Genomic DNA, 56843 nt, shown 5'->3' on the forward strand with positions numbered 1-56843 from the left:
GTTCCGATGTCGGAGCCATCCGCGCACTCATCGGGCCGCAGGTGCAACCCTGGAGTGCCGCGATTCACTTGCACCAGCACAGGCCCTTGTGCGCCTGCCGCGAGCACCAGCCAAGCGTCGGCGGCGGCCAGTGGAGAGACGGCGATCTTGCAGCCTGACAGGCGGCCGTAGCCGCCGGGCTCCTCGCTCCAGCGCAATTGCGGCGCCTCTTCGTCCAGCGCCCCAAGCCGCTCCTGCCACGCCAGGCCGGCCAGGAGCTCTCCTTCCAGGAAGCGGCGCCGCATGCGAGCACCAGCCTCGCTGTCACAGGCGTCGAGGCAGCTCGACACCTGAGCAGCGGCCACGATCAACGCGGGCTGCCGTGGATGGCGGCCCGCTTCCTGTGCAACGGTGAGCAAATCACGCTCCGCCAGGCCCAATCCGCCGCGCTGCTCCGCCACCAGTATGCCGAGCCAGCCCGCAGCCGCGATGGCCTGCCACAAAGCACGTGTATCCGCCAACGGCGCCAGCTTGCCGAAATGCACGCGGCCGGTTCTGGCTGCGCCGTCCGGAACGGCGGCAGCGCCTGGGATACGCGCCTCAAGGTGCCGGTAGAGGTCGCGCGCGCTATCGGCAATCGCGTCGTCTGAAATATTCATGGCTGTCTCCTCCGCTTTGGCTTCATCGGACCCGGTCACTTGGAAAGCATGGTCCCGGCATACCGTTGCAAGTGAAAGGCCGCATCGCCCCAGGTCAGATCAATGGCATGCAAACGCTTGAAATGATGGCCCACCGCCAGCTCGTCCGTCATGCCCATGCCGCCGTGCAATTGCACGGCCCGTTCAGCCACACGCCGGCCCGCTTCGCCGACAAAGACCTTCGCCGCCCCAACGTCCCGCTGAGCCCCGGGTATCCGGCCGGTGGCCGTGGCAAGCGCTTGCTGCGCCATGCGCGCCGCCGCGCGCGCGGCAGTGATGTCCAGCGCCATGTCGGCCACTTGATGCCTCAGTGCCTGAAAACTGGCGAGCGATTGGCCAAACTGCTGGCGCTGCTGTAGATAAGCGATCGTCTGCATCAGCAACGCCTGCATGGCCCCCACGGCCTCCCAGCACAAGGCCACAAGACCACGGTCCCGCGCGGCATCCAGCCATGAAGCCGATGCGCCGGGCTCGCCCAGCAATCCATCCGCTTGCAAGGCGACAGACTCGAATTCGAGCATGGCGACCGCTGCGCCATCCAACGTGGGCAGGGCAGTTTGCCGCAGGCCTGCTGCACCAGCTTCCACACAGAAAAGACTCAGCCCCTCGGTAGCGCCCTCCAATCGCGCGCTCACCAGGAACAGCTCGGCCACATCGCCATCGACCACATGCCGCTTTCTGCCATTGAGCCGGAAGCCTCCGGGCACATGTTGAGCGCGCAATGCCACGGCCTCTGGATCGCAGCCTGCGCCGGATTCGAGTTCTGCGAGCGCCACACGGCACTTGCCGCTGGCCACCGCGGGCAGCCAGCGCTGCCGCTGCGACGGCGTGCCGAGCTGCGCCAGCAGCCACGCCCCCACCACCGCGGTGGATACCAGTGGAAGCCGCACCAGACCGTGCCCCCAGGCTTCCTGCACCACGGCCAATTCGTCCAGGCCACCGCCACTTCCGCCAAAAGACTCAGGGATGAGCATGCCGGGAAGCCCCAACTCGCATATGGCCGGCCAATGACGATCAGCCCTTTGCGCCCACAGGTTTGCGGGCAGTCTCGGCGTATCGCCCAGGTACCGCCGGACGCTATCCCGAAGCAGTTCGAGCGCGCCCGAGTCCGCGGTCTGCCCATCGGCATGAATCTGGCTTGTCATATCCATTCAGCCCAGGAGTGCACGCGCGATAAGGTTCTTCTGCACTTCTGTGGTCCCTCCGTAGATGGTCGTCTTCCGCCAATCGAGATAGTTGGCCCCCAGAGCCCGCAGCTCCGGCGACTCGAGTTCAAGGCCAGCTTCTCCAGCGCCAGGTTCGCCCGCGTCAGGCAGGCACAGCATGCCCGCCGGCCCGGCGCAGTGCATGAGTAGCGTGGAAAGTTCCTGCACCAGTTCGGAGCCGTGCAACTTCAGGGCCGAGATCTCGATGCCGCGCAACTCCGGCGCGACGTCACCAGCCAACACACAAGCCAATGCCTGCTCCTGTACCCGGAGCCGCACAGCAGCCCTTACGATGCGTGCGCGCAGTACGTCGTTCTCCATGAGCCGCGTTCCCCCCAACCGCCCAGAAGCGGCGATGCTCAGCAACCGTTCGAGCAGCAGGCGGCAGGTGGCGATCGAGGAACCGCCTGTCCGCTCGAATCCCAACAGATACTTCGCCACCGTCCAACCCTCGTTCTCCTTGTGCACCAGACCGTCGAACGGAACGCGCACCTCATCGAGGAACACTTCGTTGAGGTCACTCGCGCCGTTGATCGTCGGAATGCGGCGCACGCGCACCCCCGGAGAACGCATGTCGATCAGCAGAAAGGAAATACCTTCCTGCGGCTTTCCTCCAGCGCGCGTACGCACGAGGCAGAACATCCAGTCGGCCCAATGGGCGTAGGAGGTCCAGATCTTTTGACCGGTCACGACATAGTGCTCATCCCGGCGCTCGCAGCGTGTGGACAGCGAGGCAAGATCCGAGCCGGCGCCGGGCTCGGAATACCCCTGGCACCATATTTCGTCCAGGCGCGGCATCGGCGGCAGGAAACGCGCTTTCTGGTCTGGCGTACCGAACTTCTGCAGCACGGGCCCGATCATGTTGACGTGGGGGTAGAGCCGAGGCGCACCAGCCGCGCCCAACTCCTCCTCGAACACCAACCGCTGCTCCGCACTCCAGCCTGGACCACCGTATTCCCGAGGCCATCCGGGCGCGGCCCAACCCCGTGTATCGAGAAGGCGATGCAGGCTGACATAGTCCTGCCGCTCGAGCGGCAGGAACTGGCGGGTTTTCTCACGCAACCGAGCGGGCAACTCGGCAGCCAGAAATGCACGGATCTCCTCGCGAAAGACCTCCAGCGATGCGGTGGTGTGACTCATATCCGGAGCGCGGCCTGCCCATTGGTCAATACCACCGTGCCCCGCTGCAACGCGGTGGCACGCACACTCACGCGCTCCTCACCCTCGCGCCACAACTCCACCCGCAGGGTTTCACCCGGAAACACTGGCGCAGAAAAGCGGCCCGTCAAACTCCGCAACCGATCTCCATCATGGCCAAGCACGCCCGCGACAAGGGCCCGCGCTACCACCCCGTACGTGGCCAGTCCATGCAGGATCGGCCGCTCGAAACCCGCCTTGCGCGCCACCTCGGGATCAGCGTGCAAGGGATTCAAATCCCCGGAAAGCCGGTAGATCAGGGCTTGCTGGGGCAAGGTCGTGACATCCACGCTGAGATCAGCCAGACGTTCGGGTGTCGAGTGCGGCTTGGGCCCTTCGGAAACAGGGCCGCCGAAGCCCCCGTCAGCCCGGCAGAATGCCGACATGCCAGCGGTGGCCAGCAAAGTCCCGCTGGCCTTCTCGCGCATCTCCCGCTCAAGATAGATCAGCGCGCCCTTGCCGGGGCCGCGGTCAACGATTTCAGTGACACGTGTCTTGCCGACAATGGTGCCGGCCACCGGCCATGGCGCATGGAGCGTCAGGCTCTGCTCGCCATGGACCATTTTCGTGTAATCGATGCCCAGCGGAATCGCGCGCAGGGAGACGAAGGCAAGGGCCACCGGCATGGTGGGAAAAGCCTTCAGCTCTTTTTCATAGACGTAACGCAATGCACCCGTATCCAGAGGATCGTCGCCAAGGCCAAGGCCCAAGGCATAGAGCATGGTGTCGCGCTCTGTGTAATGGTGCTCGACGGAGGGGATATCCAGCGCCAGCGCCCGGTAATAGTCGATAGCCATGCAACTCTCTCTCGCTATTCAAAGGGTTTCAGCCGAACCCAGGATCAATGTGGCCTGGCTGCTCAGCACGCCGCCATTGCCATGGGCCAGCGCCAATTGCGCGCCGGAAATCTGGCGTTCACCGCATTGGCCGCCGATCTGGCGTGCGGCCTCGACCATCGTGAAAAGGCCGTACATGCCCGGATGAACACAGGAAAGACCGCCGCCGTTGGTGTTCACCGGCAGAGTTCCCCCGGGGGCAATGCGCCCGCCTTCGACGAATGCACCGCCTTCGCCCTTTGGGCAGAAACCCAAGTCTTCAAGAAACAGGATGGTGTTGATGGTGAAAGCATCGTAGAGCTGCAGCACATCGATGTCAGCGGGCTTCACACCCGCATGCGCAAAGGCGCGCGGCCCCGATTCAGCGGCCGCGGTCACCGTCAGGTCAGCCATCTGGGCGATGTATCGATGGGTAGTGGCCTCCGCGCCGCCGAGCAGGTAGGCAGGTCTGGGCACGAGGTCTTTGGCGCGCGCGGCGCTGACCATCACCACGGCGGCGCCCCCGTCGCAAACCAGGCAGCAATCGCGCACAGTGAACGGCGTGGCAACAGGACGCGCAGCCAGGCATTCTTCGATGCTCAGCGGTTCGCGCATCCAGGCTTCAGGGTTCTTCATGGCCCACTGGCGGGCGGCCACCGCAACCTCCGCGAGTTGGCGGCGTGTAGTCCCGTACTGGTACATGTGGCGCTGCGCCGCTAGGCCGTACGATGCGGCCAGGGTCACGCCGTAAGGCGTCTCGTAGATGGAAGAACCAGGTGGTGCGACAAAGCTCCCGCTTGTCCGTGGATTGGCGCCATAGGTAATCAGCGCGGTCTCGCACAGGCCGGCCTCGATGGCCAGCGCCGCGTGCATGGCATGCGTCAGAAACGACGATCCACCGGTACGGTTGTTGTTGGTAAACCTCGGGTGAATACCCAGATACTCCGCCAGCGAAAGCCCTGACAGCATGTCGTCGGGCAGGCATACGGACAGGTAGTCCACCTCGGACAACCGCAATCCCGCATCGCCCAGCGCCTTCAGGCCAGCACGTGCGGCGAGGTCCATTGAACTGAAGCCCTTGGCTTCGCCTATGCCATCAGTGGCCGTGCCCACGATCGCGGACTTCCCGCGCGGAAAACGCTCTTGATGGCTCATTGGATTCCTTCGTTTGGAACCTTGGCATGCGCCTCGGTCTCGGCAAGCTCGAACACCAGCAGAGGTCGATCGTTCTCACGCACGATGCGGGCACGCACCGCTGTTCCGATAGGCACTTCGCGGGGAGGAACATCTTGCAGGCGCGCCAGCACGCGCGGCCCTTCCTCGAGATCCACCAGACAGACGCTATACCCCAATGCAGGGGCTTCCGCGCCACGATAGTCAGGGAGTACAGCGTGCCAGCGCCGCTGGCCTCCACCCATTCGAGGTCGGCCACGCCGGTGCCTGGCTCAGCCACGCGTGGCGGGAAATGACAACGCCCGCTCGAACGCGAACGTTGCAGCATGAACCGTCCTTCGGCCAGGAACCTCATGAAGTCCTGGTCGGGGTGCAGTGTGTCATCCATAAGCATGCTCAGCTCGCCAGGTGGTAGCCACCATTGACGCCAATGTGTTGGCCGATGATGTAGGAGGATGCATCGGACAACAGGAAGCAGATGGTCTTCACCACTTCCTCAGGCTGCGCCCAGCGGCCCATGGGAATCTGGGCCAACGCGCCGGCACGGAATTTCTCACCGCGCACCACCTCCGTCATGGGCGTCTCCACCACTCCGAAACACACCGTGTTGGTACGGATGCCATATTTGGCCCATTCACGCGCGGCGCTCATCGTCATGCCCAGCAGGCCGGCCTTGGCGCTGGCGTAGTTGATCTGTCCGATCGATCCCTTCCGGCCCGCATCAGAAGACACGTTGACGATCGCGCCCGGCGCGTCCTCACCGGCCTTTGCACGCTCCAGCAGATGACGCCCCACGGCTTGAAGCCACAGGAAAGAACCTGTGAGGTGTGTATCGATCACCTGCCTCCACTGCTCCAGCGTCATCTTCTCGATCATGGCCGGCCGCACGATGCCGGCATTGTTGACCAGTCCATCCACCTTGCCGAAACGCTCAATCGCCGCCTGTACCGATTGGGTAGCGAACTCGGGATCACTCACGCTGCCGGCAAAGGCCATGACACGGTTGCCATGCTCTGCCGCGAAGCTCTGAATGGCATCGCGATTGAGATCGACGACACCCACATTCGCGCCCAGCTCGAGCGCGAGCTCAGCCACCGCACGGCCGATCCCCTGGGCAGCGCCAGTGACGAGAATGGTCTTGTCTTGCAAGGAGACGATGTTTTTCATGAGGACATCCATGGTTTTGATGGGAAACGAAAACAGGAATCAGCGGCCGATGAATGCTGGCCTGCGCTTTTCAATGAACGCGCGCCGCGCTTCTTCGTGATCACGGCTCAAGGCCAAGGGCAGCTGTACATCCGCCTCGACAAGCAGCAGATCCTCAAGCGAGGACGGCCGGCGCATGAGCGTGGCCTTGGTGGCCGCCAAGGCTCGTGGCGCCACGCTCCGGTAGCTCCCTGCCTTGCGCACCGCGGCAGCCACGGCTTGCCCTGCAGGCACCACGGCATCCACCAGGCCCATGGCCAGCGCTTCCGGCGCTTCCACGGTACGCGCCGTCAGCAGCAGATCACGTGTCCGCGGCAAGCCCACGCGCTGAGGCAGCCCCCAGAGAAGGCCGCTGTCAGCGATGAGACCGATCTTGCCGAAAGCCGCCGCGAAACGCGCCTCTTCCGAAGCAATCACCCAATCGCAAGCCAGGGCGAAGGACATCCCCGCGCCAAACGCCGATCCCTCCACAGCGGCCACTACCGGCTTGGGGCCGCCAATCAGCAGGCGGACCACGTCATGGATGATCTCAAGCCTGCGCCGCCCGACCACCGGATCGGTGGGCTCTCCGGGGGCGCCATCTCGCTGATGTCTCCGCCGGAGCAAAAATGGCCGCCAGCGCCGGTAAGTACAATCCCGCGAACCGTATCGTCCTCGGCAAGCTGACGCAGCTTCTCACGCAACGCCACACGCATGGCAGTGGAGATGGCGTTGCGGCGCTCCGGTGCGCAAAGCGTCAGCACCGCGATGTCTTCTTGTTGCTGCAGCAGTACGGGTGAATTCTCCAAGAGCTCTCCTTCCGGCCAGGCGCCTTTTCAGCGATGTTGTCTTATTAATAGGATAATACACTTACTCAATCATCGTCAATGAAAAACACGCCGATATCAAGGACGTGCCAAGGCCATTGACTGCGCATTCGCATCAGCCGCCAGACTGCCCGACGCGGGCGCAGCCGGCAGCTCACATGCTCAATAGGACTTGGGCAATCCGAGCGCGTGCTCAGCGAGATACGAGAGGATCATGTTTTCGGAGATCGGAGTGATGCGCAACAACCGCGCCTCGCGGAAATAGCGCTCGACCTGCATTTCAGCCGCATACCCGAAACCTCCATGGGTCTGCAAGGCGCGGTCGGCAGCGAGATAGGCTGCCTCGCCCGCGAGGTACTTGGCCATGCTCGCTTCCTGCCCGCACGGCAGGCCTTGATCGTAGAGCCATGCCGCACGCAAGGTCACGAGTTCAGCCGCCTCCAACCGGCACAGCGCATCGGCGAGCGGAAACTGAACACCTTGGTTCTTGCCTATGGGCCGCTCGTAGACGATACGGTCTTGCGCGTACTGCACGGCTCTTCGCAAGGCCGCGCGGCCCACGCCCACCGCCTCCATGGCCACGAGAATGCGCTCAGGATTGATGCCGTCGAGCAAATAATGAAACCCCCGGCCCTCTTCTCCCAACCGGTCCTCCAGCGGAACTTCCATGTCGTCGATCGCGACTTCGTTGGACTGCACCGCGTGCCGCCCCATCTTGAGAATGGGCTTGATCGTGACCCGGTCCCTCTGTAAAGCCGTGAAGAAGAGGCTCAGCCCGTCGATGGGCCTTCTGCATTGCTCAATGGGCGTCGTGCGCGCGAGCAGCAGCACCTTTTCGGATTCGGCGGCTTTCGTGAGCCAGGTCTTGCGTCCGTTGACCACATAGCGGTCACCCCGGCGCTCGGCCCGTGTACGCACCCTCGCAATGTCAGTGCCAAGGTCTGGTTCCGTGACGCCAAAGCATACGTGGAGCTCCCCGGATACCACACGAGGCACGTCATCGCGGCGCATGGCCTCATTGCCGTGCTTGATCACCGGATTGATGCCGAACATGCTGATGTGGATGGCGCTGGCGCCATTCATGGCAGCGCCGCTGGCCGCCACCTCGCCCAGCACGATGCCGGCTTCGGTAACCCCCAGCCCTGCGCCGCCATACTCCTGCGGGATCGCCGTGCCAAGCCATCCGCTGCGCGCCATGGTTTGGTAGAACTCCCAGGGAAATTCATGCGCTTGATCTTTCCGCGACCAATAGTCGTCGGGAAAATCCCGCATGACCGCACGCACGGCTTCGCGGATGGCTTCGTGATCAGCGGAGGGTTTGAAATCCATCTTCGCCCCCTCTCAAACGATCTTGCGTTCGCGCAACGCCGCGATTTCCTCGGGAGAATGCTTCAGCATCTCTGCCAGCACCTCATCGGTATGCTGCCCCAGTGTGGGAGCCGCACGCTCGTAGGTAATGGGTGTGTCTGAAAAGCGCATCGGGTTTGCCAGCCCCGGAGCCAGCACACCGGCGGCATGCGGCACATCCACTCTCATTTCACGATGCCGGATCTGCGGATCCTCGAACACCTGATCCATCGTATAGATCGGCCCGCATGGCACATTGAATTTCTCAAGCCGTTCCACCCATTCCATCATGGTGCGCGTGAGCATGATCGCACTGATCTGCGGGATGAGCTGCTCGCGGTTGAGGATGCGCTGCTCGCCCAGCTCGAAGCGCGGATCCACGGCCAGATCCGGACGCTCCAAGGCCTCGCAGAAGCTTCGGTATTGCGAGTTGTTTCCCACCGCCACGATGACATCGCCTTCCTTGCAGCGGAAGACCTGATAGGGAACGATGTTCGGATGGGAGTTCCCCAACCGCCGGGGCATCTTGCCCGCGATCAGGTAGTTCAGCGCCTGGTAGGAGTTCAGCGCCACCACGCTGTCGAGCAACGAGATGTCGATGTACTGGCCTTTGCCGCTGGTGTGCCGATGTTCCAACGCGGCAAGAATCGCACTCGTGGCGTACATGCCCGCAAGAATGTCCCCAATGGCGATGCCGACCTTCAATGGGCCGGCACCGGGCTCGTCGTCAGCCCGCCCTGTCAGGCTCATGAGCCCGCCCATTCCCTGGAAAACGAAGTCATACCCCGGCAGCGGCGCGTAGGGACCCGTCTGGCCGAACCCCGTGATGGAACAATAGACAAGACGCGGGTTGATCTTCGCGATGTCTTCGTAAGCGAGGCCATAGCGGGCCAGATTGCCCACCTTGTAGTTCTCGACCAGAACATCACAGTGCCGGGCGAGCTCGCGCACGATCTGCTGGCCCTCGGACGTGCTGATATCCAGCGTGATCGACTTCTTGCCGCGATTGGCGCTCAGGAAATAGGACGAATCGAAAGTTTCCCGGCCTTCGGCGTCGCGCAAGAAGGGAGGGCCCCATGCACGCGTGTCGTCACCCAGCCCCGGGCGTTCGATCTTGATCACCTCGGCCCCCATATCAGCCAGATTCTGGGTCGACCAAGGTCCTGCCAGCACGCGCGTGAGATCAAGGATTCGGAGATGAGATAAGGCTTTCTGCATGGGCTTTCAGTAAGTTCAAATAGCGCCGGACCGCGCAAGGGCTTCAATCTGCGAAGCCGTGATTCCCAGCCGCTCGCGCAGCACCTCTTGCGTGTGTTGTCCCAGCAAGGGCGGTGCGTTCAGCGGCAGCTCCTCCAGGCCGGACAGACGGATGGGGTTGCGCACCAGCGGAATCTCGGCGCCCGCCGCGTGCGGACGCATCTTCACCAGGCCACGCGCCTGGACCTGCGCATCCTGCGCAATGTCGGCAAAATCATGGATGGGAGCGGCGATAAGACCGGCGGCATGGAAATCCCGCACCCACCGCTCCACCGAGCCGCCAGCCAGCGACTGCTCGGTCAAGCCGCGCAGCATTTCCACCTCGGCGTTGCGGGCGGCGCGTTGCGCATACCGGGCGTCCTTCGCCAGTGCCGGAAGCCCGATCACCGAGCAGAAAGACGCAAAATCCTTGTCCGACCCTATCGCCAGATAGATCAACCCGTCGGCGCAGGCAAACACCCCGCTGGGCACCCAGTCGAAATTGCTGGAGCCTAAGCGCGGCAGTTGCCGGCCTGACGCCAGGGAAGCCAGCATGGTGTAGGACATCATCGAGACACCGCAATCCAGCATGGACAAGTCTATGTAGCGGCCTCTACCGGTTTCCCGGCGTTCGTAGAGCGCCAGCAAGACGGCAAAGGCGCCAAACATGCCGGTGGTGAAATCCATGATATTGACGTTGCTCTTGAGTGGTGGCCCGCCTTCTTCGCCATTCACGCTCATGAATCCGCTGAAAGCCTGGATCATCGGATCGATCGCCCCGACGCCACGCGCAGGACCTGTCTGACCGAAGCCGGTGATGGAAAGATAGACCACGCCGGCGTTCTGGAGCCGCACGCGCTCGTAGTCAAGGCCGCGGCGCGCCAGATCGTCCACCTTGAAGTTCTCTATGACCACGTCAGCCTGTGACAGCAGGCTGTACACGATGTCCCGGCCCTGCGGATCGGCGATGTTCGCGGTGATCGAACGCTTGTTGCGGTTGAGCGCCGAGAATTTGCCACCGTCCTGCGTCGGCTGTCCGGCGCCATCGCGCAGGAAACCTGGCCCGGTGTTTCGCATCGGATCGCCACCGCGCGGATCTTCCACCTTGATGACCTCGGCGCCAAAATCGGCCAGCATCTGGGCGGCCCAGGGGGCCGCGATGAGACGCCCGAGTTCCACGACACGCAGACCTTCCAGGGGCAGCCGAGTAGCGGCATTCATGTGCACGGCCCGCTCCCCACCCTATTCCGCGCTTTTGAGGCCGAGCTGTTTGATGATGGCACCCCACTTGCCCGTCTCGCTCTTCACGAACGCGTCCATCTCGACCGGCGTGCTGTTGGCCAGATTGCTGCCGATACTCGCGTACCGGGCTTTCACCTCGGGATCGTTCATCGTGGCGTGCAACGCGGTGCTGAGACGCTGGACCACTTCCGGCGGCAGGCCTGCCGGGCCGGCGATGCCGCCCCAGGTCATGGCGACGAAGCCGGGGTAGCCCATTTCAGCCACGGTGGGTACGTCAGGCGAAAGCGGAATGCGCTTGGGGCTCATGACGGCAATGGGCCGGACCTGACCGCTCTTGATGTAGTTGGAGATGGACCCATAGGCCGCCACCATCATCGGTATCTGGCCCGACATCACATCCACGACGGCCAGCGCGTCGCCCTTGTAAGGAACATGCACCATGTCCAGACCGGCTTCCTTCTTGAGCAGTTCACCGCCCAGGTGCGTGGGCAAGCCAATGCCCGCCGAAGCGAAGGAGTACTTGCCTGGCGCTTTCTTGACCACTTCCACGAATTCCTTGAAGTTCGCGGCAGGGAAGCCGGGAGACACCACGAGCACGGAATCATTGGTCGTCACAAGACCTATGGAGGTGAAGTCCTTGAGCGGGTTGAAGCGCGGTTTCTCCACCATCTGGATGTTGATCGTCATCGCGCCACCCGTGGCAAGGACCAGGGTGTAGCCATCAGGCGCCGACCTCGCGACCATCTCATGCCCGATCATCCCGGAAGCACCAGGCTTGTTGTCGACCACCACAGGTTGACCAAGCTGTTTGGACAACCCTTGCGCCACCACACGGCCAATGATGTCGGTAATTCCCCCTGGGGCATAAGACACCACCAGCCGAATCGGCTTGTTTGGATAAGCCTGCGCATGAGCCCATGAGAAGGGCAGCAGCCCCGCACACACCAAGACCATCCATTTCAACCATCCGCGCATGAAGCATCTCCTGATTGCTGTTTTCACCCAGTAGCGGGGTACTGAACGGTACTTGATATCCTCTTATCCTGTCAATAGGCTTTTATAGACAAACAGGCGCCGACTCGCCCGTTATCCAACGTGATCACATACCTTCGAGGTACTCGTCGAGCTTGCGCTCCATGCTGTAGAGATCGCCCAGATAGGTCGAGTTGCCCAGATAGACCACACGGCCATCCTCATCGCAGAACACACGCTCCACACGCGCCACCGGTGAAGCCATATTGCAGCCCAAGGCCTCCGCCTCGGCGAAGTCCGCGGCCGCCACGCGCACACGCTCGCGCGCCAGCGTCACTTTGCTGGCGGAGTACTTCACGACCAGCCTGACGAGCTTGAAGAGACTCTCGGCCTCTTTCGGAAAGCGTTTGTAGATATCGGCAGGGATGTAGACGCCCGAGCACGCATAGGGCTTCTCGCCCGTGCAATCCACCTTGCGCAGGTACATATACGGCCCCACCGACTGACCCACATCCCAACGAGTGGACGGCAGCTCCGCCACACGCTGGCGGGAAATCACGCGGATGGTGTAGTCCGGCGCCTGCGCATCCACTGCCGCCAGCGAAGCGAAGAGCGGTGACTCTTCGATCTGCTGAGGCACGTACGTCACAAAGGTACGGCGGCCTCGCTGGCTGGAAACCATGCCCTCTGCCGCCAGGATCTGCAATGCCTGGCGCACGGTGATGCGCCCCAAGCCGTACTGCGCGCAGAGCTCCTCGATGCTGGGAATATCGGAGTCTGGCGCCCACTCCCCGTCAATGATCCGGCTGCGCAGCACGCTGGCCAGTTGGGCGTAGAGCGTAGTGGCTCCGACGACGAACTTCGGCGTGGAACGCGAGCGCGCCGGCGCGGCGGCGGTAGAAGCAGTAGCAGCTGTTCGGGGCATGCGGCGAAGTCCTTGCGAAGAATGATCCTGATGGTTGCGATTGTCCACGGCCTTTATCTTTATTCTTCGCCGCGGCCTCTAGTCTTTAGAACCTGTCACAACTTCACCAACGTTTTGCCGAGGTGGCCTCCTTGCAGCATGGCCACGAAGCCCGCTACCGCGCTGCCGATCCCGTCATAGACATGCTCCCGTCCAGGATGGATCCGGCCTTCGCGGATCCACTGCCCCATCTCCCGCAGGAACTCCGGACGGCGGTCCAAGTGGTCGGAAAGAATGAATCCATGCAGATGCAAGCGTTTCGCGAGGATCGGGAACCAGCCGGGACCGGCCTCGGGCGCATCGTTGTACTCAGAGATGAGTCCGCACAATACGACGCGCCCATCCCGCAGCATGAGGGGCCATACGGCGTCGCGCACCTTGCCTCCCACGTTTTCGAAATACACATTGACGCCCTGCGGACAGGCTTGGCGCAACAGCGCCTCGAACTCTGGGGCGCGATAGTCCACGCAGGCATCAAATCCCAGCTCCTGAACCACGTAGGCGCATTTTTCGGCGCCCCCCGCGACCCCCACCACCCTGCAGCCCAGCAGCTTGGCCATTTGCCCCGCCACGGAGCCCACCGCGCCGCTGGCCGCGCTGACTACCACCGTTTCACCTGGCCGAGGCAGGCCAAACTCGCGCAAACCTACGTAAGCGGTCATGCCGGAAGTGCCTAAAGCACCAAGCCACACCGTGGAATGCGCCAGATCCGCATCTGCCCGCACGAGCGAATCGCCGGGGTGTGCCGAGTACTCTTGCCACCCGCCCGCCATGGCCACGGCCTGATCACCTACGCGCCACTTCGGATCGTTGCTGCGAACCACGTACCCCACCGCCTGGCATGGCATGACGTCCCCGATCGGCAGCGGGGGCGCGTATGAAGCCACCTCTGACATGCGCAAGCGCGCGGCTGGCGCAAGGCCCAGGAATACATGGCGCAAGAGCACCTCTCCCGGGGCTAAAGAAGGCAGCGCCGCCTGCTCAAGGCGGAAATTCTCGGCCCGGGGCAATCCGTGCGGACGTGAGGTAAGCACCCATCTTTGCTGGAAATCAGGCAACGCAGGTGATGCGAGTGACCCGGAGAGTTCCGAAGAGATCGTATATATCATATAAAGCCTATTGACCCACCTATAGGATTAGTTGTCAAGCCATTCTATCCCGGGTAGAGCAACGGCCGTCACATTCCAACCGTATCGTGGCGTCAAGCTGTCTTGAAATCATCAAAAATACCCTTATGATTAGCACTCGTTGGAGATGAGTGCCAACAACACACTCTCCTTCGCCTTTCAGGCCAACGTTCGGCGAGTTTTAGCCGGGTGAATGGCTTTTTCAGCTTCGTTTCAGACCAACCTATCAGGAGAACCCATGAAACTGCGCCCTCTCGCCGATCGCGTGATCGTCAAGCGCCTCGAGAACGAAACCAAGACTGCCTCCGGCATCGTGATTCCCGACAACGCGGCCGAGAAGCCTGATCAAGGCGAAGTGCTGGCCGTGGGCCCGGGCAAGAAGAACGACAAGGGTGACCTGTCGGCCATGAACGTGAAAGTGGGCGACCGCGTTCTGTTCGGCAAATACAGCGGCCAGACCGTCAAGGTCGATGGCGACGAACTGCTGGTGATGAAAGAAGACGACCTCTTCGCCGTCGTCGAGAAGTAATTCTTTTGGGTTGACCGCTCGGCATTTGAGGCTGACCGCGGCACCTATCCCCTCTTTTTCAGTTGAGCTGGTGCGCTGAACGCCCAGGGCTCAACACCAACGGAGAATTTTGAAATGGCAGCAAAAGACGTAGTTTTCGGCTCTGACGCCCGCGCCCGCATGGTTGAAGGCGTGAACATCCTGGCCAACGCGGTCAAGACCACCCTGGGCCCCAAAGGCCGCAACGTGGTGCTGGAGCGCTCGTTCGGCGCCCCCACCGTGACCAAGGACGGCGTGTCCGTGGCCAAGGAAATCGAACTGAAGGACAAGCTTCAGAACATGGGCGCGCAAATGGTCAAGGAAGTGGCTTCCAAGACCAGCGACAACGCTGGTGACGGCACCACCACCGCGACCGTGCTGGCCCAGGCCATCGTGCGCGAAGGCATGAAGTACGTGGCCGCCGGCATGAACCCGATGGACCTCAAGCGCGGCATCGACAAGGCCGTCGCCGGCCTGGTCGAGCAGCTCAAGAAAGCCAGCAAGGCCACCACCACCAGCAAGGAAATCGCTCAGGTGGGCTCCATCTCCGCCAACTCCGACGAATCCATCGGCAAGATCATCGCCGACGCGATGGACAAAGTGGGCAAGGAAGGCGTGATCACCGTTGAAGACGGCAAGAGCCTGGACAACGAGCTGGACGTCGTGGAAGGCATGCAGTTCGACCGCGGCTACCTGTCCCCCTACTTCATCAACAACCCTGAGAAGCAGGCCGCGATCCTGGACAACCCCTATGTGCTGCTGTTCGACAAGAAGATCAGCAACATCCGCGAACTGCTGCCCACGCTGGAAGCCGTTGCCAAGGCTGGCCGTCCGCTGCTGATCATCGCTGAAGAAGTCGAAGGCGAAGCCCTGGCGACCCTGGTGGTGAACACCATCCGCGGTATCCTGAAAGTGGTGGCTGTGAAGGCACCTGGCTTCGGCGACCGCCGCAAAGCCATGCTGGAAGACATCGCCATCCTGACCGGCGGCAAAGTGATCGCCGAGGAAGTGGGCCTGTCGCTCGAGAAAGTCACGCTGGCCGACCTGGGCCAAGCCAAGACGATCGAAGTGGGCAAGGAAAACACCACCATCATCGACGGCGCTGGCAAGGCTGCCGACATCGAAGCGCGCGTCAAGCAGATCCGCGTTCAGATCGAGGAAGCCACTTCTGACTACGACCGCGAGAAGCTGCAAGAGCGCGTGGCCAAGCTGGCTGGCGGCGTGGCCGTCATCAAGGTCGGTGCAGCCACCGAAGTCGAGATGAAAGAGAAGAAAGCCCGCGTGGAAGACGCCCTGCACGCTACCCGCGCTGCTGTGGAAGAAGGCATCGTGGCTGGTGGTGGCGTGGCCCTGCTGCGCGCCAAGCAATCTGCTGGCGAAATCAAAGGCATCAATGCCGACCAAGACGCCGGCATCAAGCTGGTGCTGAAGGCCATCGAAGCTCCCCTGCGCGAAATCGTCTACAACGCCGGCGAAGAGTCCAGCGTGGTGGTGAACAAAGTGCTGGAAGGCAAAGGCAACTTCGGCTACAACGCCGCCAACGGCGAGTACGGCGACATGATCGAAATGGGTATCCTGGATCCCACGAAGGTCACCCGCACCGCTCTGCAGAACGCTGCCTCCGTGGCTGGCCTGATGCTGACGACCGAAGCCATGGTGGCTGAAGCTCCGAAGGACGATGCGCCTGCCGGCGGCGGCATGCCTGGCGGCATGGGTGGCATGGGCGGCATGGACGGGATGATGTAAGCCCACGTCCCTGCAAATACCTAGGGAGCCGCTCCATGCGGCTCCCGGATTGCTAAAAAACCCTCCCTTGAACCGGAGGGTTTTTTATTTTTAAACTATATTAATTATATTCAAATTAAATTTAATTAATAAATTCAAATAGGCGCCATAAAATTCCATGACATAAAAATTTCACCTGAACCAACGCAAAGGAGGCGCATTTGATTATCAATAGCCGAGGGATTTCAAGGAATACAAGCCATGAGGGCGGTAGCCAAGAACTAAAGAGCGGTGCGAATCGCCGGCCATACTTCAGTAAACCTCTCCTGAGCGCACTGGCCGCCATCGGTTTGGCAGGGTTTTCAATGTCGGCACATGCTCAAAGCTGCGGTATCTCTGTCGGCTATCAAGCAGCCGTAAGCAACAATATCTCGTCAGTTCCCAGTTTGGGGACATTAGGTTTGGCTGCACTTGCCGCAGCATTGGGTATATTGGCTTGGCGGAAACGACACACGCTGGACCGGGAGGGAGGTATCCGGAAATGGATGCCGGCAGTTTTGCTGACCTTGGCGGGCATATTGGGTATGCAAGGAGGAAACGGATTTATTCAATCAGTCCGTGCCGCAGGCCCTTATGAGTTTTCAAGCGCGACTGGAGGTACGGTAGAAGACCTCAATATGGCGTACGAAGAGCCGTCTCCATTCATCACGATTACGAATTCCAGCGGCAAGCGCATCAGGATCAGCAGCAATGCAAATCCCGATGAAACTGGTACTTGCGTCGTTGGAGCCGAGATTGCTCCGGGATCATCCTGCACGACGCAGGCCGTCTGCGGCGGTGGTAGCAGCGGCGGCGGTGGTGGAAGTGCCGGCGGCGGAGGCGGTGGAAGCGGCGGGCTATAAAGTTCACAGACACGCTCTGCTCAGAGCGTGCACACCTCGCCTTGCAGCGCCAGGGTGCCGCTGCGCCCAGGTATTTCCCCCATCATCACCCGATGACGGGGAAGCGTTGCCGCATTGAGCGAGGTAAACAGCTCCCTGGTGGAAATCAGCCGATAGCCCTGCTTGCGCCATCCGGCCAGCAGGCGCTCGAAAGTGGGCCGTAGCTTCATACCCTCCAGTTCGGCGTGCAACGTGTACACGTGGCCGTGCGCACACGGTTCAGCAGCCGTCAGCGCCAGCAGATGTTCGTGTACGTTCTCAGGTGTCAGGCCGTCAGCCCCGATCAGTTCATCGAGCGTGGGCAGGGTAGTAGGCAATTGCGGCACACCCAGCGGCGTGCCATGGGCATCCACAGGTTGAAAGGGGTGGGTGCCGCGGCCATCACTGGCGTAGTCGAAGCCGAGCTCCTTTTCCAACGCGTAGGCGGCAGTGTTCATCTGCCATCCCGCAGCACCATGTGTACGCGGCGGAGTGGCAAAAATTTCGATGAAACGCTCTGTGGCCAACCGCATCTCGCGCGCCGTCCATGCCGGATCCTTCTCTGCGACATGATCCTGCCAGCGGATATGGTCCCAGGTGTGGATACCGACCTCGAAGCCGACATCCCGCACCTGGCGCATCAAGGCGGCCTCGCGCCGGCCGATATCCGGGCCAGGCAGCAGCGTGCCATAGAGCAAGGTGCGGATGCCATAGTGCTCCACCACCGAAGTACGCGAGACCTTGCTCAAAAAGCCGGGCCGGAACACACGGCGGATGGCGCGACCCGTGTGATCAGGCCCCAGGCTGAACAGAAAGGTGGCACCGGCTTGATGCCGCTGCAGCGCCTCGACCAAGGCAGGCACCCCCTCGCGCGTACCGCGCCAAGTATCGACATCGATCTTTAGGGCTAGGAACATGGGGCTTTGTGCGGGGTCAATTGGTGGAGAAAGGCGCCACGGAATTAGGCTCTGCTTGTGGATGCGCGGTGAAAGCCCCCACCCCCGCCCTCCCCCAGTGGGGGAGGGAGCAAGCCATTCTCGACCCGCCGCGGAGCAGGCGATTCGGGGGCCGCCGCGGAGCGGGCTTGGCCCGGCCGCTAGCGGCGTCCCCCCGGGGGGAAGGCGCGCAGCGCCTCAGGGGGGATCACAAGTCACGCGAAGCGACTACCTGGTCGCGGTAATAGTCAAAGATGCCGCGCAAGGCCTCGGGCATGGCCACCTGCGGCGCCCAGCCGAGATCGCCGCGTGTGTTCTCGATCTTGGGCACGCGGTTCTGCACGTCCTGGTAGCCCTTGCCGTAGTAGCTCGAGGACGTGGTGTCCAGCAACTGCACACGGCTGGCATTGTCGCGGTACTCAGGATACTGGGCTGCAAGCTCCAGCATCATGGTGGCAAGCTCGCGGATCGAATAATTGTTGGCCGGGTTGCCGATGTTGTAGATCTGGCCACTGGCCTTGCCACCCGAATTCTCGATGATTTTCATCAGCGCGGAGATGCCGTCGTCGACATAGGTGAAGGCTCGCTTCTGCGCCCCGCCATCGACCAACCGGATCGGCTCGCCGCGCACGATGTGTCCCAGGAACTGGGTAATCACACGGCTGGAGCCCTCCTTGGGCGTGTCGATGCTGTCGAGGCCGCCGCCGATCCAGTTGAAGGGGCGGAAGAGCGTGTAATCAAGCCCTTCCTGCTGGCCATAGCCGTGGATCACACGGTCCATCAGTTGCTTGGCGCAGGCATAGATCCAGCGCGGCTTGTTGATGGGGCCATAGACCAGCTCGGATTGCTCGGGATCGAACTCGCTGTCATGGCACATGCCATAGACCTCTGAGGTCGAAGGGAACACCAGCCGTTTGCCATAGCGCACGCATTGGCGGACGATGGGCAAGTTGGCTTCGAAATCGAGCTCGAACACGCGCAGCGGGTGACTCACATAGGTGGCGGGCGTAGCAATGGCAACCAGCGGCAGCACCACGTCGCACTTCTTGACGTGGTATTCGATCCACTCCTTGTTGATGGTGATGTCACCCTCGAAGAAGTGAAAGCGCGGGTGATGTTCCCATTCCTTCACGCGGTCGGTGTTCATGTCCATGCCGAACACCTCCCAGTCGGTGGTGTCGATGATGCGGCGCGTGAGGTGATGGCCAATGAAGCCATTGACACCGAGAATGAGAACTTTTTTCATAAAAATTAGCTTTGAATAGGACAGATCAAGCACCCAGCGTGACGGCGCTGGCCCCTAATCGAACCCTGAAATTATCGGCGGTGAGCGGCTCGTCGGCCAATGTGGCGGCCAATACCTGCAAGTGGGCCCCGTCGGGACAAGCCAAAAGCATGCGCCCTTCTTCGAGACGCAGCTCGGTGCGAGAGGGTGCCGGTGAGCTGCCGCCGTGGCTTTCGCGCCGTGTTTGCCACAGGCGCAACCGGCCTCGCGGGAGATCGGCAAAGGCACCGGGATAGGGATGCGTCAGGGCGCGTACGAAATCATGCACACGCTGCGCCGGCCATTGGGAGTCGATGCGCCCGTCTTCGGGTTTGCGGCCACCGAAGTAGCTGCCCTTGGCCAGATCCTGCGGTTGAGGCACCGCGCTGCCATCCAGCAAGCCAGGCAAGCTGCGCCACAATACGGTTTCCGCGGCCACAGTGACCTTGTCGAAGACCTGCTGAGCCGTGTCGTCAGGCAAGATGGGAACGGCCATTTGATCCACGATGGCGCCGGCATCGGGCTTGATTTCCATCGTGTGCAAGGTGGCGCCGGTTTCTGTTTCGCCATGAATGATGGCCCAGTTCACCGGCACGCGGCCTCGGTAGCGGGGCAGCAGCGAGCCATGCATGTTGAAGGCGCCGCGCGGTGCAGCTTGCAGCAGCGGCGCGCCCAGCATCTGGCGGTAGTAGAACGAGAAGAGAAAATCGGGCTCCGCCGCCTGCACCTGTGCCAGCACTTCGGCGGCATTGGCCTCATCGGGCGTGATGACCTTGAGGCCGTGCGCGGCCGCAGTAGCAGCCACGCTGCCAAACCAGATATCCTCGTTCGGGCTGTCCTGGTGGGTGACCACCAAAGGCACGTCCACCCCTCTCGCCAACAGCGCCAAAAGGCAACGCACGCCCACGTTGTGATAGGCAAACACCACGGCACGGCTCATCAGACACCGCCTTCCTGGTCCTGCTCCAGCACCGCCGCCACCTGATAGCGCGGCCGCCGGCGGACTTCCTGGTAGATGCGGCCGATATATTCTCCCAGCAGGCCGATGCCGAACAAGGCCAGGCCGATCAGCAGGAAAGCAATGGCGAAGAGCGTGAACAGACCGCCTTCTTCAGGCCCCACGATCAACCGGCGCAACCCCATGTAGATGACCAAAAGGCCTGAGAGCACCGAAACGATCATCCCGCCCAGCGAGAAAAGCTGCAGCGGCACCAGGGAGAAGCCGGTGACGATGTCGAAATTCAACCGGATCAGGCTGTAGAGCGAATACTTGGATTCACCGGCGGCCCGCTCCTCATGGCCGACGATGATCTCGGTCGGGTTCTGCGAGAACTGGTAGGCCAGGGCCGGCACATAGGTGTTCATCTCGCTGCACTGGTTGATGAGATCGATCACGCGGCGGCTGTAGGCCCGCAGCATGCAGCCTTGATCGGTCATCTTGATACGGGTGATGCGCTCACGCAGCACGTTCATGGCGCGGCTGGCCGCGTGGCGCCACCATGAATCGTTGCGCTGGCGGCGGATGGTGCCCACATAGTCGTGGCCAAGGTCCATTTGCGCGAGCAACGCGCCAATATCTTCCGGTGGATTCTGCAGGTCGGCATCGAGGGTCACGATGCGCTCTCCGCGGCAATACTCGAACCCGGCCAGAATGGCACGGTGCTGGCCGAAGTTGCCATTGAACAGGATCACGCGCGTCACATCGGGCCGGACATGAAACTGTTCGGACAGCATCTGCACGGACCGGTCGCGGCTGCCGTCGTTGATGAACAGGATTTCGTAGCTCACCCCCAGGGCATCGAGCGCGGGATAAAGCCGCGCAAACAAGGCAGCGAGGACGTCCTGCTCGTTATAGACAGGGATGACGACCGACACCTGGGGCCGTGTGGCGGTGGATGTGGATGCAGGCATTTCCATGGGCTTATTGTGAATCTCGCGGCAAAGGGTGCGCTGCCGTACCCTCACCCCTGCCCTCTCCCGCATGCGGGAGAGGGAGTTTTTCTCTGGTTCTCTTTATTTCCAGATTTTTGAAACGGCATTGCACACGCGCAGCACGTCTTCGTCCCGCATGGCGGGGAACAGCGGCAGCGTCACGGTACGGCGGCCCACATCTTCGGCCACGGGGAAGTCGCCTTCGGCAAAACCCATGGCCCGGAAAAGCGTGAACAGGTGCATGGCCGGATAGTGCACCCCCACTCCAATGCCTTCGGCACGCATGGCCTCGATGAAGGCACCTCGCGTCATGGCCGCGTTCTTCGGCAGCAGCGGCTGGAACATATGCCAATTGCCGTTCTGGAAATCCGGCAGCGGCAAATCGAAACCCAGGGTCTTGTCGAAGTGTTCGAAATAGAGCCTCGCCAATTCACGGCGGCGGGCATTGAATTCATCCAGCCTGGGCAATTGGCCCAGACCGACCGCGGCAGCGATATCGGTCAGGTTGCTCTTGCCGCCCAGCACATCGACATCCATGCCGCCATCGGCGTGGCGCGTCACGCCTTGCAACCTCAGCTTCTCGCACAGGCGGGCTTCTTCTTCGTTGTTCACCACCAGGCAGCCGCCCTCGCCGCTGGTCATATTCTTGTTGGCGTGAAAGCTGAACACCACCAGATCGCCCGTGCTGCCGATGCGCTGCCCGGCCCAGCTCGCTCCCATGGACTGCGCAGCATCCTCGATCACGCGCAGGCCGTGGCGGCGAGCGATCTCGTAAAGGCGGCCGCGATCCACCGGAAGACCAGCCAGATCCACCGGGATGATGACGCGGGTGCGCGGCGTGATGGCCGCCTCGACGCGGTCCAGATCAATATTTCGGGTGTCGGCGCGGACATCGGTGAACACCGGCTTGGCCCCGACCGTCAACACCACATTGGCGGTGGCGACCCAGGTCAGCGGCGTGGTGATGACCTCATCGCCTGGACCGACGCCGGCCACGCGCAGCGCGATCTCCAGCGCCGCGGTGGCTGAGCTCATGGTGCGCACAGGACGGCCGCCGACGTGCTCGGACAAAGCCGACTCGAACGCGCGCGCGCGCGGCCCCGTCGTGATCCAGCCTGAGCGCAGCACCTCCGCGACATCGGCAATGGTGGCTTCGTCGATAGACGGACGTGTGAAGGGAAGAAATTCCATACGGCAATCCAATTCAATTATCTACCGCACCATGCACGCCGAACGGCCGTGGAACAGGCCACACCAGGGCGCCCGCGGAGCTGGCTTTGCCAGGCCGCCGGGTGCGTCCCCTTCGGGGGAAGGCGCGTAAGCGACTCAGGGGGCTTTCATGAACTCCGGGCGACCAGAATCACGCCCACAATGATGACGGCAATGCCTAGCAGGCGTTGCGGACCCACCGCCTCGTCAAACAGCCACCAGGCCAGCGCGGCATTGACGACGTAGCCAATGGAAAGCATGGGATAAGCCACGCTGACTTCAACACGCGAGAGCGCCAGGATCCAGACCACCACGCTCACCACGTAACAGGCGAGGCCTCCGACGATGGGCAGATTGGTCGCCACTTGCCAACCGATGGGCAGCACATTGGCCGACGTGAAGCTGAACTCGCCGATCTGCCGCACCCCTGCCTTCAGCAGCAGTTGCGCAGCAGCGTTCAGCAGCACGCCAAGAAGAATCAACGCGAATTCAGCCAGTTTCATGGAGCATCGTCTTCCGGCTTGATGACCACAAGGCGCCGGACGTCTTCATACACCACACGCATGGGCAGATGGATCGCCAGCATTTGCGCATAGACCTCGGGCGGCATCATGGCAGCGGCACGAGGTGCGGCCTTCCAGCGGTCGACAAACCCATCCACGGAGGGAATCCAGCGCTCGGGTTCCGCATCTTGCCCGAAAGTGAATTCGTCGCGGTAGTCCACCAGTGTGACTGGGCGGCGCAGGTAGAAGGGCAAGCTCTGGTCATAGAAGCTCACTGCGAATACGGGAGTGTCCGGGCGCAAGTAAGGCGCCAGGATAAGGCCTACGCTCTTGCTGCTGCGCATCTTGTAGGCGTAGCTGTCATGGCCCAGCATGGCGCTGGCCACGCCCAGCACGCTGGCCACCGAGACCAACGCCACGGCCAGCATCTTGCGCCCTCGCCCCAGCAACCACCAGGCCGCACCACAGGCCAGCAACGAAACCACGGCAGCGATAGCCAGCAAATTCAGGAATGACTGCACAGCGGACAGGGGCTGGGTGTCGGACACAAACAAATCGGCGCGAGGCCACACGCCCAGCGCCACCACCCAGAACGCAACCGGGGCCAGCAGATGCCAGCGCAGGCGGCGGGGATCGGCCTTCGGCAGCCAATAGGCGCCCAGCAGCGCGAGCGCCGGGAACATAGGCAGGATGTAGGAAGGCAACTTGGAGCGCGAAACGCTGAAAAACACGAAGATAAATACCGACCACACCACCAGCATGCGCGCTGGCTGAAAGGATGCAGAAGCATCGCGCGGGCTTCCGCGCCACAGCCAGGCCGGCAACATGGTCGTCCAGGGCATGGCGCCAACAATCAGCACAGGGACAAAATACCAGGGCGCTCCGGTGCGCCGCGCCTCATCCGTCAGGAAACGGCGGAAATGCTCGCGGACAAAGAAAAAATCAAAGAAACCAGGGTTTTTCAGCGAGACCGCGATGAACCAGGGTGCCGTGAGGGCAAAGTAGATGACAAGCCCGGACACCCAATGCATGCGGCGCCAGAAAGCCCATTGGCGGTTCAGCAAGCTATAGAGCACCAGCGTGGCGCCCGGAATCACAATGCCGACCAAGCCTTTCGACAAAGTAGCTCCCGCCATGGCGGCCCAGCACACCCACATCGCGTTGCGCCGCTCGCTTGGCGTGGCGTCATCATGCTGCGCGACGAGGAACGCGCACAGGCTCAGTGCCTGGAAGAAGGCCAGGCCCATGTCGAGCGTCAGGAAGTGGCTGTTCGCGCCAATCCAGGTCATACCCGCCGCCAGCAGGGCCGCATACGCCCCGCTGCCCGCCCCCCACAGGCGGCGGGCGGTCATGCCGACCACCACTACGGTCAGGAACCCGCTCAGGGCCGGCCAGAAACGGGCAGCGAACTCATTGATGCCGAACACCGCCAGGCTGGCGGCGGTTATCCAGTATTGAAGAATCGGCTTTTCGAAGTAAAGCAGTCCATTGAGGCGCGGCGTGATCCAGTCGCCGCTTTGAAGCATGGCCAGGCCAATGCTCGCGTAGCGCCCCTCGTCAGGGCTGAAAAGCGCACGCCAGCCGAGCGGCACGAACCAGATGAGCGCCAGCAGCACCCAGCATGCCAGCAAGGCCGCCCGGCCCATGGGAAGAGAAGTTTCAGTCCGGCGCGCGGCCGAGGCTTGGCTGTCAGGGTACATGAAGATTAAGGAGGAATTCCGCTTGAATTCAGCGGTAGGCCATCAGCACGAGGCTGCGTTTAGTGCAGAAAAAAGACTTACAAGTTTATCAGCCGCGCAGACGCGCCAATAACCCTGCGGTAGATGGATCCAGCCCGGCCACGCCGCCCGAAACCAATCGAGGCGCCAGGTCGGCCGCCAGCGTCTTGCCAAGCTCCACGCCCCACTGATCGAAGCTGTTGATGCCCCACAGGGAACCGCTGCTGAATACACGGTGTTCATATAACGCCAGCAAGGCGCCCAAGCTGACAGGATCCAGGCGCTCGAGCAGTAAAAATGTGCTGGGCCGGTTACCAGGGAAATGACGGTGGCCGCCGGGATCCTCCTGGCCGATCATCAGCGCCCGCGCCTGCGCCAGGGCATTGGCGAGCAGGGTCCGGTGCTGATCCCGCAGGTTGTGCGCAGGCTCCCGCACAGCGATGAACTCCACAGGAACCGTATCCGGCCCCTGGTGCAGCATCTGGAAAAACGCGTGCTGGCCGTTGCTGCCGGCTTCGCCCCACACCACTGGCGCGGTCGCAAATGGCAGCGTGCGCCCTTGCGCATCAACGCCCTTGCCATTGCTTTCCATTTCCAGTTGCTGCAAGTACGCCGGCAGCCGGCGCAAGCCCTGGTGGTATGGATTCACACAGCGGCTTCCCATGCCAAGGAAATCACGCTGCCAGATATCGAGCAACGCCAGCCGCAGGGGCAAGTTGGTGTCGAGGGGCGCGTGCGCGAAGTGCTCATCCATGGCACGCGCGCCCGCCAGCAAAGCGCGGAACCCCTGGCTGCCCAGGGCGATGGCCAACGGGAGGCCGACGGCCGACCACAGCGAGTAGCGGCCGCCCACCCAATCCCACAGGCCGAACACCCGGCCAGTTCCGAATTCACCGGCCGCTTCGCGGTTGCATGTCACGCCGACGAAATGCCGGCTCACCTGGGTTTCGCCCTGCCCTAGAAACCAATCGCGCGCCGCCCGGGCATTCTGCAGGGTTTCGGCGGTGCCGAAAGTCTTGGAAGTGACGATGAAAAGCGTGTGCGCCGCCTGCAGGCGCGGCAGCAGTTCGGCCAGCTCATGCGCATCTCCATTGGCGATGAAGTGCAAGCGAGGCCCGCTCGTCGCACCTGCCGACCGCAGCGCCTGCACCGCCATCCGGGGTCCCAGATCGGAGCCGCCTATGCCGATGTTCACGACATCGGTAAAGCCAGCATCGGCGCGCACGGCGTCCGCAAAGGACAGCATATCGGCCCGCGCCCCAGCCACCTCGGCCGCAATACCTGGCGTGGCGCGGCCATCTTCCGTGCAGGGCCCGCGCAGGAACGTATGCCAGGCGGCACGCTGCTCGGTGGTGTTGACGGCCTCGCCGGCCAGCAGCGCATCGCGATGCGCCTCGAACCCGCTCTCGCGCGCCAATTGCCACAGCAGCGCCTGGGCACGCGCATCGATCAGGTTTTTCGAGAGATCGGCGAAGATGTAAGGCGCACTCTGGCTGAAGTGGGCAAAGCGCTGCGGATCTTCGGCAAAAGCCGTACGAAGATCGAATGCCGTCGCCCCCTGGCGGAACGTGCGGGCGTGGGCCTGCAACAGCGGCCAGGCGGCCGTCTCATCGCAGCGCGGTCGGGCTTGCCAATCCATCGGCACCTCAAGCCTGCATCAATGCGTCGAGCTTTTCGGCGTCCTGAATGAAGGCGCGAATGCCCTCGGCCAGCTTTTCGGTGGCCATGGCATCCTGATTGAGTGCCAGGCGGAAAGCCGGCTCGTCGAATTGCACGGCAGGAAGCTCAAGCGCCTTGGCGGCGCCCGCATCGAGGGCGCGCGCGAGCGGTGCGTTGCTGGCGGCCAGTTGCGCCAGCAGCTCGGGGCTGATGGTCAGCAGATCGCACCCGGCCAGCGCAGTGATCTGGCCCAGGTTGCGGAAACTCGCGCCCATGACCTCGGTGGCGATGCCGTGGCGCTTGTAGTATTCGAAGATGCGGCGCACGGACTGCACGCCCGGATCGTTCGCACCGGCCATGGCGGCTTCATCCCATGCGGAGCCCGCTGTTTTCTTGTACCAGTCGTAGATGCGGCCAACGAAGGGTGAAATCAGCCGCACCTTGGCGTGGCCGCAAGCCACCGCCTGGCAAAAGCTGAACAACAAGGTCAGATTGCAATGAATGCCGCGCCGCTCCAGACGCTCCGCGGCACGGATGCCTTCCCACGTGGCGGCGATCTTGATCAGCACACGCTCCGGCGAAACACCTGCGGCCGTGTACAGCTCGATCAGACGCTCGGCGCGCGTATAGGTGGCCTCTTCGTCAAAAGACAGGCGAGCATCGACCTCGGTCGAGACCCGCCCGGGAATGATGGAGAGAATTTCGCAGCCAAAGCGCACCAGCAAACGATCCACGACCTCGTCCAGCGGACGGCCGCGAAATGCGGCGACCGTGTCTTTCAACAGCGGGGCATAGTCGGCCTTTTGCACCGCCTTGAGGATCAACGAAGGGTTGGTGGTGGCATCTTGCGGCTGAAACTGCGCCAACTGCATGAAATCGCCCGTATCGGCAACCACGGTGGTGAGCTGTTTGAGCGCGTCTAACTGATTCATGGGGTGATTATCGACGACACCACGGGGCGGCTCAAATCCGGCCCTCCTCCACCCCGTGGCAGGCGACCTGAACCCCTCGCAGGGACAGCAGCGCCGGCCGCTCCACACGGCAGCGCTCGTTGGCATGCGGGCAGCGCGGGTGGAACGTGCAGCCGCTGGGAGGGTTGAGCGGGTTGGGCACTTCCCCTTGCACCGGCGTGCGGGCGCGGCCAGTGTCATGCATTTTCGGGATGGCATCCAGCAGCATGCGCGTATAGGGATGCTGCGGCGTGGAAAAGAGCTGCTGCTTGCGCGCCAGCTCCACCACGCGCCCCAGATACATCACGCCGACCGCATCGCTCACATGGCGCACGACGGCCAGATTGTGCGAGACGAACAGATAGGTCAGCCCGCGCTCACGCTGCAGGCTTTTCATGATGTTGAGCACCTGCGCCTGCACGCTCACATCGAGGGCGGACGTGGGTTCGTCGCACACCAGGAACTCAGGCGCGGTGGCGAGCGCCCTGGCGATGGAGATGCGCTGGCGCTGCCCGCCCGAGAATTGATGCGGGTATTTGGCCATGTCCGAGGCCGACAAACCCACCGAATGCAGCAGCTCGGCCACGCGCCCACCGAGCTCCTTCGCGCCAGAGATCAGGCCATGCTCCTTGAGCGGCTCGCCGACGATGTCCTCCACCATCCAACGAGGGTTCAAGCTCGCATAGGGGTCCTGGAAGATCATCTGGATGCGCTTTCGCAGCGCACGCCCTTCGGCGCCCGTGCGGAAAACGGCATGCGCATTGTGGCCGTCGAAGTGAAAATTTCCGCGTGTGGGCTCATACAGCCCCACCAGAAGACGTGCCACCGTGCTCTTGCCGCAGCCCGATTCACCGACCAGCGCGAGTGTCTGGCCCTTGGCGATGTCGAACGACACTTCGTCCACCGCACGCAGCAGTTGGCGCGGCTTTCCTGCCAGCACACGGTTGAGCCAGGGCGGCGAGACATCGAAAGTCTTGGCCAGATCGGAAGCCCGCACCAGCGGCGTTTCTCGCGCCGTCACCGGGCCACCTCCACGCGCTGCGCTTCCGCGTGTAACCAGCAGGCTGCCTGCGTGGCCCTGGCGGCCATCAGGTCCGGACGCTCGGTACGGCAGCGCTCGAATACCTTGGGGCAGCGCGGATTGAACGCGCAGCCTGCCGGAATCGCGTTGAGCCGGGGCATGGCGCCATCGATCTGGTTGAGCCGCTCGCGGTCTTCGGTGATGTCGGGAATGGCCGCCATCAATCCTTCCGAATAAGGATGCGCTGGATAATTGATGACTTCGTGGACCGGCCCGATCTCGGCGACGCGCCCGGCATACATGACCGCCACACGGTCGCAGGTTTCCGCGATCACGCCCATGTCGTGCGTGATCAGCATGACCGCCGCACCACGCTCCTCGCACACGCGCTTGAGCAATCCGATGATCTGCGCCTGAATGGAGACGTCGAGCGCGGTGGTGGGTTCGTCGGCCACGATCAGCTTGGGCTCGGCAGCCAGCGCCAGCGCGATCACCACACGCTGGCGCATGCCGCCGGAAAACTGGTGTGGATAGTGGTCGATCCGTTGCTCGGCGGCCGGAATGCCCGTGTCCTTGAGCAGGTTGATCGCTCGCTGGCGCGCCTCCTGGCGGCTCACCGGCAAGTGCGTCTGGATGGTCTCGACAAGCTGCCGCCCGATCGAATACAGCGGATTGAGCGAGGTAAGGGGATCCTGGAAGATCGCGCCTATCTTGCGGCCCCGGATGTGGCGCATCGCATCCTGGCTCAGGTTGTCGATGCGCTGGCCTTCGAGAAGAATCTGTCCGCCCGCCACGCGGCCGGGCGGCTCCAGCAGGCCGATGATGGAGGCCCCCGTGAGCGATTTTCCCGCCCCCGATTCGCCCACCACGCCCAGGATTTCACCCGGCGCGATGTGGAAGGAAACATCATCCAGCGCCCGCAAGGTTCCCCGCCGGCCGGGGAATTCAACAGTGAGATTCTTGACTTCGAGCAGCATGCAAATAGTTTGACCTTTGTTTTTTCAACCGTCATTCCCGCGCAGGCGGGAATCCAGTGACGGCGCCGGAGTGAAAGCCTGGATTCCCGCCTGCGCGGGAATGACGAAACCCTTTCACAAGCTCTATTCCTATTGCAATCGCGGATTCAGCGCATCCCTCAGCCAGTCTCCCAGCAGGTTCACCGAGAGTGCAATCAGCACCAGCATCAATCCCGGAAAAATGGTGATCCACCACTCGCCGGAAAACAGGTAGTCGTTGCCGACACGGATCAAGGTGCCCAGCGAGGGGGACGTAGGCGGCACACCGACCCCCAGAAAGGAAAGCGTGGCTTCGGTGATGATGGCGGTGGCGACCTGAATGGTGGCCAGCACCATGACCGGCCCTGTGACATTGGGCAGAATGTGGCGCAACATGATGCGCGACGGAGTCACACCGGTCACGCGCGCGGCCTGCACATATTCCTTGCCCCGCTCCACCATGGTGCTGGCGCGGACGGTACGCGCATACTGCACCCAGCCGTTGCTGCCTGCAAAGGCAATGGCCAGAATCAGCACCCCGAAGGACGTGATGTCACTCGCATTCGGATAAAGAGCCCGGGCTACGCCAGCGATCAGGAGCGCCACCAGAATCGCGGGGAACGAAGACACCACATCACACAGCCGCATCAGGAATTCATCCAGCCAGCCGCCCACGGCGCCGGAGAGCAAGCCGATGCCCACCCCGATCAGGAGCGACAAAGCCACTCCCGCCAACCCGACGATCAGGGAGATGCGGGTGCCGTACATCAGCGCCGAGAGAATGTCCCGCCCCTGATCGTCAGTGCCCAACAGGTATTTGGTGCTTCCGTCCGCATGCCAGGCCGGCGGCAGGCGGGCATCGCCAAGCTCCAGCGTGGACAAATCAAACGGGTTGTGCGGTGCTACCCATCCCGCGAACACGGCGCAGAAGATGCAAATGAACGCGATGACCGCCGCGATGACCGCTGTCGGCGAATGCCGGAAGCTGTAGCTGAGGTCGCTGTCCCACCAGCGGGAAATCAAGGATGTCTTGACCATCGGCGCCTCAATGGCCTGTGGCCTTGGCGACGCGCAGGCGCGGGTCGACCGCGGCATAGAGCATGTCCACCACCAGGTTGATGACCACGAATATCAGCGCGATCAGGCAAAGATAGGCCGCCATCACCGGTACATCGGCAAATGTCACCGCCTGGATGAACAGCAAGCCCATGCCAGGCCACTGGAACACCGTCTCCGTGATGATGGCAAAGGCAATCAGGCCGCCAAGCTGCAGGCCGGTGATGGTCATGACCGGTACCAAGGTATTTTTCAGGGCATGGCCGAAATAGATGGTGCGATCGGTCAACCCCCTGGCGCGCGCAAACTTGATGTAATCGGTGCGCAGCACTTCCAGCATCTCGGCACGCACGAGGCGCATGATGAGCGTGAGCTGAAAAATCGCCAGCGTCATGGCCGGCAGCAGCATGTGCAGCCAGCCATCGACCGTGAACAGACCTGAACTCCACCAGCCAAAATCCACCGTCTCACCCCGGCCAAAGCTGGGCAGCCAGCCGAGCCAGACAGAAAACACCAGGATCAGCAGGATGCCGATCAGGAATGTGGGCAAGGACACCCCCAGCAGCGAAACGGTCATGAACACCTGGCTCAGGAAGCTGCCGCGCCGCAATGCCGCGTAGACCCCCATGGGGATCCCGATCACCAGGGCAAGCAAGGCTGCCACCAAAGCGAGTTCGAACGTTGCGGGGAAGCGCTCGCCCAGCAGGCGCGACACTTTGGCCCCCTGGCGGAGGCTGAGTCCGAACTCACCCTGCACGGCATTCACGAGGAAATGCCAGAACTGCACGAAAAAAGGCTGATCGAGCCCGAGATCTTCACGCAATTGGCGAATCTGCTCCGGCGTGGCGTCCTGCCCCAGCAGGAAGAGAACCGGATCGCCCACGTACTGGAACAGCAGAAAAGCGATGAACGCCACTGAAACCATCACGATGATGGCTTGAATCAGACGACGACAAAGGAATGCGCTCATGCAGGGTAAAAAGTAGGCCGCTTATGCGGGGGGATCGACGCTTGAGAAGCCATCCAAATCCTAGCAGACCACCTTGCTAATTGACCCCAGGGTTTGCTTGAATGCGGGGGCTAACAAATGCGGTGATGCGGGTTTGCCCGCCCCCATGGAAAAAACCTACGCGCGCCCGCTTCACATGAACCGCTGCACTCAAAGACGTTTTTACTTTGGGATGGCCCGGGAAATAAAAAAGTCCGTTGTCAAGCAGTTTCTACGATTGAGCAACGGCCAAAAAGCTTTTACGGGACGGGTAGTTAGGCCGGATACCATCTGCCCTGTGTTCCTGGCGCATTCCGCGCTGGGAGCCACATAGGAGCGTTGCCGTGGCGAGAGTGGGAGCAAGGCAACGGGCCATGCGCTGCCGATCCGTTGCAATTCCGGCTGCCCAAAAGTGTGCCTAGCCCGTTCTCACCTCCCATAAAGCGAAAACGCAGCCAGTTGGGGTTAGCTGCGTTTTTGTGGATGAGCGGGCAGATTCATGTGGCCGGTTGTTGCGGTAACGCCTTCGGACTTGCTCCGCGCCTGAACCCTCGATCTCCCGCCATGAAAGCTTCGCGCATGTGCGGAATCAAGGTTGCTGCATCGACCGTCTCGCCGTAGGTCTGCGAGCGCAGCGTACTGGTCGGGGGTGGCTTTCAAGCTGACCGGGCAGGTGAGGGTCAGTTTCACGCTGCTGTAGGACGATAAAGGCCCAAGCCTCAACTTTCTGGCCGTGCTCATGGGATCGACCTTTGAACCCTTTGCAGAAGCAAGGGCTGGTAAGGCCGAAGGGCCAAGTCGGTTTTGACCACAATCCGCACCGGCAACCCCGGTCGCGCCGTCAACGTCGGCCGGACGTCTATGTTGCGCCGGGTCAACTCCTGGCCCACGTGGTTGATTCTGTCCTGCGCGCTATCGCGCCCAGCGATAATGGTGTGGTTGCCGTTCTGCCGGTTCTCGGGCACGACCAACTCGGCCCCGACACCCAGCAAGGTGGTCAGGTCAGCGCCGCGCCCGCTAAGATGCGGCCCCAATGCCGATCCACGTCATCCTCCAGCCCGGCGTGGCCCGCCGGATCAGTACCTGCCGGATTGTCCAGCGTGAGCGAAGACGTGTCATGTGGAATGATACGGTTCCACACCATCTGCACCCGCCTCTGCCCAAAGCTCATCTGACTGTTGTAGCGGCCCAGGATGCGCGAGCCCTGCGGGATCAACAGGATCCGCCCGGCCGCTGTGTCATAGACCGGCTCGGTCGCCGTGGCAATCGCATCGCCCGGCAGGTCGGACTTGATGCCAGTGACGAGCGCCGCTGCGATTACCATGCCCGCCATGACCCGTTACGGCGAAGTCCCGGCGGAGTCAGTTGGGCGGAATTGCGGGTTTCAGTGGAACCTCCCTTCAGGAGCGTTTCTTTCTGGCCCTGCCCGTTCTGCGCCACGGCGGGATCTGTCGGCTGGGCCGCCGTCGAGGCGGGCCTTGCCGCTATCGGGCCGAAGCCCGCCGTGGCGCTGGCGGGCGCAGCCGCAGCGTCTTGGGCGGGCGCCGCGCCCCCGGCCTTGCCCTGCTGGCCCGAGCGGAAGAACACGGTCGAAGCTGCCGCTGCTTCGGCTTCCTTGCGCAGAACGTCCGCTGGATCATGGTCCGGCGGCGCATAGGTGGGCACAACGGACTGCTGGGCCTTCTCCATGGCCGGGCCGAGGCCGCCCGGCAGCAGTGGTCCCAACTCTGGCACCTTCGGTAGCTTAGACTAGTCCGAAGGCAAGCCATTCAGCGACTAGGCCTGAGCGAGGTCATCGAGCGAGATGGACGGCGGCGGCTTGCCCTGCGTGGCGCAGCCCGCCAGCCTTGCTGCTCCAGGTAGGCAACGAAATGCGGGAGTTGTCGGCCCGCATCTTGAAGTTTGAAACCGAGACCTCGTCGAAGCTCCAGATATTCGGCCAATGCCTCGCGCAGCGAGTTCATGATGCATTTCCGGGCGAAGGCAATGCGAGGCCACGCAAGGCTTCGATATCGACCTTGGCGTAAATTGACGTAGCGATCAGACTTCGACGACGTAACACTTCGCCAATTTCCGACAGTGAGGCACCGCGTTTGAGCATTCGTATAGCCAATGCATGACGGAACTGGTGTGATCCCTTGTGAGGCGCGTCAATGCCAGCTCGCCGCAACGCGTTACACACGAGTGATCCAATGCTGTCTGAGCCATGCTGAAACCCCTTGATTGGGGCTCGAGTGCGCAAAAACACATGGCGGTCGTCGCTTTTTTTGGGGCGGCCGTACTGCAAATACACGGCAATGGCTTCCCCCACATCCGCATGCATGGGCATCAAGCACACTCAACCGTTCTTGCCGCGAATGCTCAGGCGGCTCATGTTCCAATCAATGTCTTCTAGCAGCAAAGCGAGAACCTCGTTGCCACGCAGGCCCAGTCGAGCCAACAACAATAGGACGGCACGATCGCGAAGTCCCATAGAGGTACTTGTGTCGCAACTGTCGATAACGCTACGAGCATGCTCCGAAGAAGTAGGAGGACAGGCGCAAGGGGGTGATGCAGTCAGACAAGGGGATGCGCAGTTGTCCATTGAAACCGTTGGCGGCGGATTTGGCGCTGTCACACACCTGCTCCAAGGCTGTGAAGATGCGCGGCGCACGCTCCCGGAACGCTTTGCCTGTGTGGGTCAACTGCGTATTCCGCGTGGTGCGGGTGAAGAGTTTGCGCCCAATTCACCCTCCAGGTCCCTGATGATGCGGGAAAAGGCGGATTGATCGGCGTGCATTTTTTGGGCTGCACGGCTGAAGTGGGGTTCTTCGGCCAAACAAAGTGAGAAAGCAGCGAAGATTGCGTAATTCCATGCGTTAATTCCTTTCTGAAAATTGCTTACCAGAGCGGAAGTCAACGCTGCAAGGCAACAGGGCGGCCTGTCTTATGATGAAGGCGACTACCCGCGAGATGTACCCGCAGCGGCATCAAGCAGGACACGCCAGCAGGGACTCGATGAAATGCGTAGTGAGACGTCCGCACAGCGGGAGGCGCGGCGGCTACTGTATTTGGGGGGATAGTCGAAAAATCAGTCTAACAACTTCGCAAGATACCAGCAGCCTCGCCTAGCATCCCACGCCCTGCTCTGATTGGCATTACGAACCACTGTTGGACTGCCAACTCCATAGCGGCAGTTTCAAGAGCCATTTTGGCGGCAGCGTGCCGGTGAAGCCTAAGGATGGGTCCGCGCAACTAGATTTTTGAAAGATGACGGCTTTGTCATTTTTTGGTTGCTGGTATGTTCGTATTGCCCAGATAAAATTCGACCTGACTCGTGGTTCTAACCGCCCTATTGATCCGGCCCTCTGAAGTTTGAAGAATTATTCTTCACGGCCCTATGGCGCAGGCCGTGAAAACTTTTGACTTCATCGAGCTGGATCAATAGTTGCTTCCCCGACTAAAGCTGCTGCCCAACAATTTTGAGATTTGCCGATAGACTAAAATGCATCCGTCGTTGGTTCGTAGTCCTTGTCGCTTTCGTGATAGCCCAGTGCTCCTGGGCTATCACGACATCCATAGCCAGCATGGATGAACTGCATAACGTGGGCGCAGGCCTCGAACTTGCGACGTCGTTTAAGTCGACGGCACATGGGCTAGAGGTCGCACAGGGTCCGGGCAAGGACTCCAGTCATGTCTGCGACGCCAGCCACTACCATTGCTGCTACGGCTACGCTGCGGTAGGTTCGCCCAGGCTCTATGGCGTGGGGACTGCCCGCATAGTGCACTCCGCGGAGCACCTGCAGATATGGACAAATCTTATATTCCCCCGAGTATCGAGCGCCCCTATTAGCGCTGCACTTGAACGGCGCGCTGTCTGCCATCCGCTGACCCCCTCCGGTAGCCCGCTCCAGCGAGCGGGGAGGTGTCGTGCCAAACCCGTACTTTGTTGTTCCAACAACCCTGGAGAATTCGATGCGAAGCCGTCTTCAAGGCTACTGTGCGCCGCTGTTGCTAGCAGTAATTTGTTCCCCCTGCTCCTTGGCCCTTGCTCAGGGCAACACTGCCTCATCCGTTGAAGCGCAGGCGCTGACCATCCCCGCCGTACCCGCCCTAGCACTGGGCGATGCCGTGCAACTGGCCCTGGCGCACAACGCCGAGTTGGCCAGCGCGCGCCTGGAAGTGAAGGCAATGGAGGCCGCTGAGATACAAGCGGGCGCCCGGCCCAACCCCGAGCTTGGTATGCTCGTGGAAGACACGCGCAGCGCCACCCGCTCGACGACCGTCCAATGGACCCAACCGATCGAACTGGGCGGCAAGCGCAGCGCCCGCCTCACTGCCGCAGCGCGCGCCCGCGAACAGGCGCTGGTGGCGCTGCAGGCCAAGCAGGCCGGGTTGCAGGCGGCCGTGACCAGTGCTTTTTTTGAGTTGTTGGGCGCGCAGGAGCAGGTGCTCCTGGTACAGGCCTCACTGGATCTGGCACACAACGCCAGCACCATTGCCTCCAAACGCCTGCAGGCCGGCAAAGTGCCGCCGCTGGAGCAGGCGAAGGCGCAGGTGGCGGAGGCCGGTGTGCGCGCTGAACTGCTCCAGGCGCAGAGCGAACGGCAGTTGGCCAGGCGGCGTCTGGCCGCCTTCTGGGGACAGACCTCACCCCATTTCGAGCGCGCCGAGGGCAATGCGGATACCCTGCCCGCCGTTCCCTCGGATCGCGAGGTGGGCGAGCGGATGGCCCAGGCAGCAGTGCTAAGGGTGGCACAACTCGACGTGGCGCGGCGCCAAGCGCTGACCGACATCGAGCGAGCCAAGCGCATTCCCAATCCGACCGTCACCTTGGGGGCAAAGCGGGCCGCCGAACTGGGGCGCACGCAGATCATTATCGGCGTGTCCGTCCCACTCCCCATTCTGGATACCAACCAGGGCAATTTGCTGGAGGCCTTGCAGCGGGAAGATCAGGCGCGGGAGATGGTGACGACCGTTCGGCTGCAACTGCAAACCGAGGTGTCTGCAGCCCTGGAAAAGCTTCGCCTGACGCGCCAGCAAGTGCAATTGCTGCGAGGCGAGGTGTTGACCACAGCGCAAGCAGCCTATGACGCTGCCGTCAAAGGCTATGCGTTGGGCAAATTCGCCTTTCTCGACGTGCTGGATGCCCAACGCACCCTATCCCAACTACGCCAGCAGGTACTGCGCGGCACGGCCGATGCTTACCGCGCTGCCGCCGACATCGATCGCCTGCTCGGCCAGGGCGAGCGCAAGTCCGACCCCCTCCAGGAGTAACCTATGAACAACAAGAAATCCGTCATCGCCGTGGCTGCCGTACTCGTGCTTGGCGTGGCACTGGGCATCGCCATCCTGCGCACGGACAAGGCCCGACCTGCGGGCGAAGAGCATGGCCACGGCCACACCGAGAGCGCGACCCATGCCGATGCGGAACACCATGGCCAGCAGGCCGCAGACAAGCATGAGCATGAGACCGGACACGGCGACCAGGAACACCACGAGGATACAGACAAAAGTGCCGTTCCCGCCAAGGGGCCGCATGGCGGTAAGCTGTTCGTGCAGGACGGTTTCGGGCTGGAGCTGACCATCTTCGAGACAGGCGTTGACCCGGAATTCCGGGTCTACTTGTTCCGGGACGGCAAGCCCGCAGCACCCAACCAAGCCCAAGTCAGCGTGACCCTGGAGCGCTTGGGCCGTGCCCCGCAGGTGTTCAGCTTTGCCCCGCTGCAAGACTTTCTCAAGGGCTCGGCCACCGTCGAAGAGCCGCACTCGTTCAAAGCCGTCATCCAGGCGCTGGCCGGCACCCAGACCTACGAATTCAAGTTCGAGCAGGTGGAAGGCCGCGTTCAGATGACGGACGAGCAGCTCCAGCGCAATGGCGTGGAACTGGGCGACGCAGGTCCCGCGCGCATCCGCAACAGCCTGCAATTGCTGGGCGAAGTGAAGTTGAACCAGGATCGCAGTGTGTTCGTTACCCCGCGCCTGGTGGGCATGGTCGAGTCTGTGCGCGCCAACGCGGGCGACACGGTGCGCCGTGGGCAAGTGCTAGCCGTGATCTCCAGCCAGGCGCTGGCCGACCAGCGCAGCGAGCTGCTGGCCGCGCAGAAGCGCCTGGGCTTGGCCCGAACGACCTACGAGCGCGAGAAGAAGCTTTGGGAAGAGAAGGTCTCCGCCGAACAGGACTATTTGAGCGCCCGCCAGCTCTACCAGGAAGCCGAAATCACCGCCGCCAGCGCGCGTCAGAAGCTGGTCAGTCTGGGGGCCGGAGCCACCGAGTCCACCCAGGGCTTGACGCGCTACGAAGTACGCGCGCCGATCGACGGAGTCATCACCGACAAGAAGATCAGCGTTGGCGAAGCGCTCAAGGAAGACGCCACCATCTTCCAGGTGGCCGACCTATCGACGGTGTGGGTCGAGCTGATCGTCCCGGCCAAGGACGTGGGGCGGATCAAAGTGGGCGACCAGGCGCGGATCAAGGCTGCAGCGCTGGAGGGTGAGGCCAGTGCCAAGGTGTCCTATGTGGGCGCGCTGATCGGCGAGCAGAGCCGCAATGCCACTGCCCGCCTGGTGCTGGGCAATGCCAAGGGCCAGTGGCGCCCTGGGCTGCCGGTGTCCGTGGACCTGACCGCCGACGAAGTTGCCGTGCCCGTGGCGGTGGCCACGGATGCAGTGCAGACGCTGGGTAAAGGTCCCGTGGTGTTCGGCCGCTACGGCCAGCAATTCGAGGCGCGACCGCTGGAACTCGGGCGCAGCGATGGGCGTTTCACCGAGGTGGTCAAAGGGCTGGCGGCAGGCGAGCGTTATGCCGTCAAGAACAGCTTTTTGATCAAGGCCGAGCTTGGCAAGGCTGGCGCAAGCCACGATCACTGAGGAGTCCGCGATGAAGCAGATTACCGCCATCGTGCAGCCGCACCGACTGGAAAAGGTCGAAGCCGCCTTGCACCACCTGCCCCATTTCCCGGGCTTCACTCTCTTGCAGGGGCATGGTCACCCGCGCGGCCATGGGCACAGCCACGCCTACGTGGCCGATGAATGGGAGCCCAGCCGCCACCCGTGCCTGATTTTGTGGATCTACTGCGACGACGCACAGGTTGACGCAATCATGCAAGCCATCGAACAGGCGGCCCACACCGGGCAGCCAGGCGACGGCCTGGTCACCGTGACCGAGGTCATCGATATCGTGCGCATCCGCAGCGGCGAGCGTGGCCGCGCCGCCGTCTGAGGCCGCATCGAACAGGACAATCCATGTTTGAAAAAATCATCCGCTTTGCCATCGAGCAGCGCTGGCTGGTGCTGTTGGCTGTGCTGGGCACTGCCGCCCTGGGCGTTTTCAGCTACCAGCGCCTGCCTATCGATGCCGTGCCCGACATCACCAACGTACAGGTGCAAATCAATACCTCTGCGCCGGGGTACTCGCCTCTGGAATCAGAACAGCGCGTGACCTTCCCGATCGAGACCGCGATGGCGGGCCTACCCCACCTGGAGCAGACACGCTCGCTGTCGCGCTACGGCCTGTCGCAGGTCACCGTGGTCTTCAAGGACGGCACTGACATTTACTTTGCCCGCCAGCTCGTCAATGAGCGCATTCAAGAGGCCAAGGAAAAGCTGCCAACGGGCCTCTCCCCCGCGCTCGGGCCGGTCGCCACCGGTCTGGGCGAAATCTATATGTGGACGGTGGAGGCCAAGGAAGGTGCGCTCAAGCCCGATGGCACGCCCTACACCCCGACCGATCTGCGCGAGATTCAGGACTGGATCATCAAGCCGCAGCTACGCAACGTCCCGGGGGTAACCGAGATCAATACGATCGGCGGCTATGCCAAGGAATACCAGGTTGCTCCCTTTCCCGACAAGCTGGTGGCCCACGGCCTGAGCATGGCCGATCTGGTACAGGCGCTGGAGCGCAACAATGCCAACGTGGGCGCCGGCTACATCGAGCGCCGCGGCGAGCAATACCTGATCCGCGCGCCCGGCCAGGTAGCCAGCATCGAAGATATCGCCAACATCGTCGTGAGCCAGGCGCAAGGAGCGCCGGTCCGCGTGCGCGATGTCGCTGAAGTGGGCATCGGCAAGGAGTTGCGCACGGGTGCCGCCACGGAAAACGGCCGCGAGGTCGTGCTGGGCACGGTCTTCATGCTGCTGGGCGAGAACAGCCGCACCGTATCGCAGGCCGTGGATAAGCGCTTGCAGGAAGTCAACAAGACCCTTCCCGCAGGTGTGATCGCCCAGACGGTCTATGACCGTACCATCCTCATCGACAAGGCCATCGCCACGGTCAAGAAGAATCTAGTCGAAGGCGCACTGCTGGTCGTTGCCATCCTGTTCCTGTTCCTCGGCAACATGCGTGCGGCGGTGATCACGGCGGCCGTGATCCCGCTGGCTATGCTGTTCACCTTCACCGGCATGGTGGCCAACAAGGTCAGCGCTAACCTGATGAGTCTCGGGGCGCTGGACTTCGGCATCATCATCGACGGCGCGGTGGTGATCGTCGAGAACTGCGTGCGGCGCCTGGCCCATGCACAGGCGGCGGTGGGCCGGCCTCTGACCCGGCAAGAGCGTTTTCACGAGGTTTTCGCTGCCGCCCGCGAGGCGCGCAGGCCGCTGCTCTACGGGCAACTGATCATCATGGTGGTCTATCTGCCGATCTTCGCCCTCACCGGTGTCGAGGGCAAAATGTTCCATCCGATGGCCTTCACGGTAGTAACCGCCCTGGTCGGCGCGATCCTCCTTTCCATCACCTTCATCCCCGCCGCCGTCGCGCTGCTGATCGGCAGGCACGTGGGTGAAAAGGAAAACCGCCTGATGCTATGGGCCAAGAAGGGCTATGCGCCGATGCTTGACTGGGCGCTGCTAAATCGTCCTTTGGTCGTAACGATCGCAGCGGTGTCCATCGTGCTGAGCGGACTGCTGGCCTCGCGCATGGGCAGCGAGTTCATCCCCAGCCTCAGCGAGGGCGATATTGCGCTGCATGCCTTGCGCATCCCCGGTACCAGCCTGAGCCAGGCGATCGAGATGCAGTTCCAACTGGAGAGAGTGGTCAAGCAGTTCCCGGAGGTGGACAAGGTGTTCGCCAAGCTGGGCACGGCCGAGATTGCCACCGACCCGATGCCGCCGAACGTGGCAGATACCTTCTTGATGCTCAAGCCGCGTACAGAGTGGCCTGACCCCGGCCGCAGCGCCGAGTCGCTGGTGGCGGCCCTGCAGCAGGCCGTGGGCCGGGTGCCGGGCAACAACTACGAGTTCACGCAGCCCATACAGATGCGCTTCAACGAGCTGATATCGGGGGTGCGCAGCGACGTGGCGGTCAAGGTCTTTGGCGACGACATGGCCGCGATGGAGGAGACCGCCGAACGGATCTCGCAGGTGCTCGAAGGCGTTTCCGGGGCTGCGGACGTGAAAGTCGAGCAGACCACGGGCCTGCCTATGCTGACGATGCAGATCGACCGCGCCAAGCTGGCACGATTGGGGCTGAGTCTGGACGACGTGCAAAGCACGGCGGCGACCGCCATTGGCGGCAAGGAAGCCGGCGCGCTGTTCCAGGGCGACCGCCGTTTCGACATTCTGGTGCGTCTGTCGGATGCGCAACGCAACGATATCGAGGCGCTCAAGCGGCTGCCGATCCGGTTGCCTGTCATGACCGGGGCGCCTGCCTATGTCCAGTTGGGTGATGTGGCGAGCTTCGAGATTGCCCCAGGCCCCAACCAGATCAGCCGCGAGAACGGCAAGCGCCGCGTCGTCGTCACTGCCAACGTACGCGGTCGCGACATTGGCTCCTACGTAGCCGAAGCGCAGGCCCAGTTACAGCAGAAAGTCAAGATCCCCACCGGCTACTGGATCGCCTGGGGCGGCACCTTCGAACAGTTGCAATCCGCCAGCCAGCGCCTGCAGATCGTGGTACCCATCGCGCTGCTGCTGGTGTTCATGTTGTTGTTTGCGATGTTCAACAACGTCAAGGACGGGTTGCTGGTCTTCACCGGCGTGCCCTTCGCATTGACCGGGGGCATCGTGGCGCTATGGCTGCGTGGCATACCGCTATCGATCTCGGCCGGGGTGGGCTTCATCGCCCTGTCCGGCGTGGCGGTGCTGAATGGCCTGGTGATGATTTCTTTCATCCGCTCGCTGCGGGAAGAGGGGCTGGGCCTGGAGGCGGCGGTGCGCGAAGGCGCGTTGACACGCCTGCGTCCGGTGCTGATGACGGCGCTGGTGGCCTCTCTGGGCTTCGTGCCGATGGCCTTGGCGACAGGCACGGGTGCCGAGGTGCAGCGTCCGCTGGCCACGGTCGTCATCGGCGGCATCCTGTCGTCCACGGCGTTGACGCTGCTGGTTCTGCCTGTGCTCTACCGCTGGGCGCATACGTGGCGCGAGCGGGCGCAAGATGCACCCATTCCCCGTGACCTGCCATCACCACCATGACCACAAAGCTCCGTCTGGACATTCCCCTTGTACTGCCACAGATAACTATCGCCGAGGACATTTGCGTCAAGCGCCTGATCGAGGATCTGCAGGGCCGCAAGGGCATCGATGCTGTGCATGTGCGCGCCGCCGAGGCTGGGGCTTCGGCCCAATTGTGCGTTCACTACGACCCGCAGGCGCTGCCCCTGGCACGCATCCGCGAGATCGTAAAGGCGGCTGGCGCGCGCATCACCGAACGCTTTGGGCACGTGCTGTGGCAGGTTGACGGTATCGGCCACGTGCGACGAGCCCAAACGGTGGCCGAGCATCTGCGCGGCCTGCCCGGTGCGCAGGAGGCTGAGGCCAGCGCTGCGGGATTGGTACATGTGGACTTCGACCGCCAACTGACCTCGGAGCAGTCGATCCTCGCCTCCTTGGCCAATTTGGGTGTTTGGCCGCAGGCAGATGCGGCGCCTGCTGAAGAAACGCCCAGCCATGGCGAGCCGGGGCATCGGCATGTGCAGGGCGAGCAGGACGATCATGAGCACGCACATGGCGGCCTGCTTGGTGCCAACACCGAGATGATATTCGCCCTGAGTTGCGGCGCGTTGCTGGGCCTAGGGGTGATGGTCGGAAAGCTAGTGCCGGGAGCGCCCAACTGGCTGCCATGGGCCTGCTTCGTCCTGGCCTACGGTTTCGGTGGTTTTTTCACGCTGCGCGAGGCGTTCGACAATCTCAGGCTCCGGCGTTTTGAGATCGACACCTTGATGCTGGTGGCGGCGGGCGGCGCCGCAGCCCTAGGCTCATGGGCCGAGGGTGCGCTGCTGCTGTTCCTGTTCAGCCTTGGCCATGCGCTGGAGCACTACGCGATGGGCCGCGCTAAGCGCGCCATCGAGGCGCTCGCGGAGCTGACGCCGGATACTGCAGTGGTACGGCGCGACAGCCTGACGCAGGAAGTTCCCGTGGAGGAATTGCGCGTCGGCGATATCGTGCTGGTGCGGCCGAACGAGCGCTTGCCGGCCGACGGCTTCATCGTGCAAGGCCACTCGGCGATCAACCAGGCACCAGTGACTGGCGAGAGCATCCCGGTCGACAAGCGCCCTGTGGAGGATGCGGCGTTGGCGCGCGTTCGGCCGGATGGCGTGGAATCCGCGGCACGCGTATTCGCAGGCACCATCAATGGCGCGGGGGGCTGGAAATCGAGGTGACGCGCAACTCTACTGACTCCGCGCTGGCGCGGGTGGTCAAGATGGTCAGCGAGGCCGAGACTCGGCAGTCGCCGACCCAGCGCTTCACCGCCAAGTTCGAACGCATTTTTGTTCCTGCCGTGCTGGGACTGACGTTTCTGCTGCTGTTCGCCTGGGTGGTGGTTGATGAGCCCTTTCGCGACAGCTTTTATCGCGCGATGGCCGTGCTGGTGGCGGCGAGCCCTTGTGCGCTCGCGATCGCTACGCCCAGCGCAGTACTGTCGGGCATCGCCCGAGCTGCGCGCAGTGGCGTGCTAATTAAAGGCGGTGCGCCGTTAGAGGAACTGGGCTCGCTCGACGCGTTGGCCTTCGACAAGACCGGCACGCTAACCGAGGGACGCCCCCGCATCACCGATGTGGTGGCCGTTGACGGAGCGAGCGAGGAGGAACTGCTGGCCGTGGCGGTGGCCGTTGAATCACTCAGCGATCACCCATTGGCGGCCGCGATTGCGCGTGACGGGCGAGAGCGTCTGGCAGGTCGGCCAGAGTCGGCTGCCGATGGATTACAGAACCTGATAGGCCGCGGTGTTACCGCCAAGCTGACGGGCGAGTCGGTGTGGATAGGTAAGGCCGAAATGTTCGGCGTCGCGGATGTGCCGACGCTGGGTGCTGCCGCACAAGCCGCAGTCGAACGCTTGCGTGAGCGCGGCCGTACCACCATGGTGGTACGCCGTGGTCCGCGCGATCTGGGTGCAATAGGTCTGCTAGACACGCCGCGCGCCGGCGCGCGCGAGGCCTTGCAGGCGCTGCGTGAACTGGGGATCAGGCGCATGATCATGATTTCGGGCGATCACCGTAAGGTTGCGGAGGCGGTGGCCAGCGAGGTCGGAATCGACGAAGCCTGGGGCGACCTGATGCCCGAAGACAAGGTGGAGGCAATCCGCAGGCTGCGCCAGGAGACCAAGGTCGCCATGGTCGGCGATGGCGTCAACGACGCCCCTGCGATGGCCAATGCGACAGTCGGCATTGCAATGGGCGCAGCCGGATCGGACGTCGCGCTGGAAACGGCGGACGTGGCCTTGATGGCCGATGACCTGCGGCGCCTGCCATTCGCGGTGGGCCTGAGCCGGCATGCCCGCACGGTGATCCGACAGAACGTGTTTGCCAGCCTGGGTATCGTGGCGATCCTGGTGCCCGCGACGATCATGGGGCTGGGCATCGGGGCGGCGGTGGCCGTGCATGAAGGCTCGACGCTGCTGGTCGTCTTCAACGCGCTGCGGCTACTGGCTTACCGCGGCAAATGACACCCGTGCCACCCTCTCGGGACGCAGCATGAAGGTCGCAGAGCAGGCAGACCTTGCTGCGCCCAGACCGCCAAGTGTGGCGTGTATGGATAGTTGCTCAGGCAATCCCCGTCCCACACTGGGAACAGAATTTTGCACCGCCTTGCAACGCAGAGCCGCACTGGGCACATACCGAGGGCGCCGCAGGTTTGCCGCATTGCTGACAGAACCGCGAACCGATTGCATTCATTGCCTTGCAGTGCGCGCATTGAATACCCTGTGTATCCAGCGTAGCAGGTACTCTGCTGCTGTGGCGGTCAGGGCGGCCATGGTGACCACCATCATGATGGTTTCCCAAGAGCTTGTTGAAGATACCCATACTCAGTTGCGAAAGAGTTCCTCACGCGCCAGTCGCCCCTGGGGCGACTCATTGCGCAACTCGTCGATGACTTGCTGGCGCGTTTTTGGGGCCTGCGCACTCTTCGCGGGTGCTGGCAAGCCGCGCTGGATTAGTGGCAACGTGCCGTCCGCCTTGGCGGCCTCTAGTTCCACCCTGACATCGGCGCGCGTTTTTGTAGACCTCCAATGCTCCGGAGCATATCGAACCGATTCGCCATTGCCGTTATGCCAGATGGAGTCGGCGTGCGACAGGGCGGGCACAGCTAAAAGCCCGGCGACGATGAGCGAAGTAAAGAATTTGCGGGTCATGAAGAACACTCCTATCCACTTCAATGGGCGGACTTGCTGCAAAGCCGGCAAGTCCTATCGGCATGAAGCAAATGTAGGCAATGACCCCCAACAGAAAGGAGTCCTGTGCATGACAGTTCTGTTGCATTCTGCTTTCCATTGCGGGGACTAGTGCATGAAGTTGTTGATAGTTGAAGACGAGGTCAAGCTGGCCGAATACCTGCACAAGGGCCTTTCCGAGGAGGGCTATGTTGTGGAGGTGGCGCACAATGGTGTGGATGGCTTGCACCTTGCGATGGAAGGCACATACGACCTGATCGTCCTGGACGGCATGTTGCCGGGCATCGACGGCATGGGAGTGCTGACCGCGCTGCGGCAATCCAGGCAAACACCCGTGCTGATGCTGACAGCGCGAATGCGTGTCGAAGACCGGGTGCGCGGATTGAAGGCAGGGGCAGACGACTATCTGGTCAAGCCCTTTGCTTTCACCGAACTGGTGGCGCGGATCGAGGTTTTGCTCAAACGCACCCGTCCGCTCCCGGCCAGTCACGAAGCCCTGACGCTGACGATCGTCGACCTGCACTTGGATCTGGCGCGAAGGCGGGCGGAACGAGCGGGCAAACGGCTTGACCTGACAGCCAAGGAGTTTCAACTGCTGTCTCTGCTAATGCGTAGGCAAGGTGAAGTGCTGTCACGCACCGAGATTGCGGAGCAGGTTTGGGATGTCACTTTTGACCTTGGCACCAATGTGATCGACGTGGCGATACGGCGCCTGCGTGCCAAAATGGATGTGCCGTTCGAGCAACCATTGCTCCACACCGTGCGTGGCATGGGCTACGTGCTGGAGGTTCGGGCAGAGTGACCAGGCAGCCCAAACGCTCACTGGGGCATCGCCTTTCGCTGTGGCTAGCGCTGCAAAGCCTGGCAGGTCTGGCAGTGGTTTGTACGGTGGTGTACGTCACCACCCTGCTGGCTTTTGAGGCGCGTCAGGGTAAGGCTCTGGCGGACAAGGAGATGCAAGTACGTCACCTGTTGTCCGACACTGCTGAGGTGGCGGATGCACGGGCATTGAGGCACAGGCTCGACGACTTTCTGATTGGTCACCAGGACATGTCCCTGACACTGCGGCGTGCTGACGGCACGTTGTTTTATGGCGACTCAGAGGCAGTGCCGAACCATGAGGATGTGAATCTGCGCGTGCTGAAATTTGACGTGCCCGCACCCGTCGCTGTCGGTGTGCCCCTGCATGCTGAACTGCGGCTGGATACGCACGGTGATCGACTCCTGCTGTCTCGTATTAGCCTGGCGTTGCTGGTAGCAGCTTTGATTGGGGTGGCCGTGATATCGGTCAGCGGATATGCCCTCGTGCAGCGTGGATTGAGACCGGTGCGCGACTTGGTTGCGCAAACACGGCAACTGGCTGCAGACACCTTGCACAAAAGGCTGGATGGATCAACGCAACCCGAAGAGTTGATGCCCTTGGTTGTGCAGTTTAATGAGCTGCTAGCCCACCTCGAACGAGCCTACGAGCAGGTAGAAGGATTCAATGCGGATGTCGCGCACGAGCTTTGTACCCCGCTGGCTACCTTGATCAGCGGCACAGAGCTGGCACTGCGCAAGGCTCGAAGTGCCGAAGAGCTGCGGGATATTCTGGGCTCCAACCTGGAAGAACTGCACCGCATTTCCGATATCGTCCGGGATATGCTGTTTTTGTCCCGGGCTGATCGGGGGGCGCTTGCCCGCCGCAGCCCAGTCAGCAGCCTGGCTACACTGGCACACAAGGTCGCCGACTATCACGAGGCGGGCTTGGCGGACGCAGAGTTGCGCCTAGAGATTGCTGGCGATGCGCAAGGGGAATTCGACGATGCGCTGCTGCAGCGTGCAATCTCCAACCTGCTGTCTAACGCGACACGGTATGCACGGTTACAAACTACTGTCCGCGTGGAAATCCAGGACCTGGCTGGTCAGGTGCGCCTGCTGGTTATGAATCAGGGTGACACTATTGCTCCGGAACACCTTCCTCGCCTATTTAATCGCTTCTACCGGGCTGATCCCTCTCGCAGTGGCGCGGTCCACAACCATGGACTCGGCTTGGCCATCGTCGCAGCCATCGCGCGCATGCATGGCGGTGAGCCGCAGGCCGATTCGAAAGACGGTGTGACGACGATTGGGCTCAGCATACTGAGCAATGGCAGATGCCGCTAATTCAACGATATCTTTGGATGGTGCCCAAGCTCCCATGAAACCCCAGTGTCATGCATGGTCGCGGCGAGCTGTTGGCCCAGGCGCCGTTCGATCACGGGCTTCCACAGCACGAGGCTAAATCTCGGCGCGCCATCCCTGGTGATCGCTTCCTAGACGGCGTCCGTGCAGAACTCGGTGTCCATCGAGATCGACACCCGGCCAGGCCAGCACCCGGCGGCTGTACCAGTCGATCCCCGCCGCCAGATACACGGAGCCTCGGGCATCGGGATATAGCTGATGCCCATAGCCCAGACCTGGTTGGTACGCGTCATGGGCAGCGTGCGCAGCAGATACGGATAGATCTTGTGGCCCGAGGCTTTCTTGCTCGTGTCAGGCCTTTTGTAGAAGACCGTGATCGCCAGTCGACGCATCGGTGTGGTCATGCGCTTGCGGCCCACGGTAACACCTTCACCGAGTAACAGGTCACGCAGCATTCGCGCCCCGGCGAATGGTAGCTCCAGGTGTAGCTCGTCGATACGCCGCATCAGCTTGAGATCGGCAGCGCGTGCGCGTGCTCGCGCTCAATCATCGCTTTACGCTCAGCAGGCTGGCCTTGCTGAGCGCGCCGGACAAAGATCGATCTCCAGGGCCTCTTGGCCGATCTTGGCATGCAGGTCCCTTCAAATCCACCACCGGCTCTGCCGAGGAGGGCTCGCCACCGAACACGTCGGCCCCCCGGCTCAGCAGCTGGTAATTCCAGTCCGTGATCTGATTGGAGTGTCCGTCATGCTGCTGCGCTAGCTCGGCCAGCGTCTTGTCGCCACAACCGGCGGCCAGCGCCGAGGGGGTCTTCTGCTCATAAGTGATCTAGTCTTCACAGGCGATATCCTCGCCAGCAGGAGCAGTTTCCACACTTATCGGATTATTCAGATTTCCGAGGCCAACTCTGCCCCGGCGGGTGCTGGGCTTGTTGCGCTGTTTGGAGTGGTCGTCCATGAAACTTCACGCACAGCTCGGCAACGGGAGGGGCCTTGCGTGTCTGGGCTTTGGCGGCACCGGGGGTCGCCACTCCGGCGCATCTCGGCTAGCCATTTCTGGGCTAGAGAGCGGGCTTGCTCAACGGTCCGCCCCCAATACAGGCCCAAGGCAGGCTTGCGGCGTTCGCCAGCGTTCGTGCGGTACTAGAGCATGAGCACCTCGCTGGCCCGCTAGTGCAATCTTGCATAGGAATGCCGAGTACCAGTGTGTCCCGGAGTTCAATAGCCTGCGCCTGAGGCTGTGCCGCATCCACAGCGGACTTGGTGAGCTTGATTTTTGCCACAATGACTCCTCGGAAAGACCCGGTTTCCAGGGGCCGCAGGAAGCCACGAGGCAGGCAGCCGGATCAGATTTCAGAAAGCACCGGCATATGTTGACCTCACCTAAATTATTGATAAATCTGCTGTATCGAGCTTCGGCGTAGGCCAGCAAAGTTCGGCGCTGGCATCATGGTGAAACAAAAACCGCCCGAGGGCGGCTTTAGAGATGATTTGCTGCTGAACATACGCTACCCCATATGGGAGCGTATGAGGCAACATCAAAATCAGAAGTTGTGGCGGATGCCCAGGCCGTAGTTGTTCTTGTCGTCCACGCGCAGACCAGCCACGTACACAAAGGTACGCTTGGACATGGCGTATTTGCCTTCCAGCAAGAAGTTGGTGTACTTCTTGCCACCGTCGTTCTTACGATCGCGAGCGACGTCGGCAGTCACGGTGAAGGCGCCAAATTGAGCGCGGCCACCGATGGTGAAGCCTTCGCGGCGGACACCGTCGCGGCGAGCGTTGTAGGAAGTTGCGACGGCAAAGGTGCCGAAGTTGTACTGACCACCCAGAGACCAGTTGGTCTTGCCGCCGCTCAGCTTGTTCATGGACAGGCCAGCACCGATCGGGCCGTTTGCGTAGATGACGTTGGCATCCCACTTGGATTGGTCGGTGGCGCTGTTGCCTTTAGCGATATAACCGACTTCAGCGCTGAAGCCGCCCAGACCGTCAGGAGTCTTGTAGCTGAACTGGCTGTTGTTACGAACAGCACCACCGCCGTAACCGTACGTGTTCCCAATCAGGTTGTAGTTGGTGATACCGGTCAGTTCCCAAGCAGCAACGCCGTAGAACGAGGGGCTCAGAGTACGACCCATCTGGAAAGTACCCCAGTTGCCACCGATCCACATCTTGGCAGTACGAGCCCAGAAGCCGTCGCCGGAGGCCACGGTAGCACCGTCGTTCAGGGACAGGCCGGTTTCAAAGTTGAAACCGACTTTCAGGCCGCCACCCAGGTCTTCAATACCGCGCACGCCCAGACGGGAATTACCGTTGTTCATGGTGGTGCTGCTGCCCATTTTGGTCTTGTCACCGGCCAGTTTCACCACACCAGCGTCAGCCACGCCATACAGGGTGACGGAAGATTGAGCCATCGCGGCACCGGAGGCAGCCAGCACTGCCAGGGCAATCAGAGATTTTTTCATTGCAAGTTCTCCAAGGTTAAACATAGGGCGCCGGTGCGAAGGGTCCGTCTGCGATTCCCGCCGGTTCCCCGGGCCAACCTCCCCTTCTGGGAAGTTGTTGCTATTGCACCAGACATGCCTCGAACTTGCAAAGCCTTCGGCAATGAATCACGCTTGAGCGCGCCGTTTCGTTGCACGAAGACAACAAGCGCAGGCAACCCGTGGGCTGCCTACAACATATGTAACCAAAAGAAACTTGCTAAGCGGAACGATCGAAACCGTTCCGCTCGCCGGATACCGCCAAATTAGAAGTTGTGGCGGAGACCCAGGCCGTAGTTGTTGGTGTCGTCCAGACGCAGACCTGCCACGTACACGAAGGTACGCTTGGACAGTGCGTATTTGCCTTCCAGCAGGAAGTTGGTGTACTTCTTGCCAGCATCGTTCTTGCGATCGCGAGCGATGTCGGCGGTCACGGTGAAGGCGCCGAACTGAGCCTGGCCACCCACGTTGAAGCCTTCGCGACGGACACCGTCACGACGGGCGTTGTAGCCAGCGGCCACTGCGAACGTACCGAAGTTGTACTTGCCACCCAGCGCCCAGTTGGTCTTGCCGCCGGTCAGCTTGTTGGCTGCCAGAGAAGCAGCGATCGGGCCGTTTGCGTAGATGACGTTGGCATCCCACTTGGACTGGTCGGTGGCGCTGTTGCCCTTGGCAACGTAGCCGACTTCAGCGCTGAAGCCACCCAGACCTTCAGGGGTCTTGTAGCTGAACTGGCTGCTGTTACGTGCATTGGCACCCACATAACCGTAGGTGTTGGCGATCACGTTGTAGTTGGCGGTGCCGGTCAATTCCCAAGCAGCTACAGCGTTGTAGCTAGGGGAGAACGCACGGCCCATCTTGAAGGTACCCCAGTTGCCGCCCACCCACAGGTTGGCTTGACGCGACCAGAAGGTGCCATCAGCGGAACCGTCATTGAGCGACAGGCCGGATTCGAAGTTGAAACCAACTTTCAGACCGCCACCCAGGTCTTCAACGCCACGCACGCCCAGACGGGAAGTGCCGTTGTTCATGGTGGTGCCGCTGCCCATTTTGGTCTTGTCGCCAGCCAGCTTGACCACACCAGCGTCAGCCACGCCGTACAGGGTCACAGAGGATTGAGCCATCGCGGCACCGGAGGCCGCCAGCACTGCCAGGGCGATCAGAGATTTTTTCATTGCAAGTTCTCCAAGGTTTAAACATAGGGCGCCGAGGCAAGCTTCTGCATGCGACGCATTGCAGCTGCCGGAGCCAACCTCCACGTATGCGGGGAAGCTGGCTCTATTACATCAGACACACAGCGGCTGAACAACGAAATCAGCACTTTTCTGGCTTTTTTTGTTGCTATGCAGCAACTACCCTGTTTTCATAGACAGAAACACTGTCATTTCTGGAAACAAATATGACATATTTGTTGCTATGCAGCAATCAGCCGGGTACATCCCTCTTCACAACTCCCATTGCTTGCCATTTCCCGGCTACCATTTGCCCACCATGAGCTTCACTGACCGCCTACTCTCCGCCGCGGACAGCGGCCTGCGAACCCTGTTCGCCGAGCCCCGCGCCGCCCGGCCCAGCCCCGCCACCAGCGCCCCATCGAAAGATGCCGTGCTCTCACCCGAGGAACGGCGCTTGTCGGGCGCCCTGATGCGAGTGAACCACGTGGGCGAGGTCTGCGCCCAAGCCCTCTACACCGCACAAGCGCTAACCACCCACGACGAGGCGCTACGCCGTCAGCTGGAAGCCGCCGCACGCGAGGAAACGGACCATCTGGCCTGGACCAGCGAACGGCTTCAGGAGCTGGGCGACCGGCCTTCTCTGCTCAACCCCCTCTGGTATGCAGGCGCCTTCGGCATCGGCCTGGTGGCCGGAAGGGTTGGAGGCGACGCCCTGAGCCTGGGTTTCGTGGTGGAAACCGAGCGCCAGGTGGAAGCCCACCTGGCCGGACACATGGATCGCCTGCCCAAAAATGATGCGCCTTCGCGCGCCATCGTGGCGCAAATGAAGAAAGACGAGGCGCAACACGCCGATGCCGCATTGCAAGCCGGAGGAGCTGAGCTACCCCTGCCGGTACGCGGGCTGATGCGGTTGGCCGCCCGGGTGATGACCGGCACGGCTCACTATATATGAGGGGTAATTTACCCGTTGGCTTAAGGGTTTTCCCCTAAGCCTCACTGGCCTGCTCAGAACATGCTTGCCATCTGGTCGCAAGCTCCTTTTTCCCGTCATTCCGGCGAAAGCCGGAATCCAGCGACGGCGCACCATCCACCGCGGCTGGCGGATACCGGCTTTCGCCGCTATGACGCTGATGGTGCAGTCTCAGGAAACGACCAAAGTAACGCCGAGACCGCAAACACGCGCTCAAGCCACTTCTACAAGCTCAAATGAAGTGGTGATCTCGGCTGTCTTGCCCAGCATGATGGTAGCGGAGCAGTATTTATCGTGGCTCATGGCAATCGCCCGCTCCACGGCCGGGGCTGGCACGCCCTTGCCACTGACGGTGAAATGCATATGTATCCGGGTAAATACCTTGGGATCGGTCTCGGCGCGCTCACTGTTGAGTTTGACCGAGCAGCCCCGCACGTCGTGGCGGCCACGCTTCAGGATCAGCACCACATCGTAGGCGGTGCAACCGCCCGCGCCAGCCAGCACTGTTTCCATGGGGCGAGGCGCCAGGTTCTGGCCGCCGTTCTCAGGTTTGGCCGCATCGGGCGCGCCGTCCATCGCGATCACATGGCCGGAGCCGGTTTCAGCCACGAAGCCCATGCCTGAACGCGTCCCAGCTACCCCAGTCCAGCTCACCGTACATTCCATTTTCTGCAGCTCTTGGTTATTTATGAACGGGCCAAAGCGTAGCGGATTCGGCACAACACCCCGCCGTCCCGAGAAAAACTGCGCATTTTTACAAGGTGATGTGTTGCATCGCAGCAAATTTCTCTGAAAACGCTATACTTTTCGCTACACTACGCATTAAGCAAGCGGGGTTTCCCTGCCAACGGTTGTCTCCTCCACCCCTTTCAAAGGTGGATTCAAGCCCCGGGCCGCAAGGTCTCGGGGCTTTTTTTATGTCTGCCGCCAGGCCACGCAGAGCAGGAAAGCGCGGGTCTTTTTTTCGAGTTGCCTATGACTTCCCCTTCCGTACAGGCCGGCCAAGCACCGCGCCTGACCACCACTGACTATCTCAAGCAGGTTCTCACGGCGCGCGTCTATGACGTGGCCATCGAGTCCGACCTGGATCCCGCACGCGCCCTGAGCCGCCGCTTGCACAACAAGGTGCTCCTGAAACGGGAAGACCAGCAACCGGTGTTCTCCTTCAAGCTGCGTGGTGCCTACAACAAGATGGCCAACCTGACGCCCGAGCAGCTCAAGAATGGCGTCATCTGCGCCTCGGCCGGCAACCATGCGCAGGGCGTGTCGCTGTCCGCGCATCGGCTGGGCACGCGCGCGGTCATCGTCATGCCCGTCACGACACCCCAACTCAAGGTGGATGCGGTCAAGACCCTTGGCGGCGAGGTGGTGCTGGCCGGCGAGAGCTATTCCGACGCTTACGACCATTCGGTCAAGCTGCAGCGCGAGCAAGGCCTGACGTTCATCCATCCCTTCGACGACCCCCTGGTCATTGCCGGGCAAGGCACCGTCGCGATGGAAATCCTGCGCCAGCACCAAGGCCAGCTTGACGCCGTGTTCGTCGCCATCGGCGGTGGCGGCCTCATCAGTGGCGTGGCGAGCTACATCAAGGCCGTGCGGCCCGAGATCAAGGTGATCGGCGTTCAGATGGCCGATTCCGATGCCATGGCGCAATCCGTAGCGGCCGGGGAACGCGTCACGCTGGCCGATGTCGGCCTGTTCGCTGACGGCACGGCCGTGAAACTGGCAGGCGAGGAAACCTTCCGCATTGCACGTGAGTTGGTGGATGAATACATCCGCGTTGATACCGACGCCGTTTGCGCCGCCATCAAGGACGTGTTCATCGACACCCGCAGCATCGTGGAGCCTTCGGGCGCCATGGCGGTGGCCGCCATCAAGCAGTATGTGGCCACGCACAAGACCAAGGGTGAGACCTACGCCGCGATTCTTTCGGGCGCCAACATGAACTTCGACCGCCTGCGCTTCGTCGCCGAACGCGCCGAAGTGGGGGAGGAACGCGAAGCCTTGTTCGCGGTGACGATCCCGGAAGAGCGCGGGAGCTTCCGCCGCTTTTGCGAGGGCATCGGACAATTGCCTGGCGGCGCACGCAATGTGACCGAATTCAACTACCGCATCAGCGACGCCGCGTCAGCCGGCGAAGCGCACGTATTCGTGGGCCTGACCACACACAGCAAAGGGGAGTCTCCGCGGATCGCCGCCGCTTTCGAGCGCCAGGGCTTTGCCACGGTCGATCTCACCCGGGACGAGCTGGCCAAGGAACATGTCCGCTACATGATCGGGGGCCACTCTGCCCTGGCCCGTGACGAGCGCCTGCTGCGCTTCGTGTTCCCCGAACGCCCGGGCGCGCTGATGAAGTTCCTGAGCCTGATGCGGCCGAACTGGAATATCTCTCTTTTCCATTACCGCAACCAGGGTGCGGACTACGGCCACATCCTGGTCGGCATGCAGGTACCGCAAAGCGACGACACCGCGTTCAGAAGTTTCCTGGATGAACTGAGCTACCCATGGGTGGAGGAAACGAACAACCCAGCGTATCGGCTGTTCCTGAAATAAGCCCGCGTTGAAATTAACGGGAAGCCTGGGGCACTGAGGGCCGCGCCGGTGGCTGCATGGGCGCCAACGAAGGCCGTGCCGGGGCTTGCACAGGAGCGGGCGGCGCCACAGCGTCCTTGGTACTGGACCGCTCGGACATCGCAGGCATGTGCAAGGTAGCCTCCCGCGTACCGCTGGTGATCACTGGCGGCGCGTGGCGACACGGACTTGAGCGTCCATCCGCCCTCTACCTCCGCCCCGACGCGAAACGGCTTCGCGGGCTTGTCGCTCACAGCGATCAACGCCGCGCCACGCCCATCGTGCGTGACCACGCCGCGCAAAGCCAGGCGGCTGACCACATCGGGCGCGGCCGTAGCGCCGCTGGCAGGCCCTTTCGCACCCAGAGCGCGTGCCACGACCTCGGTATCCACGGTCACCGCCTGCCCGATGCCGGCCGCGGGCGGCACCGCCTGCCCCTGGGCGCCACTGGCGCGCAAGCCCCAATAAAGCGCACTGCCCGCCGCCAACGCCCACACCAGCAGCGTGGTGGTGCCCACTACCAGCCGCTGTGAAGCGATAGGAGATCTCATGGCTGGGAAAGAAAACAATTCATCATGCCGGCCCGGGCGGAAATAACGGAGCGGTTCAGCACCTTCCCGAAAGCAAAAGCTGTCATCATCAGGCGATTATCATTGAAGCGCCTTGCTTTCCGGACTGCTTTTTCATGACACTTTCCCGCCCTCTTCTGGCCCGCTGGCGCCGTGCCGCTGGTTTTACCCTGATCGAATTGATGGTCGTGCTGGTCATCATCGGCGTGCTGGCGGCACTGATCGTGCCGAACGTGCTCGACCGCACCGATGATGCCCGCGCCACGGCGGCCCGCACCGACGTGCACAACATCATGCAGGCCCTCAAGCTCTACAAGCTGGACAACCACAGCTTTCCCACGGCCGAGCAAGGGCTGCAAGCGCTCATCGCCCGCCCAGCTTCTCCCCCTTGCCCGGCAACTGGAGGCCTTATCTCGAAAAGCTTCCCAATGACCCCTGGGGCCGTCCCTATCAGTATCTGAACCCCGGGGTGAAGGGCGAAGTGGACGTCATGAGCTTTGGCGCGGACGGCCAGAGTGGCGGCGAGGGCAAGAACGCCGACATCGGCAGCTGGCAATAGAAACAAAACGCGACTTTCTCCCAATCGACATGAAACGGCCGGGCGCGCGCGACGATCCCGACGCTCGCGGCTTCACGCTCATCGAGCTGATGGTGGTGATCGCCGTGATCGCCATCGGCACCGCGGTCGCCAGCCTGGCTTTGCGCGACAGCACGGCGGACATCCTGGCGCGCGATGGCGAGCGGCTGGCGGCGGTGCTTGAATCGGCGCGCGCGCGTTCGCGTGCCGCGGGTGTCGCGGTGCATTGGCGGCCGACACCCCAAGGTTTTGTATTCGATGGGCTGCCTCCAGGCGGAGAGCCGCTGCCCACGCGGTGGCTCGACAGCCAGACCGTTGCGGTCGGCAATGCGCCGCTGCTGCTCGGTCCCGACCCCTTGATCGGCCCCCAGGCGGTGCTGATCCACCGCGCGGGCAGCAGCCAGCCGCTGGTGCGCATTGCCACCGATGGGCTGCGCCCATTCGCAGTGACCACGATCACGCCATGATCCGCCCGTCTCGCGGCTTCACATTGGTCGAGGTGCTGGTGGCGCTGGCCATTACCGCCATCGCGCTGGTGGCAGGCCTGAAGGCCACGGCCGCTCTCACCAGCAACTCCGAACGCCAGGGGCATGCCTTGCTGGCGCAGATCTGCGCTGAAAACCAGTTGGTGGCGCTCCGGCTCGCGCGGCAGTTGCCAGGCGTGGGCGACAGCACCATCGAGTGCGTGCAAGCCAATCTGGCCCTGCAGGTCCAGTTAAGTGTGCGGCCCACCCCCAACCCCAACTTTCGCCGCATCGACACGGCGGTGACCGACGGCGGCGTGCAGATCCTGCGGCTGTCCACCATCATCGGGCGGAATTGATGATGCCCAAGTCCCGAGGTTTTACTCTGATTGAGGTGCTGGTAGCGCTGGCCATCATGGCGCTGATGGCGCTGCTCACCTGGCGCGGCATCGACGGCATGGCGCGCGCGCAGGAGGCCACGCGCCGCTATACCGATGATGTCCTGGCGCTGCAGGCGGGCCTCGGCCAATGGCGCGCCGACCTGGACGCCATGATGGTCTGGCAGGCCAGCAATATCGCCACCACCAGTTCCAGCACGTCGGCCATCCAGCCCCTGGTCAACCGCAGCCTCTCCTGGGATGGCAATACCCTGCGCATTACCCGCACTGCGGCCGACAATGCAGGGGCCGGCTTGCGCGTGGCCGCCTGGACGCGCCGCGCTGGCACCGGCCAATGGCTGCGCTGGCAATCGCCGCCGGTACTTACGCAGCAAGCCTGGCAAGCCGCCTGGGATGCCGCCGCCCGCTGGGGAGAAACCGCCTCGCTGCAAGGCACGCCCACCGGGGGGCGCAGGAAACAGTCATTGCCCCTGCCCAGGACTGGCAGTTGCATTACTTCCGCA

The 56843-nt window shown here is 62.3% G+C and carries 50 protein-coding genes and 8 pseudogenes (2 of these 58 running past the window's edge); 16 read left to right on the plus strand and 42 right to left on the minus strand.

Translation table 11 applies throughout. The annotated features are described in order from the left end of the window. From WJU18_RS25180 to WJU18_RS25250, 15 genes are all read right to left on the minus strand, one after another. Positions 1 to 638: the 5' end (the start) of an acyl-CoA dehydrogenase gene (locus WJU18_RS25180; protein WP_423456535.1), read on the minus strand. It extends 1702 nt beyond the left edge of the window; 638 of the gene's 2340 nt are visible here — the first part of the coding sequence; it begins with the start codon at positions 636 to 638; the stop codon falls past the left edge of the window. A gap of 35 nt (positions 639 to 673) precedes the next feature. Beyond that, entirely contained in the window at positions 674 to 1822 is a 1149-nt protein-coding gene (locus WJU18_RS25185; RefSeq protein ID WP_423456537.1) for an acyl-CoA dehydrogenase family protein, read from the minus strand. Between the two features lie 6 nt (positions 1823 to 1828). Then, positions 1829 to 3022: an acyl-CoA dehydrogenase family protein gene (locus WJU18_RS25190; RefSeq protein WP_423456539.1), complete on the minus strand. Its 1194-nt coding sequence runs from the start codon at positions 3020 to 3022 to the stop codon at positions 1829 to 1831. Then, the gene (locus WJU18_RS25195; protein WP_423456541.1) at positions 3019 to 3876 is read right to left on the minus strand and encodes a MaoC/PaaZ C-terminal domain-containing protein; all 858 of its coding nucleotides are present in this window, start codon (positions 3874 to 3876) and stop codon (positions 3019 to 3021) included. Before WJU18_RS25195 ends, WJU18_RS25190 begins: the two co-directional genes overlap by 4 nt. 18 nt (positions 3877 to 3894) lie before the next feature. After that, positions 3895 to 5049, minus strand: a complete 1155-nt coding sequence (locus WJU18_RS25200; RefSeq protein ID WP_423456542.1) for a thiolase — start codon at positions 5047 to 5049, stop codon at positions 3895 to 3897. Next, a complete protein-coding gene (locus tag WJU18_RS25205; protein WP_423456544.1) occupies positions 5046 to 5312 on the minus strand; it encodes a Zn-ribbon domain-containing OB-fold protein in 267 nt (88 codons plus the stop codon). The genes WJU18_RS25200 and WJU18_RS25205 overlap by 4 nt, the downstream gene beginning before the upstream one ends. 151 nt (positions 5313 to 5463) lie before the next feature. Continuing rightward, entirely contained in the window at positions 5464 to 6234 is a 771-nt protein-coding gene (locus WJU18_RS25210) for an SDR family NAD(P)-dependent oxidoreductase (RefSeq protein ID WP_423456546.1), read from the minus strand. A 39-nt stretch (positions 6235 to 6273) separates the two neighbouring features. After that, entirely contained in the window at positions 6274 to 6789 is a 516-nt protein-coding gene (locus tag WJU18_RS25215) for an enoyl-CoA hydratase/isomerase family protein (RefSeq protein WP_423456547.1), read from the minus strand. Continuing rightward, positions 6774 to 7061: an enoyl-CoA hydratase/isomerase family protein gene (locus WJU18_RS25220; protein ID WP_423456549.1), complete on the minus strand. Its 288-nt coding sequence runs from the start codon at positions 7059 to 7061 to the stop codon at positions 6774 to 6776. Before WJU18_RS25220 ends, WJU18_RS25215 begins: the two co-directional genes overlap by 16 nt. Before the next feature lie 180 nt (positions 7062 to 7241). Then, positions 7242 to 8408, minus strand: a complete 1167-nt coding sequence (locus WJU18_RS25225; protein ID WP_423456551.1) for an acyl-CoA dehydrogenase family protein — start codon at positions 8406 to 8408, stop codon at positions 7242 to 7244. A gap of 12 nt (positions 8409 to 8420) precedes the next feature. Further along, a complete protein-coding gene (locus WJU18_RS25230; RefSeq protein ID WP_423456553.1) occupies positions 8421 to 9644 on the minus strand; it encodes a CaiB/BaiF CoA transferase family protein in 1224 nt (407 codons plus the stop codon). A gap of 15 nt (positions 9645 to 9659) precedes the next feature. After that, a complete protein-coding gene (locus WJU18_RS25235; protein WP_423456554.1) occupies positions 9660 to 10883 on the minus strand; it encodes a CaiB/BaiF CoA transferase family protein in 1224 nt (407 codons plus the stop codon). Positions 10884 to 10904: 21 nt separating this feature from the next. After that, complete coding sequence (locus WJU18_RS25240; RefSeq protein ID WP_423456555.1) at positions 10905 to 11879, minus strand: Bug family tripartite tricarboxylate transporter substrate binding protein; 975 nt, start codon at positions 11877 to 11879, stop codon at positions 10905 to 10907. 124 nt (positions 11880 to 12003) lie between these two features. After that, a complete protein-coding gene (locus tag WJU18_RS25245) occupies positions 12004 to 12801 on the minus strand; it encodes a GntR family transcriptional regulator (RefSeq protein WP_423456557.1) in 798 nt (265 codons plus the stop codon). Between the two features lie 95 nt (positions 12802 to 12896). Next, positions 12897 to 13874, minus strand: a complete 978-nt coding sequence (locus WJU18_RS25250; RefSeq protein ID WP_423456559.1) for an NADP-dependent oxidoreductase — start codon at positions 13872 to 13874, stop codon at positions 12897 to 12899. Positions 13875 to 14205: 331 nt separating this feature from the next. Between WJU18_RS25250 and groES the strand changes: the two genes are divergently transcribed. From groES to WJU18_RS25265, 3 genes are all read left to right on the plus strand, one after another. Further along, positions 14206 to 14496 (plus strand): co-chaperone GroES, encoded by a 291-nt coding sequence (gene groES, locus WJU18_RS25255; RefSeq protein ID WP_317750185.1) that lies wholly within the window; start codon positions 14206 to 14208, stop codon positions 14494 to 14496. A gap of 114 nt (positions 14497 to 14610) precedes the next feature. After that, the gene (gene groL / locus WJU18_RS25260; RefSeq protein WP_423456560.1) at positions 14611 to 16260 is read left to right on the plus strand and encodes a chaperonin GroEL; all 1650 of its coding nucleotides are present in this window, start codon (positions 14611 to 14613) and stop codon (positions 16258 to 16260) included. Positions 16261 to 16460: 200 nt separating this feature from the next. Next, positions 16461 to 17141: a midcut-by-XrtH protein gene (locus WJU18_RS25265; protein WP_423456562.1), complete on the plus strand. Its 681-nt coding sequence runs from the start codon at positions 16461 to 16463 to the stop codon at positions 17139 to 17141. Positions 17142 to 17161: 20 nt separating this feature from the next. On the opposite strand, the gene WJU18_RS25270 is transcribed toward WJU18_RS25265, so the two are convergent. The 18 genes and pseudogenes from WJU18_RS25270 to WJU18_RS25355 form a co-directional block, all read right to left on the minus strand. Next, complete coding sequence (locus WJU18_RS25270; protein ID WP_423456563.1) at positions 17162 to 18076, minus strand: polysaccharide deacetylase family protein; 915 nt, start codon at positions 18074 to 18076, stop codon at positions 17162 to 17164. Between the two features lie 226 nt (positions 18077 to 18302). Next, positions 18303 to 19340 (minus strand): bifunctional UDP-4-keto-pentose/UDP-xylose synthase, encoded by a 1038-nt coding sequence (locus tag WJU18_RS25275; RefSeq protein WP_423456564.1) that lies wholly within the window; start codon positions 19338 to 19340, stop codon positions 18303 to 18305. A 25-nt stretch (positions 19341 to 19365) separates the two neighbouring features. Continuing rightward, entirely contained in the window at positions 19366 to 20301 is a 936-nt protein-coding gene (locus tag WJU18_RS25280; protein ID WP_423461093.1) for a formyltransferase, read from the minus strand. Beyond that, positions 20298 to 21269: a glycosyltransferase gene (locus WJU18_RS25285; RefSeq protein WP_423456566.1), complete on the minus strand. Its 972-nt coding sequence runs from the start codon at positions 21267 to 21269 to the stop codon at positions 20298 to 20300. Before WJU18_RS25285 ends, WJU18_RS25280 begins: the two co-directional genes overlap by 4 nt. 102 nt (positions 21270 to 21371) lie before the next feature. Beyond that, positions 21372 to 22481 (minus strand): DegT/DnrJ/EryC1/StrS family aminotransferase, encoded by a 1110-nt coding sequence (locus tag WJU18_RS25290; protein WP_423456568.1) that lies wholly within the window; start codon positions 22479 to 22481, stop codon positions 21372 to 21374. A 146-nt stretch (positions 22482 to 22627) separates the two neighbouring features. Then, entirely contained in the window at positions 22628 to 23002 is a 375-nt protein-coding gene (locus WJU18_RS25295; RefSeq protein ID WP_423456569.1) for a DMT family transporter, read from the minus strand. Then, entirely contained in the window at positions 22999 to 24702 is a 1704-nt protein-coding gene (locus WJU18_RS25300) for a phospholipid carrier-dependent glycosyltransferase (protein WP_423456571.1), read from the minus strand. Before WJU18_RS25300 ends, WJU18_RS25295 begins: the two co-directional genes overlap by 4 nt. Before the next feature lie 88 nt (positions 24703 to 24790). Continuing rightward, the gene (gene pgi, locus WJU18_RS25305; RefSeq protein ID WP_423456573.1) at positions 24791 to 26359 is read right to left on the minus strand and encodes a glucose-6-phosphate isomerase; all 1569 of its coding nucleotides are present in this window, start codon (positions 26357 to 26359) and stop codon (positions 24791 to 24793) included. A gap of 7 nt (positions 26360 to 26366) precedes the next feature. Further along, a complete protein-coding gene (tal, locus tag WJU18_RS25310; RefSeq protein ID WP_423456575.1) occupies positions 26367 to 27311 on the minus strand; it encodes a transaldolase in 945 nt (314 codons plus the stop codon). Between the two features lie 31 nt (positions 27312 to 27342). Then, complete coding sequence (locus tag WJU18_RS25315) at positions 27343 to 28350, minus strand: ABC transporter ATP-binding protein (protein WP_423456577.1); 1008 nt, start codon at positions 28348 to 28350, stop codon at positions 27343 to 27345. Then, positions 28347 to 29327: an ABC transporter ATP-binding protein gene (locus WJU18_RS25320; RefSeq protein WP_423456579.1), complete on the minus strand. Its 981-nt coding sequence runs from the start codon at positions 29325 to 29327 to the stop codon at positions 28347 to 28349. The genes WJU18_RS25315 and WJU18_RS25320 overlap by 4 nt, the downstream gene beginning before the upstream one ends. A 129-nt stretch (positions 29328 to 29456) precedes the next feature. Further along, the gene (locus tag WJU18_RS25325) at positions 29457 to 30383 is read right to left on the minus strand and encodes an ABC transporter permease (RefSeq protein WP_423456581.1); all 927 of its coding nucleotides are present in this window, start codon (positions 30381 to 30383) and stop codon (positions 29457 to 29459) included. Between the two features lie 7 nt (positions 30384 to 30390). Further along, positions 30391 to 31371: an ABC transporter permease gene (locus tag WJU18_RS25330; RefSeq protein ID WP_423456583.1), complete on the minus strand. Its 981-nt coding sequence runs from the start codon at positions 31369 to 31371 to the stop codon at positions 30391 to 30393. Positions 31372 to 31886: 515 nt separating this feature from the next. After that, a pseudogene (locus tag WJU18_RS25335) lies at positions 31887 to 32130 on the minus strand (DUF2274 domain-containing protein). Further along, positions 32127 to 33129: pseudogene (locus WJU18_RS25340) on the minus strand (TrbI/VirB10 family protein); the annotation flags it as partial. The pseudogenes WJU18_RS25335 and WJU18_RS25340, both read right to left, overlap by 4 nt. A 29-nt stretch (positions 33130 to 33158) precedes the next feature. Continuing rightward, complete coding sequence (locus WJU18_RS25345) at positions 33159 to 33353, minus strand: hypothetical protein (RefSeq protein WP_423456585.1); 195 nt, start codon at positions 33351 to 33353, stop codon at positions 33159 to 33161. Then, positions 33350 to 33973, minus strand: a pseudogene (locus WJU18_RS25350) (tyrosine-type recombinase/integrase). The gene WJU18_RS25345 and the pseudogene WJU18_RS25350 overlap by 4 nt, the downstream one beginning before the upstream one ends. Further along, positions 33924 to 34244 (minus strand): annotated as a pseudogene (locus WJU18_RS25355) (LysR family transcriptional regulator); the annotation flags it as partial. The pseudogenes WJU18_RS25350 and WJU18_RS25355, both read right to left, overlap by 50 nt. Before the next feature lie 1165 nt (positions 34245 to 35409). Between WJU18_RS25355 and WJU18_RS25360 the strand changes: the two are divergent. The 5 genes and pseudogenes from WJU18_RS25360 to WJU18_RS25380 all read left to right on the plus strand — a co-directional run bounded on the left by WJU18_RS25360 (position 35410) and on the right by WJU18_RS25380 (position 44248). Beyond that, positions 35410 to 36645, plus strand: a complete 1236-nt coding sequence (locus WJU18_RS25360) for a TolC family protein (RefSeq protein WP_423456586.1) — start codon at positions 35410 to 35412, stop codon at positions 36643 to 36645. Between the two features lie 3 nt (positions 36646 to 36648). Beyond that, complete coding sequence (locus tag WJU18_RS25365) at positions 36649 to 38238, plus strand: efflux RND transporter periplasmic adaptor subunit (protein WP_423456588.1); 1590 nt, start codon at positions 36649 to 36651, stop codon at positions 38236 to 38238. A 10-nt stretch (positions 38239 to 38248) separates the two neighbouring features. Beyond that, complete coding sequence (locus tag WJU18_RS25370; protein WP_423456589.1) at positions 38249 to 38590, plus strand: P-II family nitrogen regulator; 342 nt, start codon at positions 38249 to 38251, stop codon at positions 38588 to 38590. Positions 38591 to 38613: 23 nt separating this feature from the next. Further along, on the plus strand, positions 38614 to 41778 hold the full coding sequence (locus WJU18_RS25375) for an efflux RND transporter permease subunit (RefSeq protein ID WP_423456591.1): 3165 nt from the start codon (positions 38614 to 38616) through the stop codon (positions 41776 to 41778). Further along, positions 41775 to 44248: pseudogene (locus WJU18_RS25380) on the plus strand (heavy metal translocating P-type ATPase). The gene WJU18_RS25375 and the pseudogene WJU18_RS25380 overlap by 4 nt, the downstream one beginning before the upstream one ends. A 97-nt stretch (positions 44249 to 44345) precedes the next feature. Here the strand turns inward: WJU18_RS25380 and WJU18_RS25385 are convergent. Together WJU18_RS25385 and WJU18_RS25390 are read right to left on the minus strand one after the other, a co-directional pair. Then, positions 44346 to 44606 (minus strand): double zinc ribbon domain-containing protein, encoded by a 261-nt coding sequence (locus WJU18_RS25385; RefSeq protein ID WP_423456593.1) that lies wholly within the window; start codon positions 44604 to 44606, stop codon positions 44346 to 44348. 2 nt (positions 44607 to 44608) lie between these two features. Further along, the gene (locus tag WJU18_RS25390; RefSeq protein WP_423456595.1) at positions 44609 to 44935 is read right to left on the minus strand and encodes a DUF4148 domain-containing protein; all 327 of its coding nucleotides are present in this window, start codon (positions 44933 to 44935) and stop codon (positions 44609 to 44611) included. A 154-nt stretch (positions 44936 to 45089) separates the two neighbouring features. Here WJU18_RS25390 and WJU18_RS25395 point away from each other — a divergent pair, with 154 nt between their 5' ends. Continuing rightward, on the plus strand, positions 45090 to 45776 hold the full coding sequence (locus tag WJU18_RS25395) for a heavy metal response regulator transcription factor (protein ID WP_423456597.1): 687 nt from the start codon (positions 45090 to 45092) through the stop codon (positions 45774 to 45776). After that, a complete protein-coding gene (locus tag WJU18_RS25400) occupies positions 45773 to 47119 on the plus strand; it encodes a heavy metal sensor histidine kinase (protein ID WP_423456598.1) in 1347 nt (448 codons plus the stop codon). The genes WJU18_RS25395 and WJU18_RS25400 overlap by 4 nt, the downstream gene beginning before the upstream one ends. Here the strand turns inward: WJU18_RS25400 and WJU18_RS25405 are convergent. The 5 genes and pseudogenes from WJU18_RS25405 to WJU18_RS25425 all read right to left on the minus strand — a co-directional run bounded on the left by WJU18_RS25405 (position 47116) and on the right by WJU18_RS25425 (position 50791). Beyond that, entirely contained in the window at positions 47116 to 47262 is a 147-nt protein-coding gene (locus WJU18_RS25405; protein WP_423461094.1) for a DUF3363 domain-containing protein, read from the minus strand. The two genes, WJU18_RS25400 and WJU18_RS25405, sit on opposite strands and share 4 nt — an antisense overlap. Positions 47263 to 47271: 9 nt before the next feature. Then, a pseudogene (locus WJU18_RS25410) lies at positions 47272 to 47965 on the minus strand (IS3 family transposase); the annotation flags it as partial. Between the two features lie 81 nt (positions 47966 to 48046). Next, positions 48047 to 48419, minus strand: a pseudogene (locus WJU18_RS25415) (Arm DNA-binding domain-containing protein); the annotation flags it as partial. Between the two features lie 261 nt (positions 48420 to 48680). After that, complete coding sequence (locus tag WJU18_RS25420; RefSeq protein ID WP_423456600.1) at positions 48681 to 49598, minus strand: porin; 918 nt, start codon at positions 49596 to 49598, stop codon at positions 48681 to 48683. A gap of 284 nt (positions 49599 to 49882) precedes the next feature. After that, positions 49883 to 50791, minus strand: coding sequence for a porin (locus tag WJU18_RS25425; protein WP_423456601.1), 909 nt, complete (start codon positions 50789 to 50791; stop codon positions 49883 to 49885). 316 nt (positions 50792 to 51107) lie between these two features. Between WJU18_RS25425 and coq7 the strand changes: the two genes are divergently transcribed. Continuing rightward, positions 51108 to 51743, plus strand: a complete 636-nt coding sequence (gene coq7 / locus WJU18_RS25430; RefSeq protein ID WP_423456603.1) for a 2-polyprenyl-3-methyl-6-methoxy-1,4-benzoquinone monooxygenase — start codon at positions 51108 to 51110, stop codon at positions 51741 to 51743. 231 nt (positions 51744 to 51974) lie between these two features. Here coq7 and WJU18_RS25435 read toward each other — a convergent pair whose 3' ends face one another. After that, complete coding sequence (locus WJU18_RS25435; RefSeq protein ID WP_423456605.1) at positions 51975 to 52427, minus strand: OsmC family protein; 453 nt, start codon at positions 52425 to 52427, stop codon at positions 51975 to 51977. Between the two features lie 309 nt (positions 52428 to 52736). On the opposite strand from WJU18_RS25435, the gene ilvA reads away from it, so the two are divergent. Further along, the gene (ilvA, locus tag WJU18_RS25440; protein WP_423456606.1) at positions 52737 to 54314 is read left to right on the plus strand and encodes a threonine ammonia-lyase, biosynthetic; all 1578 of its coding nucleotides are present in this window, start codon (positions 52737 to 52739) and stop codon (positions 54312 to 54314) included. Here the strand turns inward: ilvA and WJU18_RS25445 are convergent. Continuing rightward, positions 54260 to 54883: a type II secretion system protein N gene (locus tag WJU18_RS25445; protein WP_423456608.1), complete on the minus strand. Its 624-nt coding sequence runs from the start codon at positions 54881 to 54883 to the stop codon at positions 54260 to 54262. The genes ilvA and WJU18_RS25445 overlap by 55 nt on opposite strands. Positions 54884 to 55017: 134 nt before the next feature. Between WJU18_RS25445 and gspG the strand changes: the two are divergent. The 4 genes and pseudogenes from gspG to WJU18_RS25465 all read left to right on the plus strand — a co-directional run. Further along, positions 55018 to 55460 (plus strand): annotated as a pseudogene (gspG, locus tag WJU18_RS25450) (type II secretion system major pseudopilin GspG). Between the two features lie 29 nt (positions 55461 to 55489). Next, positions 55490 to 55945, plus strand: a complete 456-nt coding sequence (locus WJU18_RS25455) for a pilus assembly FimT family protein (protein ID WP_423456610.1) — start codon at positions 55490 to 55492, stop codon at positions 55943 to 55945. Beyond that, entirely contained in the window at positions 55942 to 56301 is a 360-nt protein-coding gene (gene gspI / locus WJU18_RS25460) for a type II secretion system minor pseudopilin GspI (RefSeq protein WP_423456612.1), read from the plus strand. The genes WJU18_RS25455 and gspI overlap by 4 nt, the downstream gene beginning before the upstream one ends. Then, a protein-coding gene (locus WJU18_RS25465; RefSeq protein WP_423456614.1) for a PulJ/GspJ family protein crosses the window boundary here: on the plus strand, positions 56301 to 56843 show its 5' portion. 111 nt of this gene lie beyond the right edge of the window; only the first 543 of its 654 coding nucleotides appear in the window; its start codon is at positions 56301 to 56303; its stop codon lies beyond the right edge, outside the window. Before gspI ends, WJU18_RS25465 begins: the two co-directional genes overlap by 1 nt.

The organism is Ottowia sp. VDI28, assembly GCF_049532675.1.
Classification (GTDB): Bacteria; Pseudomonadota; Gammaproteobacteria; order Burkholderiales; family Burkholderiaceae_C; genus Ottowia.

Bases quoted from the DNA above. Each gene is read 5' to 3' on its own strand.
- WJU18_RS25435 (WP_423456605.1), bottom strand. From the start codon at position 52,427: ATGGAATGTACGGTGAGCTGGACTGGGGTAGCTGGGACGCGTTCAGGC.
- WJU18_RS25365 (WP_423456588.1), top strand. From the start codon at position 36,649: ATGAACAACAAGAAATCCGTCATCGCCGTGGCTGCCGTACTCGTGCTT.
- WJU18_RS25395 (WP_423456597.1), top strand. From the start codon at position 45,090: ATGAAGTTGTTGATAGTTGAAGACGAGGTCAAGCTGGCCGAATACCTG.
- WJU18_RS25370 (WP_423456589.1), top strand. From the start codon at position 38,249: ATGAAGCAGATTACCGCCATCGTGCAGCCGCACCGACTGGAAAAGGTC.
- WJU18_RS25390 (WP_423456595.1), bottom strand. From the start codon at position 44,935: ATGACCCGCAAATTCTTTACTTCGCTCATCGTCGCCGGGCTTTTAGCT.
- WJU18_RS25385 (WP_423456593.1), bottom strand. From the start codon at position 44,606: ATGGGTATCTTCAACAAGCTCTTGGGAAACCATCATGATGGTGGTCAC.
- WJU18_RS25290 (WP_423456568.1), bottom strand. From the start codon at position 22,481: ATGGAATTTCTTCCCTTCACACGTCCGTCTATCGACGAAGCCACCATT.
- WJU18_RS25285 (WP_423456566.1), bottom strand. From the start codon at position 21,269: ATGCCTGCATCCACATCCACCGCCACACGGCCCCAGGTGTCGGTCGTC.
- WJU18_RS25325 (WP_423456581.1), bottom strand. From the start codon at position 30,383: ATGGTCAAGACATCCTTGATTTCCCGCTGGTGGGACAGCGACCTCAGC.
- pgi (WP_423456573.1), bottom strand. From the start codon at position 26,359: ATGGATTGGCAAGCCCGACCGCGCTGCGATGAGACGGCCGCCTGGCCG.
- WJU18_RS25330 (WP_423456583.1), bottom strand. From the start codon at position 31,371: ATGAGCGCATTCCTTTGTCGTCGTCTGATTCAAGCCATCATCGTGATG.
- gspI (WP_423456612.1), top strand. From the start codon at position 55,942: ATGATCCGCCCGTCTCGCGGCTTCACATTGGTCGAGGTGCTGGTGGCG.
- WJU18_RS25205 (WP_423456544.1), bottom strand. From the start codon at position 5,312: ATGGGTGGAGGCCAGCGGCGCTGGCACGCTGTACTCCCTGACTATCGT.
- WJU18_RS25230 (WP_423456553.1), bottom strand. From the start codon at position 9,644: ATGCAGAAAGCCTTATCTCATCTCCGAATCCTTGATCTCACGCGCGTG.
- groES (WP_317750185.1), top strand. From the start codon at position 14,206: ATGAAACTGCGCCCTCTCGCCGATCGCGTGATCGTCAAGCGCCTCGAG.
- WJU18_RS25445 (WP_423456608.1), bottom strand. From the start codon at position 54,883: ATGAGATCTCCTATCGCTTCACAGCGGCTGGTAGTGGGCACCACCACG.
- coq7 (WP_423456603.1), top strand. From the start codon at position 51,108: ATGAGCTTCACTGACCGCCTACTCTCCGCCGCGGACAGCGGCCTGCGA.
- groL (WP_423456560.1), top strand. From the start codon at position 14,611: ATGGCAGCAAAAGACGTAGTTTTCGGCTCTGACGCCCGCGCCCGCATG.
- WJU18_RS25245 (WP_423456557.1), bottom strand. From the start codon at position 12,801: ATGCCCCGAACAGCTGCTACTGCTTCTACCGCCGCCGCGCCGGCGCGC.
- WJU18_RS25425 (WP_423456601.1), bottom strand. From the start codon at position 50,791: ATGAAAAAATCTCTGATCGCCCTGGCAGTGCTGGCGGCCTCCGGTGCC.
- WJU18_RS25195 (WP_423456541.1), bottom strand. From the start codon at position 3,876: ATGGCTATCGACTATTACCGGGCGCTGGCGCTGGATATCCCCTCCGTC.
- WJU18_RS25345 (WP_423456585.1), bottom strand. From the start codon at position 33,353: ATGAACTCGCTGCGCGAGGCATTGGCCGAATATCTGGAGCTTCGACGA.
- WJU18_RS25275 (WP_423456564.1), bottom strand. From the start codon at position 19,340: ATGAAAAAAGTTCTCATTCTCGGTGTCAATGGCTTCATTGGCCATCAC.
- WJU18_RS25375 (WP_423456591.1), top strand. From the start codon at position 38,614: ATGTTTGAAAAAATCATCCGCTTTGCCATCGAGCAGCGCTGGCTGGTG.
- WJU18_RS25190 (WP_423456539.1), bottom strand. From the start codon at position 3,022: ATGAGTCACACCACCGCATCGCTGGAGGTCTTTCGCGAGGAGATCCGT.
- WJU18_RS25295 (WP_423456569.1), bottom strand. From the start codon at position 23,002: ATGAAACTGGCTGAATTCGCGTTGATTCTTCTTGGCGTGCTGCTGAAC.
- WJU18_RS25320 (WP_423456579.1), bottom strand. From the start codon at position 29,327: ATGCTGCTCGAAGTCAAGAATCTCACTGTTGAATTCCCCGGCCGGCGG.
- WJU18_RS25185 (WP_423456537.1), bottom strand. From the start codon at position 1,822: ATGACAAGCCAGATTCATGCCGATGGGCAGACCGCGGACTCGGGCGCG.
- WJU18_RS25240 (WP_423456555.1), bottom strand. From the start codon at position 11,879: ATGCGCGGATGGTTGAAATGGATGGTCTTGGTGTGTGCGGGGCTGCTG.
- ilvA (WP_423456606.1), top strand. From the start codon at position 52,737: ATGACTTCCCCTTCCGTACAGGCCGGCCAAGCACCGCGCCTGACCACC.
- tal (WP_423456575.1), bottom strand. From the start codon at position 27,311: ATGAATCAGTTAGACGCGCTCAAACAGCTCACCACCGTGGTTGCCGAT.
- WJU18_RS25455 (WP_423456610.1), top strand. From the start codon at position 55,490: ATGAAACGGCCGGGCGCGCGCGACGATCCCGACGCTCGCGGCTTCACG.
- WJU18_RS25420 (WP_423456600.1), bottom strand. From the start codon at position 49,598: ATGAAAAAATCTCTGATTGCCCTGGCAGTGCTGGCTGCCTCCGGTGCC.
- WJU18_RS25210 (WP_423456546.1), bottom strand. From the start codon at position 6,234: ATGAAAAACATCGTCTCCTTGCAAGACAAGACCATTCTCGTCACTGGC.
- WJU18_RS25300 (WP_423456571.1), bottom strand. From the start codon at position 24,702: ATGTACCCTGACAGCCAAGCCTCGGCCGCGCGCCGGACTGAAACTTCT.
- WJU18_RS25270 (WP_423456563.1), bottom strand. From the start codon at position 18,076: ATGTTCCTAGCCCTAAAGATCGATGTCGATACTTGGCGCGGTACGCGC.
- WJU18_RS25200 (WP_423456542.1), bottom strand. From the start codon at position 5,049: ATGAGCCATCAAGAGCGTTTTCCGCGCGGGAAGTCCGCGATCGTGGGC.
- WJU18_RS25235 (WP_423456554.1), bottom strand. From the start codon at position 10,883: ATGAATGCCGCTACTCGGCTGCCCCTGGAAGGTCTGCGTGTCGTGGAA.
- WJU18_RS25225 (WP_423456551.1), bottom strand. From the start codon at position 8,408: ATGGATTTCAAACCCTCCGCTGATCACGAAGCCATCCGCGAAGCCGTG.